The sequence below is a fragment of the Kitasatospora sp. NPDC002227 genome, assembly GCF_040296285.1.
Lineage (GTDB): Bacteria > Actinomycetota > Actinomycetes > Streptomycetales > Streptomycetaceae > Kitasatospora.
The window spans coordinates 1-56,974 of record NZ_JBEOWY010000011.1 but is presented as its reverse complement, the minus strand read 5'-3'; the positions used below and the strand labels follow the sequence as shown (position 1 = coordinate 56,974).

Below are 56,974 nucleotides of genomic sequence, written 5' to 3'. Positions count from 1 at the left end.
ATCTGCGCGGAGCCGTCGGGCAGCTCGCAGTGCCACTGGCGGCGGGCGGTCAGCTCGGGGCCGGGCACCTCGATGCGGACGGGCGCGTCGGCGGCCACCCAGGCGGCCAGCTGCGCGTTGACGGCCTCGGTGAGGGCCGGGAGCGCCTCGGCCAGGGCGGGGAAGCCCTCGCCCGCCTCGACGGTGAAGCCCTTCTTCTTGAGCGACTTGCCGATCCGGTAGGTGTCGGTGGAGGCCTCGGTGTCCATCACCGAGGTGTCCATCGCCAGGCTGTCGAAGTCCGGGTGGCCGAAGGCGTCCGAGCGGCCCGGGTCCTTGCGCCAGCGCGGCGCGAGCGCGGCGTTCAGGGCCAGCGCGAGCAGGTGGCAGCCGCTGTGCGAGGCGGAGAGCAGGCCCCGGCGCTCGGCGTCCACGGCCAGGGTGGCGACGGAGCCGACCACCGCGCCCGGGTCGCCGGCCAGGACGTGCAGCACCAGCCAGGACCACTCCTCGTCGCCGCGCCGCACCGGGATGTCCGCGCCGACCAGCAGCTCGCCGCCCTCGGGGCCCACCGCACCGGTCAGGCAGTCCACCACCGCGTGCGTGGCCCCGCCGACGGTCAGGGTCCCGAGGTCGGCCGGCTGGTCGGGCCAGGTGTGGTCGAGCGGGTGGAAGGGGGTGGCCTCGGTGACGACGGCGTACCGGCCGTCGGCCAGCGGGTGGACGGCCAGCACCGGCGACTCGCCGGTCACCGCCCCGGCGGGGAAGCTGACGTGAGTGGTGGGGAGGAGGGTCATCCGGGCTGCTCCGAGGGCGAGTGCGTACCTGTCGGCTCCAACCCTACGGAACCCCGCGACCGGCTCAGCCCAGCGTCGGCAGCTTGATCAGCACCAGCAGCGCGAGCAGCTGCACCGCCGCCGCCCCCGCCGCCTTGCCCCAGGGCAGGTCGTGGATCCGGCGGACCATGGTGGTCAGCAGCACCGCGCAGCAGATCCAGGTGGCCCAGCCGATCGCCTGCACCAGCACGTTGCCGGCGGGGAGGAAGAGCGCGAGCAGCAGCCGGGGCGCGTCCGAGGTCCAGCCGATCAGCACGGCCAGGCCGATGGTCGAGCGCCACGGCCCGTCCCCGCCGAACTGCCGGGCCAGCCCGTACGTGACGGCGCCCAGCATCGCCCCGGCCAGGGTGAAGACCACGGCGCCGGAGAGGATCGACAGCAGCGCGGTGGAGAAGGTCGAGTCCATCACCTCGCTCTGGGTGATGCCGATCCCGAGCACCGCGAGCGCGCCGTACAGCAGCGAGACGGTCAGCGCGGGCAGCCAGGCCTGGTGCTCGCGCATCCGGTCGAAGGTCCGGGCGGGCTCGCGGTAGATCCCGACCAGCAGTTCCTTCCACGGCGGGCGGGGGCCGTGCACCCGCGGCGCGGCCTGGCCCCCGGCCCGGTAGACACCGACGTTGTAGGGCTCCGCAGGCGCCTCGCCGTACGGGCCCGGATCGCCGTACCCGCCCACCGGGAACGCCCGGGTGGCACCCGGCTGCTCCGCCGGGTGGTACCCCTCGTTCGGCGCGGTGAAGAACTCGGGCTCACCGCTGTCGTATCCGTTGCCAGCCACACCCCGAAGGTACCCGCTGGAACTGACCCGCCGTCCGCCGAGCGGACACTTGCAGCAAGCCCGTGACAGTCGGCCCGTGACAGCGCGGCTCAGCGCTGCGCGGCCACCTTGCGGCCGTGCACGACCGCCGCCGCCGTCTCGCCCGCCGGGCAGCCGCCGGGGCCGGCCGTGGTGCGGACGGCGCCGACCGGCAGCAGGGTGCCGCAGGCGATCCGGATGCCCGGGGGGAGCTCGTTGTCGGTCTCCACGATCGCGCCGTCACCGATCACGGCGCCGTCCAGCGAGGTGCGGGCGCCGACCACGGCGAAGGCGCCGACGATCGAGTCCTTGACCACGGTGTCCGGCCCGATCACGGCGCCGGGCAGGATCACGCTGGCCTCGACGATCGCGCCGGCCTCGACCACCGCGCCCTCCGAGACGACCGTGCCGGAGCTGAGCACCGCGGCCGGGTCGACCTCGGCGCCGGGCAGCAGCAGCGCCTCGCCGATGGGGCCGGGCACGGCCGGCGAGTCGACCTTGCCGAGCACCAGGTCGGCCGAGCCGCGGACGAACGCACCGGGGGTGCCCAGGTCGAGCCAGTACGAGGTGTCCACCACGCCACGCACCAGCGCGCCGGTCGCCAGCAGCTCGGGGAAGGTCTCACGCTCGACGGAGACCACCCGGCCGGCCGGGATGCGGTCGATCACCGAGCGGGTGAAGACGTAGCAGCCGGCGTTGATCTGGTCCGTGATGATCTGCTCGGGCGTCTCCGGCTTCTCCAGGAACTCCAGCACCCGGCCGTCCGCGTCGGTCGGCACCAGGCCGAAGGCGCGCGGGTCCTCGACCCGGGTCAGGTGCAGGCTGACGTCGGCCCCGGCGGCCACGTGGCTGTCACGCAGCGCGGCGATGTCGAGCCCGGAGAGGATGTCCCCGTTGAAGACCAGCACCGGCTCGTCCGGGCCGCAGGTCAGGCCCTCGGCGGCGTTGCGGATCGCCCCGCCGGTGCCCAGCGGCTCGCGCTCGGTGAGGTAGATCAGCTCGATGCCGTACGGGCTGCCGTCCTTGAAGTGGTCCTCGAAGACCTCGGCGAGGTAGGAGGTGGCCAGCACCACCCGGGTCACCCCGGCCGCCGCGGCCCGGGCCAGCTGGTGCGCGATGAACGGCACACCGGCGACCGGGAGCATGGGCTTGGGCGTGTGGGTGGTCAGCGGGCGCAGTCGTGTGCCTTGGCCACCGACCAGCATGATCGCCTGGGTCATGGTCTGGGCTTCTCCCCTTGCTCCGGTACGGCCCGTATCACCACGGGTGTGGGCCCTACTGTATTTGCTCTCCGAGCAGCCTCCGTCCACGGGCTGCTTCGGGTACGGCCATGGCCGTGGGACGGTACGAACGTGCCCCGCCCGCCGGCGGCGGACGGGGCACTCGTGGACACGTACGTCAGGCCTCGACCGGCTCCGGCTCGGCGGCCGGCTCGGCCTTGACCGACTCGAGCAGCAGCTGGGCGACGTCGACGACCTTCAGGTGCTCCTTGGCCGCGCCTTCGTTCTTCTTGCCGTTGACGGAGTCGGAGAGCATCACCAGGCAGAACGGGCAGGCGGTGGAGACGATGTCCGGGTTGAGGGACAGCGCCTCGTCCACGCGCTCGGTGTTGATGCGCTTGCCGATCCGCTCCTCCATCCACATCCGCGCGCCACCGGCGCCGCAGCAGAAGCCGCGCTCCTTGTGGCGGTGCATCTCCTGCTGGCGCAGGCCCGGGACCTTGTCCATGATCTCGCGCGGCGGGCTGTAGACCTTGTTGTGGCGGCCCAGGTAGCACGGGTCGTGGTAGGTGATCAGACCCTCCACCGGGTTGACGGGGAGCAGCTTGCCCTCGTCGATCAGGTGCTGGAGCAGCTGGGTGTGGTGGATGACCTCGAAGTGCCCGCCGAGCTGCGGGTACTCGTTGGCGATGGTGTTGAAGCAGTGCGGGCAGGTGGCGACGATCCGCTTGACCGGCGCGTCCTCGAGGGCCGCGTTCAGCGTCTCGACGTTCTGCGCGCCGAGCATCTGGAACAGGAACTCGTTGCCCAGGCGGCGCGGGGAGTCACCGGTGCAGGTCTCCTCCTTGCCGAGGATGGCGAACTTGACGCCCGCCGTGTGCAGCAGCTCCGCGAAGGCCTTGGTGGTCTTCTTGGCGCGGTCCTCCAGGGCGCCGGCGCAGCCGACCCAGTAGAGGTACTCGACCTCGGCCGGGTCGATGTCCTCACCGATCACCGGCACCTCGATGCCGGTCTCCTTCTTGAGCTCCTTGACCCAGTCCAGGCGGGCCTTGGTGGCCATGCCCCACGGGTTGCCCTTGTTCTCCAGGTTCTTGAGCATCGTCCCGGCCTCGGTCGGGAAGGAGCTCTCGATCATCACCTGGTAGCGGCGCATGTCGACGATGTGGTCGATGTGCTCGATGTCCACCGGGCACTGCTCGACGCAGGCGCCGCAGGTGGTGCAGGACCACAGGACGTCGGGGTCGATGACCCCGTTCTCCTCGGCGGTACCGATCAGCGGGCGCTCGGCCTCGGCCAGCGCCGCCGCCGGGACGTCCTTCAGCTGCTCGGCCGTGGCCTGCTCGTTGCCCTCCATGTCCTTGCCGCCGCCGGCCAGCAGGTACGGCGCCTTGGCGAAGGCGTGGTCGCGCAGGCTCATGATCAGCAGCTTGGGCGAGAGCGGCTTGCCGGTGTTCCACGCGGGGCACTGCGACTGGCAGCGGCCGCACTCGGTGCAGGTGGAGAAGTCGAGGATGCCCTTCCAGGAGAAGTGCTCGACCTGGGAGACACCGAAGACGGCGTCGTCCGCCGGGTCCTCGAAGTCGATCGGCTCACCGGCGGAGGTCATCGGCTGCAGCGCGCCGAGCGCCACGGCGCCGTCGGCGTTGCGCTTGAACCAGATGTTCGGGAAGCCCAGGAAGCGGTGCCAGGCCACACCCATGTCGGTGTTCAGCGAGACCGTGATCATCCAGATGAAGGAGACCGAGATCTTGATGGTCGCGACCACCCAGAGCAGGTTGTGCAGGGCACCGACGCTCAGGCCGGAGAACAGCTTCACCAGCGGGTACGAGACCACGTACGCGGCCTGGTAGTGGTCGGCCCCCAGCTGCGCGCCCTCGATGCCGCGCAGCGTCAGGATCGCCGCGCCGATGATCAGGATGACCGCTTCGATGAAGTACGCGAAGCCCATGTTCGAGCCCGCGAAGCGGGACTTGCGGCCCGACTTGTTCGGCAGGCTCAGCTGGCGGATCACGATGAGCACCGCGATGCCGAGGAAGGTGACGAAGCCGAGCACCTCCTGGAACACCAGGTACGGCGTCCAGTCACCGACGATCGGGACTTCGAAGTCGGCGTCGAAGAGCTGGCCGAACGCCCCGACCAGGGTGAGGATCAGCGCGTAGAAGCCGACGGCGACGGCCCAGTGGGCGACGCCGACGATGCCCCACTTGTTCATCCGGGTGTGCCCGAGGAACTCGCGGATCAGGGTCACCGTGCGGGCCACCGGATCGTTGATCCGCGCCCCCTTCGGGACGGGCTGGCCCAACCGGATGAACTTGTAGATCGACGCGATCGCACGAGCGAACAGCGCCACGCCGACCACGGTCGTGCTCAGTGAGATGAGGATCGCTGCTAGCTGCATCGGCTCTCCGCTTCCAGGGGCTCGCGTCGGTGCTCTGTCGACAGGGGTCAATCGAGTGTACTCATCGGTAACTTACTGCCCCGGCCGGGGCGGACACTACCGGTCGCCCGTACTCCGCCAGAAGATGCGCAGGGTATGGCGGCAGTCACTAAGGGCACGCTCACCCGGTTGGCTCAAGTTACGCATAAGCGCGCAGTAAAGTTGCGCCCCCTCGACTCATAGCTGTTGACGACACACGAACCGTCGTGCATGCTTGAGCCTGTAAAGCTCAACTCTTCTGTGGAGGTATTCACGATGGCACGCGCGGTCGGCATCGACCTCGGTACGACGAACTCGGTCGTCAGCGTTCTCGAGGGTGGCGAGCCCACCGTCATCACGAACGCAGAGGGTGCGCGGACCACGCCGTCCGTCGTCGCTTTCGCGAAGAACGGCGAGGTTCTGGTCGGCGAGGTCGCCAAGCGCCAGGCGGTCACGAACGTGGACCGCACCATCCGCTCGGTCAAGCGCCACATGGGCACCGGGTGGAAGATCAACCTGGACGGCAAGGACTTCAACCCCCAGCAGATCAGCGCCTTCATCCTGCAGAAGCTGAAGCGGGATGCCGAGGCCTACCTGGGCGAGACGGTCACCGATGCCGTCATCACCGTCCCGGCCTACTTCTCCGACTCCGAGCGCCAGGCGACCAAGGAGGCCGGTGAGATCGCGGGCCTCAACGTCCTGCGCATCGTCAACGAGCCGACCGCCGCCGCCCTCGCCTACGGCCTGGACAAGGATGACCAGACCATCCTGGTCTTCGACCTCGGTGGTGGCACCTTCGACGTCTCCCTGCTGGAGATCGGCGACGGCGTCGTCGAGGTCAAGGCGACCAACGGTGACAACCACCTCGGTGGTGACGACTGGGACCAGAAGGTCGTCGACCACCTGGTGAAGGTCTTCCAGGCCGGCCACGGCGTCGACCTGTCCAAGGACAAGATGGCGCTCCAGCGTCTGCGCGAGGCGGCCGAGAAGGCCAAGATCGAGCTGTCCTCCTCCTCGGAGACCTCGATCAACCTGCCCTACATCACGGCCTCGGCCGAGGGCCCGCTGCACCTGGACGAGAAGCTCACCCGCGCCCAGTTCCAGCAGCTCACCTCCGACCTGCTCGAGCGCTGCAAGGTCCCGTTCCACAACGTGATCAAGGACGCCGGCATCTCCCTCTCGGAGATCGACCACGTCGTCCTGGTCGGTGGCTCCACCCGGATGCCCGCCGTCGCCGAGCTCGTCAAGGAGCTGACCGGCGGCAAGGACGCCAACAAGGGCGTCAACCCGGACGAGGTCGTCGCCATCGGCGCCGCCCTGCAGGCCGGTGTCCTCAAGGGTGAGGTCAAGGACGTCCTGCTGCTCGACGTCACCCCGCTGTCCCTCGGCATCGAGACCAAGGGCGGCATCATGACGAAGCTCATCGAGCGCAACACCACGATCCCGACCAAGCGCTCCGAGATCTTCACCACCGCCGAGGACAACCAGCCCTCCGTGCAGATCCAGGTCTACCAGGGCGAGCGCGAGATCGCGGCGTACAACAAGAAGCTCGGCATGTTCGAGCTGACCGGCCTGCCGCCGGCCCCCCGCGGCCTGCCCCAGATCGAGGTCACCTTCGACATCGACGCCAACGGCATCATGCACGTCGGCGCGAAGGACCTCGGCACCGGCAAGGAGCAGCGGATGACCGTCACCGGTGGCTCCGCGCTGCCGAAGGACGACATCGAGCGCATGATGCGCGAGGCCGAGCAGTACGCGGAGGAGGACCACAAGCGCCGCGAGGCCGTGGAGACCCGCAACCAGGGCGAGCAGCTCGTCTACTCGACCGAGAAGTTCATCGCCGACAACGCCGACAAGCTCCCGGCCGACGTCAAGACCGAGGTCGAGACGTCGATCACCGAGCTCAAGGAGGCCCTGAAGGGCGAGGACATCGCGGCCATCCGCGAGGCGACCGAGAAGGTCTCCACCACCGCCCAGAAGCTCGGCGCCGCCCTGTACGCCAACGCCGACGCCGCCGCCCCGGCCGGTGACGAGGCCTCGGCCAAGGCCGAGGACGACGTCGTCGACGCCGAGATCGTGGACGACGAGAAGCCGAAGGGTGACAAGGCATGACGGAGAAGCCGCAGGGCGACAAGCCCGGCGACGACTCCGCCGAGGAGGCCGTCCTGAAGGCCGCCGAGGAGGCGGTCTCGGGCGGCGCCGCGGAGGAGCTCGCCGCAGCGCAGCGCGAGGTCACCGAGCGTACGGCCGACCTGCAGCGGCTCCAGGCCGAGTACCAGAACTACCGCAAGCGGGTCGAGCGCGACCGGCTCACGGTCCGTGAGATCGCGGTCTCCAACATCCTGGAGGCCCTGATCCCGGTGCTGGACGACATCGGCCGGGCCCGCGAGCACGGCGAGGTCACGGGCGGCTTCAAGTCCGTCTCGGACAACCTCGAGACGGTCGTCGCCAAGCTGGGCCTGCAGCAGTTCGGCAAGGAGGGCGAGCCCTTCGACCCGACTCTGCACGAGGCACTGATGCACAGCTACTCCTCGGACGTCACCGAGGACACCTGTGTCCAGATCCTCCAGCCGGGCTACCGGATCGGCGAGCGGGTCATCCGCCCGGCGATGGTCGCCGTGGCCGAGCCCCAGCCGGGTGCCGCGTCCTCGGACGCGGAGAAGCCCGCCAAGCCCTCGGGCGAGAAGGCTGACGGCTCCGCCGAAAGCTGACAATCTGTGCGCTGCGGAGTCGTACGTCGTCAGGTACGACGAACGGCTCCGCAGCGGCGTACCGTGAAACACTTTCGGAGGTTGTGGCAGGCATGAGCGCCAAGGACTACGTGGAGAAGGACTACTACAAGGTCCTCGGTGTGCCCAAGGACGCCACCACCGCCGAGATCAAGAAGACGTACCGGAAGCTGGCCCGGGAGTTCCACCCGGACGCCAACAAGGGCGACGCCAAGGCGGAGGACCGCTTCAAGGACATCTCCGAGGCGTACGACGTGCTCTCGGACGACAAGCGCCGCAAGGAGTACGACGAGGCCCGCAGCCTGTTCGGCTCCGGCGGCTTCCGCTCCGGCGGGCCCGGCGGCGGCGCCTCCTTCGACTTCGGCGACCTCTTCTCCGGCTCCGCCAACCAGGGCGGCGGCATCGGCGACGTCTTCGGCGGCCTGTTCAACCGCGGCGGCCGGGCGGCCCAGCCGCGCCGCGGCGCGGACGTCGAGACCGAGGTGACGCTCTCCTTCGAGGAGGCCGTGGACGGCGCCACCGTGCCGCTGCGGATGACCAGTCAGGCGCCCTGCAAGGTCTGCTCCGGCACCGGCGCCAAGGCCGGCACCACGCCCCGGGTCTGCCCCACGTGCGTCGGCGCGGGCACCGTGAGCCGGGGCCAGGGCGCCTTCGCGCTCTCCGAGCCCTGCCGGGACTGCCGCGGCCGCGGCATGCTCGTCGACGACCCCTGCGCCGTCTGCCACGGCAGCGGCCGGGCCTCCTCGGCGCGCACCATGCAGGTCCGCATCCCGGCCGGGGTCCAGGCCGACCAGCGCATCCGGCTCAAGGGCAAGGGCGCCCAGGGCGAGCGCGGCGGCCAGCCCGGCGACCTCTACGTCACCGTGCACGTCGACCCGCACCCGGTCTTCGGCCGCAAGGGCGACAACCTGACCGTGACCGTGCCGGTGTCCTTCCCCGAAGCGGCACTTGGCGGCACCATCGAGGTGCCCACCCTGGCCGGCCCGTCGGTCAAGCTCCGCCTCCCGGCGGGCAGCGCCAACGGACTCACCCTCCGCGCCCGGGGCAAGGGCGCCACCCGCAAGGACGGCACCCGCGGCGACCTGCTGGTCACCGTGGAGGTCGCGGTCCCGAAGAGCGTCGAGGGCGACGCCCTGACGGCCCTGGAGCAGTACCGCGAGGCCACCGCCTCGGACGACCCACGAGCCGACCTCTTCCGGGCGGCGGAGGGAGCGTGACCAGATGCAGATGAACCAGGACCCCATCGGCCCCGGTCTCGGCGAGGGCCTGCCCGGCGGCACCCGCCGTTCCTCGGCCCCCCGGGTCTCCTACCAGCTCACCGAAGAGACACCCGTCTACGTCATCTCGGTGGCCGCCGAGCTCTCCGGCCTGCACCCCCAGACCCTGCGCCAGTACGACCGCCTCGGCCTGGTCTGCCCCGACCGCACGGCCGGCCGCGGCCGCCGCTACTCCGCCCGGGACATCCAGCAGCTGCGCGAGGTCCAGCGCCTCTCCCAGGACGAGGGCATCAACCTGGCCGGCATCAAGCGGATCATCGAGCTCGAGAACCAGGTCGCCGCACTCCAGTCCCGGATCACCGAACTAGCCGCCTCCCTCGACGGCGCCGCCACCGCCCTCCAGCAGCGCGAGGCCGCCGTCCACGCCTCCTACCGCCGCGACCTCGTCCCCTACCAGCAGGTCCAGCAGTCCAGCGCCCTGGTCGTCTGGCGCCCCAAGCGCTGACCACCGCCCGACCGCACGCCGGGAGCCGCCGATACCCTTCGGTCAGGGGGTGTCGGCGGCTCAGTCGTGGTGAGAGAGTGCGACCGAGTCATGATGACGGCGGCAAATTCGGTACTCCCGGTCGTCCATGGGCACAGCCCCATATGATCCCCGTTGGGCGCACGCCACCCGTCCATCCATGCAGCCGACGGCAAGGAGCCCAAATGACTGAGACGGACGAGCCAGGGCTCACTTCAGGCGGCTTGGGAGTGCTCTCCGCCGAGGCCCGGGAGCTCTACCGATCGGTCATACGGTCCCATGGCCGACTCCATCCGGCCGATGCCGATGGGGCCGTGCGCGGCTGCCTGCACGAACTGACGGACATCGGCCTGCTCGTCCCGGACACCGACAACCCGGAAGTCCTGGTCGCCGTCGACCCCGGGCAACTGTCCGTCCGCCTCAGCACCGCCTGGCAGCGGAAGGCTCTGGACCTGCTCAACCGGGCTGTGTCCCTGCCCACCGAACTCCAGGAACTGGCCGAATCATTCCGCGTACCCGAGCAGACCGGCGGAACGATCGAGTATGTCCGTGGCAAAGTCCTGATCAACCAACGGTTGGGCCAGCTGGTCAGCAGCTGCAGAGAAGAGATGCTCGCTGCCCAACCGGGCGGGCCGCGGCCGCCGGAGGCACTGGCCGGCGTGATCGACCGGGACCTCGAAATGCTGCGCCGCGGGGCGGACATCCGGACGATCTACCACCCGAGCACGCGGTACCACCCGGCGACGCGGGACTATGTTGCCTCGATAGCCGAGCACGGTGGTCAAGTCCGGACGCTCGACGAGCCCTACACGCGGCTTATCGTCATCGATCGCCGAACCGCCGTGATTCCGGTGGCCGAAGATCTCAACTTGGCCGCGTTCATTCATGACCAAGCCGTCATCAGCTACGTCGTCGAGGAGGTATTCGAGCGGAACTGGAGCCGAGGACTAGATTTTGACGGAACACGGACAGTTCCACCTCAAGTCGTTTCCCGGCTTCGCCAGACGATCATCGATCTCCTGTTGAAGGGGATCAACCACCGCGTTATCGCCCGGCGCCTGGGGATCAGCGAACGCACCCTGGCCCGCCATATCGCCGAGATGCGCGAGGAGTACCACGTCGAGTCGCTCTTCCAACTCGGCTACGTCCTGGCCCGCACCAACCCCGAGGCCATCGAGTCCACCGAAGCCTTCGGGTGACCTGTCATCGCCCGGACGCCCCGTTCGCCCGGGTGGGAACAGCAGGACCGTAGGACTCAGGTCCAGGCCGAGTCCAGCGGAGACACCGTCGTGGGCAGCCCCTTGGCCGTTGACTGGTCGGCCGAGACGACCTTCGTGGCCTTCGTCCAGGCGCTGTCTGCGGCTTGTGCCAGATTGCTGCCGGCCAACACCGCCGCACCCAGGGCCAGCGGCACGGCGACGAAGCGAACAAAGCGGCGCATGCGAGACATTGCGACCAAATCCTTCCTCGGGGTTATGCCTCACGAAAAATGAAGCCTCGAACATTAGCTCAGATCATGCCTCACTGTGAGGGCTACTGTCACTGCGCCCGCTTTCTGCTAGGTGCGTCATCTCGCTGCCAGGCAGCCAGATGCCACCATGTGTCAGTGGACGTACCGGCTCCAGCCGTTGGACGATCAGCACGTCTCACCAGGAGCAGTCCGCCATCTCCCTGGTGCTGACGCGGTCTCTGTCAGTCCTGCGACAGCTCGTCCCGAGGATCACCACCGAACCGGCACGGCACCGCGCCAACTGGGCGAATCTCCCTACCGCTCCGTCGGCTCCAGCTGTCAGCGCCCCCGCCCTTCCTCCCCCGGAGTCGACATGAGTGAGCCCTATCTGCGCGACCGCGCCACCCAGGCCCCCGAGGGTCGGCGCGCTCGGGTGTTCCTGGCCGCACCGCTCATGCGGCTGACCGGCCCGGCCGACAGCGTGGTGACGCTGGCCAGCCGGACTCGGCTGACCACCCTGCGCTCGACGCTGCTGCGCAGCGGCGCCGCCGTCTACAGCGCGCACCACAGCGACGCCTGGTCGGTGGCGGGCAAGGCGCCGGAGCCGCGGGTGCCCTCGGACTTCCGCGCCCTGCAGAGCGCCGATCTCGTCTTCGCGTACGTCGGTGCCCCGCTCTCGGCCGGCGTCAGCCTGGAGCTCGGCTGGGCCTCGGCGCTGCGCAAGCCGATCGTCCTGCTGGTGGACGAGGCGATCACCCACAACCCGCTGATCGCCACCATCGAGCAGGTCGCCCCCGTCCTGCCGCTGGTCTTCGACGACACCTGGTCGCAGGAGGCCCTGCACCACACCGTCGAGACCGCCCTCGACTGGGCCGGCATGGCCCTCTCCCTCCGCGAGGGCTTCTGGACCGCTCCCGGCGAGCAGTTCCCGCTGCCCCGCCAGGAGAGCAGCTTCGGCTACTGGACCCCCGGCGTCGCCACCGGCTGACCGCCGCCTCCCACACTTCCGTTCGCCCCGTACCCCCGGCGGGGCGAACGGTTCCCCCAGGGGTCAGCGCGGCTCTTGGCCGCGCTGACCCCTCATAAGCCACCCGAGCTGGTAGAGCGTGTTGGCGTCGTAGAGCTCCCGCAGCCGCGCGATGTGCCCCGCCACCGTCCGCTCGCTCAGCCCCAGCCGGCTCGCCACCGCGCGCTGGGTCAGCCCCTGCGCCAGCAGCCGGCCCACCTGCTCGTGCACCGGCGCCCCCTCCCCGGGCTCCGACAACGCACCCCAGCGGACCGGCTCCGCGCGTGCCCAGTCCCGCTCGAATGTGCCCACCAGGAAAGCCACCACTGCCGGATCCTCCACGAAGGCCGCGCTGCTGTTGTCCGCCGCAGCAGAAATAACCGCAACCCGGCGGTCGAAGATCAGCATCCGGGTGAACTGCTCACCCAACACCCTGATCTGGTAGCCGAGTTCACTGATCGCCGTCGCGTACTCGATCGTGGCGAAATCCGCCTTGACCGCAGGCTGGTAGATCGTGCGACCACTGCCGCCCTGCTGCAGGAAGCCGCGGATGCGGTCCATGGTCTGCTTCAGGTGCCCCGAGGGCGTTCCCGAGCCCGGCTGTACCGTCATCACCTCGTGACGGAGCTCCGTCTCCAACTGGATCAGCCGGTGCCTGATCGCCTCGGAGCCGCCGACGTGGTGGACCGCGCCGGATTGCTGGCTGCGGCGGGCCACTCTGTCGTAGCCACGGACCAGTTCCTCCAGCACGGCGGGTGCCTCCTCGGCCTGGGCCATCAGCCGGATACCGGCCGACCGCAGTTCGCCGCTGACCTGCTCCCCGATCGTCCTAGGGTTCACCGCCGACAGCGACTCGTCCGCCCGATGGTGCACCAGCAGTCCGATCTCCACCAACCGCAGAGCGACCGGGATCTCCGCCTCCGGCACATCCCGGAGCAGTACCCGCCCGCCCTGCTCCAGCACCACCAAGTAGAACGCGCGCTCGGCCGCGTCCGGCAACAACTCACTCACCCCGCATCACCCACCCCAACTGGAACAACGTCTCCGCGTCGTACAACTCCCGCAACCGCGCGATGTGCCCCGCCACCGTCCGCTCGCTCAACCCCAGCCGGCTCGACACCGCCCGCTGCGTCAGCCCCTGTGCCAGCAACCGCCCCACCTGCTCGTGCACCGGAGCGATCCGGTCGTCCGCGTCCGGGGCGCTCCAGCGGACGGGCTCCGCCCAGGCCCAGTCCCGCTCGAACACGCCGACCAGGAAGGCCACCACCGCCTGGTCCGCGACGAACGCCACGCCGGTGCTCCCGCCCTCCGCCGCGATGACGGCGAGCCGGCGGTCGAAGACCCGCACCGGGTTGAAGGACCCACCGTGCACGCGGACTTGCTGCCCCCACCCGCTGACCGTCGCGGCCCACCGCACCACCTCGGCGTCGGCCCTGGCCTCCGGGCCGTGGATCGTGCGGCCCACCCCGCCCTCGCGCAGGAAGCGCTCGACCCGGGCGAGCGACAGGTCAAGCTCCGGCCGCACCGCCCCACCGGCCGGCCAGGCCACCAGCACCTCGTACTTCAGCTCGGCCTCGATCTGCAGCATCCGGTGCCGCACCTCCTCGACCCCGCTCGGGTGGTGCACCGCTCCGGCCCTGGCCCCGGCACAGGCCGACTCGTCGAACCGGTAGGCCAGTTCCTTCAGCCACTCCGGCACCTCCTCCGCCTGGGCCACCAACCGGGCACCGGCAGAGCGCAGTTCGACGCCGATCCGGTCCCCTGCCACCCGCGGATCCACCGCCTCCAACGACTCGTCCGCCGGGCGGTGCACCAGCAGGCCGATCTCCACCAGCCTCAGCGCGAGCGGCAGTTCGGGCCCCGGCACGTCCCGGAACAGCACCCGGCCACCCTGCTCCACCACCGCCAGGTAGAACGCCCGCTCGGCCGCGTCCGGCAACAGCTCACTCATTCCGCATCACCCACCCCAATTGGAACAACGTCTCAGCACCGTGGATCTGCCGCAGCCGCGCGATGTGCCCCGCCACCGTCCGCTCGCTCAACCCCAACCGGCTCGCCACCGCGCGCTGGGTCAGGCCCTGGGCGAGGAGGCGGGCGATCCGGGCGTGGATGCGCTGCTGGGGGTCGGGCGGCTCTCCCCAGCGGACGGTCTCGGCACGCGTCCAGTCGCGTTCGAAAGCGCGGACCAGGTAGGCCAGTGCCGCCGGCTCCTCCACGAAAGCGGCCCGGGAGTGGTCCTCGGCCGCAGAGATCACCGCGACGGAGCGGTCGATGATGATCATCCGCTCCATCGGCTCGTCCAGCACCCGGACCTCGGCGCCGTGGGCCGTGACGGCAGCCGCGTACGCGACGGTCTCCGGCTGGTCGAGCACCACCGGTTGGTAGAGGGTGCGCATCCTCCCGCCGCGCTGGACGAACGCGAGGTCCTGCTGGGTCGCCACCACGATCGTCGCCACCAGGCGCGGCCCCGGCTGGACGGTGAGCAGTTCGCGCTTGCTCTCGGAGAGCAGCCGCGAGATCCGGTGGCGAATCCGGTCACGTCCCTCGACATAGCTGGTCTGCTGCTGGGACTCCACCGCCCACGACGTGGTCTCGTACGCACGGGTGAGTGCACCCAGCTCGTCCTGCAGCTCCTCGGACCGCTGCAGCATCCGGGTGGCCGCCCCGCGCAGGTCGGCACTGATCCGCGCGCTCACCTCACGGGGGCTGACCGCCAGGTACGCGCGCTCCTCCGGGTTGAAGATCAGCAGTCCGACGGTGTGCAGTTGCTCGAGCGCGGAGCGGTCAGCCTCCGCGACCGCGTCCCGGGTGATTCGGCCCCCCTCCACCAGGACCGCGAGGTAGAGAGCTCGGGCCGCTTCGTCGGGAATGACCGTTTCGAGGCGGGTTGGCGGATTGGCGGCCACTTCGGGTACTCCCTGTCGGATTTCACGCTCGGCCAAGAAGCATGATCTCAAGGAAGCCGGCCGGCACCGCACACCGGATCGTCGAAAACCGACGTATCCCCCGGGACCCGCCGCACATGGCGTACGCGAGCCCCGGGGAACCGTCGGTGCTGCACCGAGCGCTGGCGGCCCAGTGAGACGGAGCAGCAGCGTCTCACCGGCCCCGGGCGCCGGGCGCCATCACCACACATGGCGCCCCGCCCGGGTGCTCCTCCCCCCGTGGTGGCGGTGCCGACGCACCGCCCACCCCCACAGCTAGGAGCAGACCGCCGTCGCCGGGCTGGGGTGCCCGGGCGACTCGGCGTGATTCCACCCTCACAGCGCGGGGAGCCCGGAACAAGGGGCGCCCGGGTGCAGGTTCCCGCAGCTGCAGGAACCTGCACCGGATATCCCCCCACCTGCCGTTTCCACGGCCCTGAACTGCCGGTTCACCAACCACGGAGTCAGCTTTCGGGCCCGAACAACCCCTATCGACCCCACATTCCGAAACGCCAGGAAATTCCGTTCCCCGCCCATCCGCACCCACAGATGCCAGGCCCTACCGCAGCAGCCGCCCACCCGCCACAGCGGCCACCGTCCGGACCGAGGCCACCGCCCAGGCCAGCACCAGCAGCACCCACAGCCCCACCGCGAGCCCGCCGATCGCACCGACTCCGGTGTGCTTGGCCAGCCCCGCCGCGCCGGTGACCATGGTCCCGACCGGGAAGGTGAACGCCCACCAGGTCATCGCGAAGGGCATCTCCGCCCGCAGGGCCCGCAGGTTGGCGGCCAGAGCCACACCGAGCCAGAGCAGGGCGAAGCCCATCACGACGATGCCGTAGAGCTCGGCGAGGTCCAGGGTGGCGGTGGCGAGCTGCGGTGCGGCGACCCGCGAGGCGTCGGCCAGCTGGTTCACGGCGGTGGTGGACTGGCCGAGCGGGCCGAGCACCAGGAAGAGCGAGGGGGTGAGGATCAGGCTCGGCAGCTTGCTGTGCACCAGGCCGGTGAGGACGATCGGCAGCAGGAGCAGGGTGCCGAGCAGACCGGCCCCGAGCAGGGCGAAGCAGCCGTAGAACATCGCCACCTGGGCGCCGTCCGAAGCCAGATGAGGGATCAGCGCCGGGCCGAGGGCGCCCGCGACCACCGGGGCGACGGCGGGCAGCAGCCAGGTGGGGTTGGCGTTCAGCGGGGACACCCGGTGCCGGGTGATCAGCAGGTACGGGATGCCCACGGCCACCGCGAGCCCGTACAGGGTGCCCGCCGACCAGAGCGCCAGGTCGATCCCCACCGCCGCCGAGGTACCGATCACCGACGACCCGACGGCCAGGGTGCCGTACCCGACGGCCAGCATTGCCATCGGCGGACAGCCGTAGAAGACGGCGGTGGCGGGGTTGTCGAGCAGCATCGCCCGGGCCGCCTCACGGTGCTTGGCGAAGTGGACCAGCCGGGCGGCCACCAGCACGGCCAGCATGCCCAGCGAGAGCGCCCACACCGCCTGGGCGAAGCCGAGCAGGCCCGGCACCTGCACCGGCAGGGCGGCCGCGCCGTTGGCGGTGATCGCGGTGCCCATGACGGCGGCGTACCAGTTGGGGCCGAGCTGGCTGAGGTCGAGCCGGAAGCCGGTGAGGGAGGTGGTGCGGGGTGCGGTGATGGTGGCCATGCATCCACCGTCCCCCGCGCGGGCGGGCGCCGGTAGCGCGCTCGGGGCTATGGACACATAGCCTGGCCCTATGACCGGCACCACCCCCATCAGCCGACCCGATGCCTCCGGGGCCACCGCCGCCACCTGGCCCGATGCCCTCGGCACACCTGGGGCCGCCCCGTGAACACCCCGCCCGCCCTCTCCCCCCGGGTGCCCGAACTGGGCGCGCTGGAGCTGCTGCTGGCCGTCGCCCGGCTCGGCAGCGTCGGCCGGGCCGCGGCCGAGCTGGGCGTGAGCCAGCCGGCCGCGAGCGCGCGGATCAAGGGGATGGAGCGCCAGATCGGGGTGCCGCTGCTCGAGCGCTCACCCCGGGGCAGCACTCCGACCCAGGCCGGACGGCTGGTGGTGGAGTGGGCCCGCAACGTGGTGGAGGCGGCCCGCTCGCTGGACGCGGGCATCGACGCGCTGCGCGAGCACCGCGACACCCGGCTGCGGGTGGTGGCCAGCCTGACGGTGGCCGAGTACCTGATGCCGGGCTGGCTGCTCGCCCTGCACGAGGCGAGCCCGGACACCGCGGTGACCCTGCGCACGGCGAACTCGGCCGATGTCGCGGCGCACGTACTGGCGGGCGACGCCGACCTCGGCTTCGTCGAGGGCCCGGACACCCCGCCGGGGCTCTCCGGCGCGGTGGTGGCGGCCGACCGGCTGGTGGTCGTGGTCGGCCCGGACCACCCGTGGGCCCGGCGGCGGGCGGCCGTCCCCGGCGCCGAGCTGGCCGCCACCCCGCTCGTCCTGCGCGAGCCGGGCTCGGGCACCCGCGAGGTGCTGGACCAGGCGCTCGCGCCCTTCGGCGGGACCGCCCCGCCCCGCCTCGAGCTGGCCTCCTCCACGGCGCTCAAGGCGGCCGCGATGACCGGGGCAGGGCCGGTCTGCCTGAGCGAGCTGGCGGTGATGGAGGAGCTGGCCACCCGGCGGCTGGTCGAGGTGCCGGTGGCGGACATCGACCTGCACCGCCCGCTGCGGGCCGTCTGGCCGGCCGGTCAGCGCCCGGCGGGCCCGGCCCGCGAGCTGCTCGGCCTGACCCGCAAACTGCCCCGGCGGAACTGATCGTGGAAAGTTGAGCCACCTGAGCTCAACTTCCTGCATACTGATAGAGGCAACACAGTCAGCGAGAGACCAGGAGGCCGCACACCCGTGGACGCCAGCAAGTTCACCAGTAAGACGCAGGACGCCCTGTCCGCCGCGATCCGGCAGGCGAGCGCCGCAGGAAACCCGGACGTCAAGCCGGTGCACATCCTGCTGGCCCTGCTCGAGCAGCCCGAGGGCATCACCCGCCCGCTGCTGGAGGCCGTGGGCGCGGACGCGGCAGCCGTCACCGCCGCCGCCAACCGCCTGCTCAAGACCCTCCCGCAGGCCCAGGGCTCGACGGTGGCCGCGCCGCAGCTCGCCCGCGACACCATGGCCGTGCTCGCCGAGGCGGGCCAGCAGGCCGACAAGCTGGACGACCAGTACCTCTCCACCGAGCACCTGCTGGTCGGCCTGGCCGCCGAGGGCGGCGAGGTCGCCGAGCTGCTGGCCCAGCACGGCGCCACCCCCAAGGCCCTGCTCGCCGCCTTCACCGAGGTGCGCGGCAGCGCCCGGGTCACCTCGCCGGACCCGGAGAGCACCTACAAGGCGCTGGAGAAGTACGGCACCGACCTCACCCAGGCCGCCCGCGACGGCAAGCTGGACCCGGTGATCGGCCGGGACCAGGAGATCCGCCGGGTGGTCCAGGTGCTCTCCCGCCGCACCAAGAACAACCCCGTCCTGATCGGTGACCCGGGCGTCGGCAAGACGGCCGTGGTCGAGGGCCTGGCCCAGCGCATCGTGGCCGGTGACGTGCCGACCTCGCTGCGCGGCAAGCGCCTGGTCTCGCTCGACCTGGGCGCGATGGTGGCCGGGGCGAAGTACCGGGGCGAGTTCGAGGAGCGCCTCAAGGCGGTGCTGAACGACATCAAGTCCAGCGACGGCCAGGTGATCACCTTCATCGACGAGCTGCACACCATGGTCGGCGCGGGCGCCGGTGGCGACTCCGCGATGGACGCGGGCAACATGCTCAAGCCGATGCTGGCCCGCGGCGAGCTGCGGATGGTCGGCGCCACCACGCTGGACGAGTACCGCGAGCGGATCGAGAAGGACCCGGCCCTGGAGCGCCGCTTCCAGCAGGTGCTGGTCGGCGAGCCCAGCGTGGAGGACACCATCGCCATCCTGCGCGGCCTCAAGGGCCGGTACGAGGCGCACCACCACGTGCAGATCTCGGACGCCGCCCTGGTCGCCGCCGCCACCCTCTCGGACCGGTACATCACCTCCCGCTTCCTGCCCGACAAGGCGATCGACCTGATCGACGAGGCGGCCTCCCGGCTCCGGATGGAGATCGACTCCTCCCCGGTCGAGATCGACCAGCTCCAGCGCGCCGTCGACCGGCTGCGGATGGAGGAGCTGGCCCTGGAGAAGGAGTCCGACCCGGCCTCCGTCGAGCGGCTCTCCCGGCTGCGCCGCGACCTCGCGGACAAGCAGGAGACCCTCAACGGGCTCAACGCCCGTTGGGAGCAGGAGAAGAAGAGCCTCAACCGGGTCGGCGAGCTCAAGGAGCGCCTGGACGACCTGCAGAGCGCCCTCGAACGCGCCCAGCGCGACGGGGACTTCGAGCGGGCCTCCAAGCTGATGTACGCCGAGATCCCGGCCGCCGAGCGGGAGTTGGCCGAGGCGCAGGAGCGCGCCGCCGACGAGGACGCCACCGAGTCGATGGTCAAGGAGGAGGTCGGCCCGGACGACGTGGCCGACGTGGTCAGCGCCTGGTCCGGCATCCCGGCCGGCCGCCTGCTCGAAGGCGAGAGCGCCAAACTCCTGCGCATGGAGGAGGAGTTGGGCCGCCGCCTGATCGGCCAGAGCGAGGCCGTGCAGGCCGTCTCGGACGCGGTGCGGCGCACCCGCTCGGGCATCGCCGACCCGGACCGCCCGACCGGCTCCTTCCTCTTCCTCGGCCCGACCGGCGTCGGCAAGACCGAACTCGCCAAGGCCCTGGCCGACTTCCTCTTCGACGACGAGCGCGCCATGGTCCGGATCGACATGAGCGAGTACGGCGAGAAGCACTCCGTCTCCCGCCTGGTCGGCGCCCCGCCCGGGTACGTCGGCTACGAGGAGGGCGGCCAGCTCACCGAGGCCGTCCGGCGCCGCCCTTACAGCGTGGTGCTGCTCGACGAGGTGGAGAAGGCCCACCCCGAGGTCTTCGACGTGCTGCTGCAGGTGCTCGACGACGGCCGGCTCACCGACGGCCAGGGCCGCACGGTGGACTTCCGCAACGCGATCCTGATCCTGACCTCGAACCTGGGCTCGCAGTTCCTGGTGGATCCCTCGATCGAGCAGGACCGCAAGAAGGACCTGGTCCTGGAGACCGTCCGGACGGCCTTCAAGCCGGAGTTCCTCAACCGGCTGGACGACATCGTGGTCTTCGACCCGCTGGGCACCGAAGAGCTCAGCCGGATCGTGGACCTGCAGGTCGCCCGGCTGGCCGACCGCCTGCGCGAGCGCCGGCTGACCCTGGAGGTCACCCCGGCCGCCCGCGACTGGCTGGCGCTGACCGGCTACGACCCGGCGTACGGGGCCCGGCCGCTGCGGCGGCTGGTGCAGTCGGCGATCGGCGACCAGCTGGCCAGGGCGATCCTCTCCGGCGCCGTCCACGACGGGGACACCGTGGTGGTCGAGCGGGACGGGGAGGGCGACCGGCTCACCGTCCGCGCCGGGCTCTCGCTCGGCAAATAGCCTGCTCGGACACCCCACGGGGGCTCCCCGAACCGTCCGGTTCCGGATCTTCCGGGCACCGGCCGGGGAGCCCCTGTGTCCAGGACGCCGAATGAGGCAGGATGGAGACGTGGAAGGGCGGCCCCTGAGTCCCAGCCACCCTTGTTGTGCACTGAGAATCAGAAGGACCTCCCATGAGCATCGACCCGTCGTCCATCCCCTCCTTCGGCGTCCCGCAGCCCCCGCAGGGCGGCCAGCCCGGTGGTGGCCCGGCCGGCCCGCCGCCCGTCATCGTGCCGAACCAGGATCTGGTCGTGCAGCTGCTCAACCAGATGCAGCTCAAGCACGTGGTGGACGAGGAGGGTGACCTCACCGCCCCCTGGGACGGCTTCCGCGTCTACTACATGTTCCGCGGCGAGCAGAAGGAGCTCTTCGCGGTCCGCGCCTTCTACGACCGCGCGTACCCGCTCGAGGACAAGCACGAGATCCTCGACCTGATCGACGAGTGGAACCGCGAGACCCTCTGGCCCAAGGTCTACACGCACACCCACGAGGACGGCGTGGTCCGCCTGATCGGCGAGGCCCAGATGATCGTCGGCACCGGCGTCAACCTGGACTACTTCGTCACCACCGTGGCCAACTGGACCCAGGCCGCCGTGGGCTTCGAGCAGTGGATCGTCGAGCGCCTCGGCCTGCAGAAGGACATCGAGGGCGAGGCGGGCCCCGCCGAGGGCGAGGCCCCCGAGGAGGGCTGACCTCCCCCGCGCACTCCCCGGACGCCCGCTCCGCCACCCCGGCAGGGCGGGCTCCGTCGTCCCTAGCACAGGTGGGGCATCCGGCGCAGGGCAATCGGAGATTCCGCCCTCTTGCGCCCTGAACCGCCCCAGCATGGGTGTGGGAAAGGGCGCGGCGGACCGCGCCATGCGCTCTAGGAGTTGTCGGATGCAGATGTGGGCGGCCTGCCTGTGGGGGCTCGGCGGCGCGGGTGCCGCCGAGGGGGTGCGCCTCCTCGTGGCCATGTACGCCGTCAAGGACTTCCCCTGGCGGCAGGACGGGCAGCTCAAGCTGGGTCCGTACGCGGTCGCGGCCGCCATCAGGCTGGTCCTGGGCGTGCTCGTCCCCGCCGTGTTCGCGGCCTCGCACCTGGTGACTACGCCGATGAGGGCGTTCGCCTGCGGCGTCTGCGCGATGGGGACCGTCCTGTACCTGCTCGCCGGGCGGGGTCCGCAGCAGGGTCCGCCGACCCTGCCCGAGGAGCAGCCGGGAGCGTCGACCAGCCTGATGATCTACCCCCGGGGCGACCAGCAGGACCAAGCGCCCACCCCCCGCAGGAGGCGTCGTGGCCGGTGACTTCCGCAGGTGGCTCCGTGCCGCCCTGGCCTTCGAGCCGCTCCACCTCCCGGGCCCGCGCGCCAGTCTGCCCAACGCCGAGCTGGCCGGTTCGGACCTGTGCGGCGCGGACCTGCACGCCTCGGACCTGACCGGGGCCAGCCTGTTCGGGGCCCGGCTCCACGGTGCCGACCTCCGCGCGGCGATCATGACCGACACCAACCTCTGCGGCGCCCAGCTCCGGCGGGCGGACCTCTCCGACGCCCGGCTCGCCGACGCCAACCTGTACGGCGCCGACCTCTCCGGCGCCAACCTGATGCGGGCTCAGCTCTACAACGCGCACCTGGCCGCCGCCCGCCTGGACAGTGCCCGGCTGGCCGACTCCGACCTTCGCTACGCGCTGCTGACCGGGGCCGCGATGGACGACGCGGACCTGAGCCGGGCCCGCCTGTCGGAGGCCGTGCTGGCCCGCACCACCCTGCGCCGGGCCCGGCTCGGCCGGGCCGACCTCGCCGGGGCGTTCGCCTCCGCGGTCGACTTCACCGGCGCCGACCTCACCGGCTCCACCCTGGACCGCGCCTGCCTGCGCGACGCGACCCTGGTCGGCGGGGACTTCACCGCGGCCAGCCTGGCCCACGCCGACCTCACCGACGCCGACCTCACCGGCGCCCGCCTCGACGGCGCCTACCTCATGGGCGTCACCTGGTCGCTGCGCACCGGCTGGCCCGCCCCGCTCTACATGGACATCCGCACCCGCTCCGAGGAAGTCCTCCCGGGCGTCTTCCGCATCGTCGGCGCGGAGTCCCGCCTCGGCGAGCTCACCCCGGTCTGACGGACGGCCGCACGGTGCCCCGGGCCGACCGGTGCTTGTCCAGCACTCGCCGGGCGTCAGAGGATGGCTCCGACTACGAGCCGTGAGGGAGCCACCATGGGTGCAAGGCCGCTGCTGAACCGCCGACTGGCCGGGATGGGTACGACGATCTTCGCGGAGATGTCCGCGCTGGCCGTCGCCACCGGGTCGGTCAACCTGGGGCAGGGTTTCCCCGACACGGACGGGCCCGAGGAGGTCCGGGAGGCGGCCGTTCAGGCGCTGCGCGCGGGCAAGGGCAACCAGTACCCGCCCGGCCCCGGCGTCCCCGAGCTGCGTACCGCGATCACCGAGCACCAGCAGCGCTTCTACGGCCTGAGCTACGACCCCGACACCGAGGTCCTGGTCACCGCCGGCGCCACCGAGGCCCTCGCCGCAGCGCTCCTCGCCCTGCTCGAACCGGGTGACGAGGTGATCGCCTTCGAGCCGTTCTACGACTCCTACGCCGCCTGCATCGCGATGGCCGGTGCCACCCGAGTGCCCCTCACCCTCCGGGCCCCCGACTTCCGCCCCGACCTGGACGAGCTGCGCTCCCTCATCACCCCGCGCACCCGCCTCCTCCTGCTCAACACCCCGCACAACCCCACCGGCACCGTGCTGCACCCCGACGAGCTCGCCACCATCGCCGAACTCGCCGTCGAGCACGACCTGTTGGTCATCACCGACGAGGTCTACGAACACCTCGTGTTCACCGGCACCCACCACCCCCTCGCCGCCCTCCCCGGCATGCGCGAGCGCACCGTCTCCATCTCCTCGGCCGGCAAGACCTTCTCCTTCACCGGCTGGAAGGTCGGCTGGGTGACCTCCTCCCCCGAGCTGGTCGCCGCCGTCCGCACCGCCAAGCAGTACCTGACCTTCGTCAGTGCCGGCCCCTTCCAGTACGCCGTCGCCGAGGCCCTGCGCCTGCCCGACACCTACTTCGAGACCTTCCGCGCCGACCTCACCCGCAAGCGCGACCTGCTCTCCGCAGGTCTGACCGCCGCCGGCTTCCAGGTCTTCGAGCCCCAGGGCACCTACTTCATCACCACCGACATCACCCCCCTCGGCGAGAAGGACGGCCTGGAGTTCTGCCGCTCCCTCCCGGAGCGCTGCGGCGTGGTCGCCATCCCCAACGTCGTCTTCTACGACAACACCGAGGCCGGCCGCAGCCACGTCCGCTTCACCTTCTGCAAGCAGGACGCCGTCCTGGAGGAGGCCGTCGGGCGGCTGGCGCGGCTGCGCGGCCGCTGAGGGGTCAGCCCTTCAGGAACTCCAGGATGTCGCAGTTGAGTTGTTCGGCGTGGCTGACGTACAGGCCGTGGCCGCCGGTGGGGTACTCGCGGTAGGTGCAGCCGGGCAGCAGTTCGGCGGTGCGGCGGCCGGTGAGCTCGGCGGGGGCGGAGAAGTCGGCGCCCCCGTGCACCACCAGGGCCGGGACGGTGACCCGGCTCAGCGCCTCCCGGCTGTCGGTGTGGAAGGCCGCCTGCTGGATCTGCAGGGTGGCCCAGGGCGAGGCGGACAGGCACTGGCGGTAGGTGACGTCGATCTGCCCGGGCGAGACCTCGTTGCCCAGGTGGGTGGCGAAGAACGCCTGGGTCTGGTCGGCCAGCCACCTGCCCCGGTCGGCGCGGATCCGGCCGAACATGTGCTCCGCGACCTCCGCCGGGACACCGACCGGGTTGTCCTCGGTCAGCTTCAGGAACGGCAGGGCCGCCGAGAGGAACACAGCCCGCGCCACCCGCCCGCCGCCGTGGCGGGCCAGGTAGCGGGCGACCTCGGCGCCCCCGGCGGAGTGGCCGACCAGGACCGCCTCGCGCAGGTCCAGGTGGTCCAGGAGGGCAGCCAGGTCCTCGCTGGTGGTGTCGAGGTCGTACCCGCCCGACGGGCGGTCCGAGCGGCCGTGGCCCCGGCGGTCGATCGCGATGCAGCGGTACCCGCGCTCGACGAAGAACGGGATCTGGTACTCCCACATGTCGGTGTTCAGCATCGCGCCCGCGACAAGGACGATCGGCGTGCCCGTCCCGTAGTCCTCGTAGGCGAGCCGGGTGCCGTCGTGCGTCTCGAAGTACATGTGTCCCCTCCGTCGGAGTGCCGGTCTGGTACCGCCGAGGCTAGGCAGCCCGCGCCGTGGCGGAATCAGTCACGGATAGGTACGCGGCCCGACAGGTGCGCGCACACGGCCTCCATCGCCTGCCGGACGGCGCCGCGGGCCTCCTCGGTCGGCTCGGAGCAGTCGAAACCGTGGCGGCAGTGCGGGGCGTCGACCAGCTCGACCGCCGCGCCGCAGCCGTCCGCCGCGTCGAGGAAGCCGGCCACCGTCGCGGCGATCTCGGGGGATTCCAGCCCGGCCCGGGTCAGTACGACCGGGAGAGCCCCGGCCATCGGCAGCGCGGCCGCCGGGTCGAAGGCCGGATCGACGCCCGCCCAGCCGGGCAGCGGGGCCAGCACCGGGTAGGTCGCGGCCACGCAGCGCAGCCAGGGCGCCGGGGCGGCCAGGTACGGGCTCAGCAGCAGACCGGCGCCGGAGAAGAACCAGAGGGCGATCCGGTCCGGGTCGACCCTGGGGTCGGCCCGGAGCAGCCCGACCGCCTCCGCGAGATCCTCCGACGCGGTCGGATAGTCGGACAGTCCGTGCAGCCGGTGGTCCAGCACGGCCCCGACCAGGCCCCGGCCGGCGAGCAGCCGGGCGTAGCCGAGGTAGAGCGGCCAGTCGCGGGGCGTCGGGGTGAGCCCCCGGGGCAGCGGGCCGCCGTGCACCAGCAGCACCGCCGGGCGCGGCCCCTCGGCCGCCGGCAGGTGCAGGTCGACCAGGCCGGTCCGGACCCGGGGCGCTTCGGCGGCGTCCAGCACGAACGGCCGCTCGTGGAAGGGCCTGGTCACCGCCGGGGTGAGCCGCCGGCCGCCGCCCGCCGCCGCGAGCAGCAGCGCCGCGGTGAGCTCCTCGGGGCAGGAGAGCATCGGCCAGTGCCCGGTGGCCAGCTCGAAGAAGCCGACCGATGGTTCGGCCAGGGCCTGGAACTGCGGCATCCCGGAGGACACCAGCTGCTGCACGCCCGCGATGCTCGCGCCCGAGGCGGTGCACAGGATGCCGCTGCTCGGCACGGCCGCCAGGGCGCCGGTCAGCCGCAGCGGCCGGGTCAGCACGGCCCCCGGGCAGGGCTCGGAGAGTGCGGAGAGCCGCTCCAGATCCTCCGGGGTCAGGCCCGCGGTCGAGCCGAAGCGCGCCCACTCCCCCGGCGCGGGGGCGGGCACCAGGGCCTGCGGCCGGTCCCGCAGCAGGGCCTGCGTCGCGGGATCTGGCAGCAGCGCGAGCGGCGCGTCGCCGTCCTGCGGCGGAGCGGTGTCCAGGTGGACGATCCGGGCCACCCGCCCGGTCCGCTGCCGGGCGGCGGCGAGCAGCGGGTGCAGGCCGTAGTCGTGCCCCACCAGCACCACCTGCGGAGCGGCGGCCGAGTCGATCAGCCGCAGTACCTCCCCGGCATGGCTCTCCGGGTCCGCGGAGAACGTCACCGCGTGCACCTCGGCCCCCGCTGCCCCCAGCCTCCCGCTCACCGCGTCCCACAGCGAGCCGTCGGTGAACGGCCCGGAGGCCAGGACGAACGCGGTCGTGATCTTGTCTTCGATTCGCATACGCGTACGGTAGAAACTCCCCTTACCGGAGGTTCAAGTCTTGCGGACGCACGATCTGTTGACCATCGGTGAGCTGGCCGCCCGGGCGGGCGTGAGCGTCCGGGCGGTGCGCTTCTACTCCGACCAGGGGCTGCTGCCGGAGGCGGACCGCAGCAGCGGCGGCCACCGCCGGTACGCACCGCAGGCGCTGGAGCGACTGCGGCTGATCCGCTCGCTGCGCGGGCTCGGGGTGCCCCTGCCGGAGGTCGCGGCGGCCCTCGAGGAGGAGCAGCGGCTGGGGCAGGTGGTCGAGCGGCAGCTGGACGCCGTCGCCGGGGAGCTGCGGGCGCTGCGCTGGCGCGAGGCGGCGCTGCAACTGCTGCACACGGGCCCGCCCGGGGAGCGGGCCGAGCTGCTGCGCCTGGTGGGCGCGCTCGGCTCCCCGCCGAGCACGGACAGCCTGGCGCGCTACTGGCGCCGGGTGCTGCCGACCCGCCTCCCCGCCCGGCTGGCCGCCGCCGTGGTGGACGCCGCCGTACCGCCGGTGCCCGAGGCACCCGCGCCCGGGCAGGTGCTCGCCTTCGCGCGCCTGCACCAGCTCACCGGCTCCGCGAGCGACGCGTGCCTGGCCGAGCACCGGCCGGTTGTTCCCCGGCCCGAACTGCTCTACGAAGGCCTGCGCGAGGCCTACGAGTTGGCCGCCCCCGCGCTCACCGCGGGCCGCGCACCCGAGGCCGGCGAGGCGCTCGACTGCTTCGTCGCCGCGCACGCCCGGGCCCAGGACCGCCGGGACACCCCCGCCTTCCGCCGCGAGCTGCGCCACACCCTGGCAGGCGGGGAGCACCCGGTCATGCGGCGCTACTGGAGCCTGGCCGGCGAGCTCTCGCCGGTGCCCACCCTCGGTGCGGCGAACGGCTGGCTGAGCTCCGCTCTGAACGCCTGAGCGGACGAGCGGGAGCACGGGGGCGCACTCTGGGCTCGCACGGCGCGCGCTCGGGTTTTGGGGGCGCGCAGCGGACAGAGTTGTTCACCGGGGTGATCAGACCCTGTCGACCACAGCGCCCAGACTGGTGAAAGCCTGCTGAAGATGGGTAAATCCCTGACGGACCCGGAGAATTCGTGCTTCTCTGCTGCTGAATCTCCAGCCGGAATCCTTCCTTCCACGGTCGGCCGCGCCAGGCGCCGCACAGCCCCGAAGAGCCCGCCACTGCCGGGCCGGAGGCTGCACGGCCGGCGCGTACGGAGCTGAAACGCGGAGCCCAGCATGCTCACCACACTGCAGACTTCCTATACGGACACCCGCGCCGGTGACCTGGCGTGGTGCCTGGGCGGCGAACCGCTGCCCGCGCTCGCGGTGCGCGACCTCAGACTCGACGGTCCGGACGCCCCCGGCCTCGGATCCACCACCCGCGGCACCCTGCAGCTGCGCCTGCTCGGCGCGTCCCACCAGGTCATCCTGGCCGCCGGCCCCGGCGAGTGCCTGGAGACGGTGGCCTGCCTGCCCGGCCGCCAGACCCCGCTGCCGGCCCGGGTGGCCAAGCAGGTCGCGGGCTGGGAGTACGAGTTCGCGGCCCGGATCGAGGAGCTGCCGCCGCACATCTTCGCCGCCCGCGCCCAGGAGCTGCTCGCCCTGGTGGAAGGGCACCCGCGCGCCCTGGCCGGGGTCTTCCCCGGCGATCCGAGCGCCTTCACCGCCCTGGTCGCGCACGGTGACCAGAACCGGGTGCTCTGGCGCACCTGGCACGCCTACCCGCAGGAGGGCCGCCTGGTCTGCACCCGGTCCTCGCTGACCGTCCGCACCGTTACAGAGAGCACGGAGAGCGCAGCGAGCGCAGCAAAGACCGAGAGCGCCGAGAGCGCCGGAACCACCCTCCCGAGCGAAACGAATCGCACAGACTGATGAACCGTCAACTCCCGATACCGGCCTGTCCGTCGAATGGGTGCAGCTATCGACGCCAGCCGTCGCCTAGCGTTTGGCCATGATCAACCATCTGGGGGAGGGCCCACCCGTCCAGCCGGACCTCGGCGAGCCGCTCGACCACCCCCGGGCGGCCATACCGGACGGCGCCCACCGGCTGCCCCGGCCCCGGCGCGCGAGCCCCCGCACGGCCCGCGCGCTGGTGCTGCTGGCCGCCTTCGTCTGTGCGGCCTGCGGTCTGGTGTACGAGCTCGAACTCGTCGCCCTCGGTGGGTACTTGCTCGGTGACACGATGACCCAAACCTCCATCGTGCTCTCCGTGATGGTCTTCGCCATGGGCGTCGGCTCGCTGCTCGCCAAGCGGCTCACCCGCCGCCCGGCGACCTCCTTCGCCCTGGTCGAGTGCGCGCTGGCACTGACCGGCGGGCTCTCCGTCCTGGTGCTGTACAGCTGCTGGGCCTGGCTCGACCGGTACCGCGCCACCAGCGCCGGGCTGGTCGGCGCCACCTTCCTGATCGGCGCCCTGATCGGCGCCGAGATCCCGCTGCTGATGACGCTGATCCAGCGGATCCGCCGGGAGGACGCCGGCCGGGCCGCCGCCGACCTGTTCGCCGCCGACTACGTGGGCGCGCTGATCGGCGGGCTGGCCTTCCCGTTCCTCCTGCTGCCCGCGCTCGGCCAGGCCACCGGCGCGCTGGTCACCGGCGCCGTCAACGCGGTGGCCGGGGCCGCCGTGGTGCTCTGGCTGTTCCGGGACGAGCCCTCCCCGCGCGCCCGGCTGCTGCTCTGGGCGGGCTGCGGGCTGGTGCTGATCACCCTGGCGCTGGCCGCCGCCTGCACCGGCGCCATCGAGCGGGCCGCCCGGCAGGCGCTCTACGGCGCCCAGGTGCGCTTCGCCACCCAGAGCGGCGGGCACGAGATCGTGCTCACCGGAGGGCCCGGCCCCCAGGTGCCACCGCAGCGGGAGGCGCCGCTGGAGCTCTTCCGGGACGGCCGCCCGGTGGTCTGCGGGCCGGACGAGTACCGCGACCACGAGGCCCTGGTGCACCCCGCGCTGGCCGCCGGGCCGCAGGGCCGGGTGCTGCTACTCGGCGGCGGGGACGGGCTGGCCCTGCGCGAGGTGCTGCGCCACCCGGCGGTGAGCGAGGTGCTGGTGGTGGCGGACGACCCGGCACTGCCCGCGCTGGCCCGCGACGACCAGGGCCTGGCCGCCCTCGGCGGGCACTCCTTCGCCGACCCCCGGGTCCGGCTGGTCACCGCCGAACCGCTGGACTGGCTGCGCACCGACCGGGACAGTTTCGACGTGGTGCTGGCCGACCTGCCGGCCGACGGCCACGACCTGACATACACCACGGTCGAGTTCTACGGCCTGGCCACCACCCGGTTGGCCCCGGCCGGCCGGATCGCCGTCCGCACCGGCCCGCCCGGGCCCGGGGTGTGGGCCGGGGAGTCCGCCCTGCGCGCCGCCGGACTGCGGACCGTCCCGTACGCGGCCGCCCCGGGCCCCACCCACTGCGCCCGCGGCCCCGCCGAGGGCCAGACCTTCGTGCTCGCCGCCCGCGAACAGCCCCGACTCACCCTCGACCCCGACGCCCCGCCCCCGCGCTCCCTGACCCCCGACACCCTCCAGGCCTCCGCCGGCCTCCTCGCCGCCCGGCGCCCCGCCGACCTGCCCGCCCCGCCCACCCTGCTCGGGTGACCGCCCACGCCTGCGCCAGTCGTACCAACCGGGGTGGTCAACCTGACGGCAAGGCTCCGCCACGGGGAGGTGGGTGGGTAGGCTCGCAGGCATGGAGCACGAGGTAGTCGTACCGCTGTCGGCCGAGGTCGCCGTGAAGGCCCTCCGGGAGCCCGACCTGCTGGCCCGCTGCGTCCCGGGGCTGAGCGTCGACTCCGTCCAGGGCCAGGAGATCACCGGCCGGCTGCGGGTGCGGATCGGCAGCTCGACCATCACCTACCGCGGCTCCCTCTCGCTCATCGAAGGCCGCGCGGGCGTGCTCACCGTGCTCGCCGAGGGCCAGGAGGCCCGGGGCGACGGCGAGGTCACCGCGACCCTGCGGATCGCGGCCGAGCCGACCGCGCAGACCGGGCGGAGCGCCGAGGGCGAGAGCGAGGGCGAGAGCGGCGCGCTGCTCCGCTTCACCGGGGACCTCACCGCCTCCGGCCGGCTCACCGAGTACGAGCAGACCGCGCTCGCCACGGCCGGCCGCCGCATCCTCGACCGCTTCGCGGCCGCCCTCGCGGTGGAGACCGGCGAGGTCGAGCCGCCCACCGCCACGGTGCTCTACCTGGAGGACCACGCCGGCTTCGGCGGCGACCTGGACGACGACCTGACCGACCTGATCGCCTTCTCCGACGAGCCGGGCGGCCCCGCCCCGGACGAGCCGGCCGAGCCGGTGATCGTCCCGGACTCCCCCGGCGACCTGCCGTACGTCTTCCAGTCCGTCCCGTCCGCCGCCGAGCTGGGCGGCGAGGGGCCGGTGCGCCGCAGCATCGTCGGCCGCTCGGCCGAGGAGGTCGACCACGCCCCGCCGCGTGGCCGCTACGCCCCCGCCCCGCCGGCCCGCAGCGCCCGCGCCCGCGCCGCCAGCCGCTGGGTCGGCCCCGAGGCCGTCCCAGCCCACGGCGGCTTCGGCGGCTCCTCGATGCCCTGGGTGATCGGCGGCGGGGTCGCCCTGCTCGGCGGCGCCGTCGTCCTGGTCCGCGCCCTGCGACGACGCTGATCACGTAGCAGCCCCTAGACTGGCTGCTCATGAGCAACGACCGCGACGCCCTGCTGGCGCAGATCAAGGACAAGGCCGTCGTACACGGCAAGGTCACCCTCTCCTCCGGCCTCGAGGCCGACTACTACGTGGACCTGCGCCGCATCACGCTGGACGCGCAGGCCGCCCCGCTGGTCGGCCGGGTGATGCTGGACGCCACCGCCGACCTCGACTACGACGCCGTGGGCGGGCTGACCCTGGGCGCCGACCCGGTCGCCGCCGCGATGCTGCACGCCGCCGCCGCCCGCGGCCGCGAGCTGGACGCCTTCGTGGTCCGCAAGGCGGGCAAGGCGCACGGCCTGCAGCGCCGCATCGAGGGCCCGGACGTCAAGGGCCGCCGGGTGCTGGCCGTCGAGGACACCTCCACCACCGGTGGCTCGGTGCTCACCGCCGTCGAGGCCCTGCGCGAGGCGGGCGCCGAGGTGGTCGGCGTCGCGGTGATCGTCGAGCGCGGCGCCGCCCCGGCGATCGAGAAGGCCGGTCTGCCGTACTACACCGCCTACACCCTGGACGACCTCGACCTGGGCTGAGCAACACGAAACGGCCGGGGTTTCACGTGAAACAACGTGATACCCCGGCCGTTCCGCTGTCCGGACTCAGCCCTTGCGGTGACGCCCGCTGCCGGCCGGCTCGGCGTCCGCGTCCACGCCACCGGCGCGCTTCTTCTTCCGCTCCCGCACGATCTCCACCAGGATCGGCGAGATCGAGACCAGGATGATCAGCGCCATCGCCGGGAGCAGGTACTTGTCGATCACCGGCGCCATCCAGGCCCCGGTGAAGTAGCCGATCAGGAGCATCGACTCGGTCCACAGCACGCCACCGACGATGTTCCAGACCAGGAAGGTCCGGGCCGGCATCTCCAGCGTCCCGGCGACGGGATTGAGGAAGGTCCGCACGATCGGGATGAAACGGGCCAGCACCACGGCCTTGGCCGGGCCGAACTTCTCGAAGTACTCCTCGGCCTTGACCACGTACTCCCGCTTGAAGATCTTCGACTCGGGCTTGTCGAAGAGCCGCGGGCCCACCTTCGCCCCGATCAGGTGACCCAGCTGCGCCCCGGCCACGGCGCACAGCGGCGCGCCGATCAGCAGCACGGCGATCGGCAGCTTGGCCCCCTCGCCGAGCACGGAGGAGGCGGCGCTGGAGGCGGCCACCCCGGCCAGGATCAGCAGCGAGTCACCGGGGAAGAAGAACCCGATGAGCAGGCCGGTCTCGGCGAAAATGATCGCCAGCAGCCCGATCGCGCCGAGCGACGAGATCAGCGATTTGGCGTCCAGGACGTTGACGGCGATCTGGTTGTAATCCACGGGCGCAGGATAGCGCTCCCGTCTTCGCGGGCGTCACCGTCACCGAGCCGCCACCGTGCCGCCGCCGAGCCGCCGAGGAGCCGCCGCCGAGCCGCTGCGGGCCTTCCGCCCTGATTTCGCAGGCCAACCGTCCCAACCAGCGGGCCACCTGGTGATGGGAACGGGCGAGTCTGGGAAGATGGCAGCGGCGTCCGGACCGTGGTCGCAGAACACCCTCAATCTGTCCCACCGCGTGCCAATGGCGTAACGAGCGCCGGACAGGCCGTCCGCGCGCCGCACACCGACAGGAGCGGATTCGTATGCCCATCGCAACTCCCGAGGTCTACAACGAGATGCTCGACCGGGCCAAGGCGGGCAAGTTCGCCTACCCGGCCATCAACGTCACCTCGACGCAGACCCTGCACGCCGCCCTCCGCGGCTTCGCCGAGGCGGAGAGCGACGGGATCGTCCAGATCTCCACGGGCGGTGCGGAGTTCCTGGGCGGCCAGTACAGCAAGGACATGGTGACCGGCGCCGTCGCCCTCGCCGAGTTCGCCCACATCGTGGCCGCCAAGTACCCGGTCAACATCGCCCTGCACACCGACCACTGCCCCAAGGACAAGCTGGACGGCTACGTCCGCCCGCTGCTCGCGGTCTCCGCCGAGCGCGTGGCCCGCGGCGAGAACCCGCTCTTCCAGTCGCACATGTGGGACGGCTCCGCCGAGACCCTGGCCGACAACCTGGCCATCGCCCAGGAACTGCTGGTCCAGGCCGCCGCCGCCAAGATCATCCTCGAGGTCGAGATCACCCCGACCGGTGGCGAGGAGGACGGCGTCTCGCACGAGATCAACGACGAGCTGTACACCACCGTCAACGACGCCGTCCGCACCGCCGAGGCGCTCGGCCTGGGCGAGAAGGGCCGCTACCTGCTGGCCGCCTCCTTCGGCAACGTGCACGGCGTCTACAAGCCGGGCAACGTCGTCCTCAAGCCGGAGCTGCTGCGCGAGCTGCAGGCCGAGATCGGCAAGGCGTACGGCAAGCAGGACCCGTTCGACTTCGTCTTCCACGGCGGCTCCGGCTCCACCGCCGAGGAGATCGCCACCGCGCTGGAGAACGGCGTCGTGAAGATGAACCTCGACACCGACACCCAGTACGCCTTCACCCGCCCGGTCGCGGACCACATGTTCCGCAACTACGACGGTGTGCTGAAGGTCGACGGCGAGGTCGGCAAGAAGAACACCTACGACCCGCGCACCTGGGGCAAGCTGGCCGAGGCCGGCATGGCCGCCCGCGTGGTCGAGGCCGCCAGGAGCCTGCGCGCGGCCGGCAACCGCCTGAAGTAAGCACCGCACAGCCAGAGCCCCGGCGATCACGACCGCCGGGGCTCTGCCGTGCGCCGGGTTACTGCTTGAGCTCGGCGTACGCCTCGGGGCTGCTGTCGTTCAGGAACTCCCAGCAGCGCTTCGCCTCCTCGGTCTCGCCGATCGCGTCGGCCGCGCGGGCCAGGCCCGCCAGGCAGCGCAGGAAGCCGCGGTTGGCGCGGTGCTCCCAGGGCACCGGGCCGTGGCCCTTCCAGCCCGCCCGCCGCAGGGCGTCCAGGCCACGGTGGTAGCCCGTCCGCGCATAGGCGTAGGACTCGACGACCCGGCCCGCGTCGAACGCGTCGTCGGCCAGCATCGCCCAGGCCAGCGAGAAGGACGGGAAGGCGGCGGCGACCTGGGTGGGCGAGGCCGACTCCTCCCCGAGCATCCGGTAGGGCTGCTCCTCCTCGGTCAGCAGGGTCGGTTCCGGGCCGCCGAGCAGGTTCTTGTAATTGGTCATACGGGCAGTCTGCCACTCGCCTGGAACCAGACCATGCATACTGGGTATCTAGACAGAGGAGGGGTGGTCGCCGAACGGTGGCCGAGCGGGCCGGCACGGCCTGACATCCCGTCGTACCCGATCTGACGGAGGACAGCTGTGCCCGTACGTCTGCGCCGCCGCGCCATCGGCGCGGCCCTGGCCATACTCCTGCTCACCGCAGCCGTACTGGTGGTGGTCGACCTGAACGCCCGCCACCGGGCGGCCGGTGCGGCGACCGCCCGGCTCGCCCTGACCAGGGTCGCCACCCTGCAGAGCAGCTTCACCGTCGCCGAGGCGAACGGCCCGGCCGTCGGGCACGGCACGCTGCGCCGCTACCGGGTGGAGGTCGAGCACGGGGTCGGTGTCGACCCGCAGGCCGCCGCCACCCAGGTGCAGAACATCCTTGCCGACAAGCGGAGTTGGACCGCGGACGGGCAGGACTCCTTCCAGCTCGTCTCGGCCGAGCCGTTCGACTTCACCGTCCGGATCGCCTCACCGCAGCTGGTCGACAAGATCTGCGGGGCCGCCGGGCTGGACACCAAGGGCGAGGTCAACTGCGACGTCGAACGCCAGGTGATGGTCAACGCCAAGCGCTGGCAGAGCGGTTCGCCGCAGTTCACCGGCAGCCTGGACGACTACCGCGCCCTGATCGTCAACCACGAGGTCGGCCACCGGATCGGCCACGGCCACGAGAGCTGCCCCGGCCCGGGGCAGCCCGCCCCCGCGATGATGCAGCAGATCTACGGTCTGAACGGCTGCCTGCCCAACGCCTGGCCCTACTCCCCCGACGGCCGCTACCTCGGCGGCCCGCCGAGCCGCTAGACCCGCCGAGCCGCTACCGCATGACGGGCAGATAGGCGCTCAGGTCGCTGCGCTCACCGCTCGCGGAGAGCACGGCGTCCTCCAGCGCGGAAGGCCAGGACAGCCGCCCGGTGGCCAGCCGGATCCAGGTCAGCGGGTCCGTCTCGACCACGTTCGGCGGGGTGCCCCGGGTGTGCCGGGGGCCCGGCACGGCCTGCACCACGGCGAACGGCGGCACCCGCAGCTCCACCGCCCCGCCCGGCACCTGGGTGGCGAAGGCGTCGGCCAGCAGCCGGGACACGGCGGCCAGCGCCTGCCGCGCGTGCGGGAAGGCGACCCCGAGCGCGTCGGCCAGGTCGTCGGCGTGCACGACCAGCTCCACCAGCCTGGTCACCAGGAAGTCGGCCAGCGGCATCGAGCCCAGCCGGATCTCGAACCGCCGCGCGCCGTCCAGCGGCCCGTCCAGCAGCGCGAGCAGCGCCGCCGCCTCGGCCTCGAAGGACTCCACCACCGACGCCGCAGCCGCCTGCTCGCGGGCCGCCTCGTCCAGCAGCGGCGCCAGCTCACCGACCCCGGCCACCCAGCCGGCCAGGCTCAACTCGGGCTTCCCGCCCAGCGGGTCGTCCAGGTGCCGGGCCGCCCAGCCGGCCTGCACCGCCAGGTGCGCCACCAGCTCCCGCACCCGCCACTCCCCCAGCCGGGTCGGCCGGTCGAGGTCCGCCGGAGAGAGCCGCCGCACGGCGGCCCGCACCGCCTCGGTCTGCGCGACGAGCGCGGCGCGCACCTTGGCGGGATCGTACGTACGGGGCTTGGGAGGCATGACAGGCAGGCTAACGCGGAGGGCGGCCCGCGCGCGTGCGCGGACCGCCCTCCGAAAAGACACTGCTTACGCGAGCAGCGCCTCGATGACGCCGGTGTGAGCCTCGGTCAGCTCGGCCAGCGAGACCGAGAACTGGCCCTGCACGTCGAGCACGTCGCCGTCGACCACGCCGATGCGGGTGACCGGCAGGCCACGCGCGCCGCACATGTCGTTGAACCGGAGCTCCTCGCTGCGCGGGATCGCCACGACGGCGCGCCCGGCAGACTCGGAGAACAGGTAGACGAACGGGTCCATGCCCTCGGGGACGACGATGCGGGCACCGTTGCCGCCCTTGAGGCAGCTCTCCACCAGGGCCTGGGCCAGGCCGCCGTCGGAGAGGTCGTGCGCGGCGTCGATCATGCCGTCGCGCGAGGCGGCGATCAGGATCTCACCGAGCAGCTTCTCGCGGTCCAGGTCGACCTTGGGCGGCATGCCGCCCAGGTGGTCGTGCGCGACCTGGCTCCAGGCCGAGCCGCCCAGCTCGTCGGCGGTGTCGCCGAGCAGGTAGAGCAGCTGACCCTCCTCCGCGAACGCCATCGGCGTGCGGCGGGTGACGTCGTCGATGACACCGAGCACCGCGACCACGGGGGTCGGGTGGATGGCGACCTCGCCGGTCTGGTTGTAGAGCGAGACGTTGCCGCCGGTCACCGGGGTGCCGAGCGCCAGGCAGGCGTCGGCCAGGCCGCGGGTGGCCTCGGCGAACTGCCACATCACGTCCGGGTCCTCGGGGGAGCCGAAGTTGAGGCAGTCCGAGATCGCCAGCGGGCGGGCGCCACCGGCGGCGACGTTGCGGTACGCCTCCGCCAGGGCCAGCTGGGCACCGGTGTACGGGTCCAGCTTGGCGTAGCGGCCGTTGCCGTCGGTGGCCACCGAGACGCCGAGGTTGGTCTCGTCGTCGATCCGGATCATGCCCGAGTCCTCGGGGTACGAGAGCACGGTGTTGCCGAGCACGTACCGGTCGTACTGCGAGGTGATCCACGCCTTGGAGGCCTGGTTCGGCGAGGAGACCAGCTTGAGCAGGGCCTCCTTGAGCTCGGCGCCGCATCCCGGGCGGGCCAGCCGCTCGGCGGTCGGGGCGTCGGCCTGCAGCGCGTCCTGCCAGGCGGGGCGGGCGAACGGGCGGTTGTAGACCGGGCCGTCGTGGGCGACGGTGCGCGGCGGCACGTCGACGACCTGCTCGCCGTGCCAGAAGATCTCCAGGCGGTCGCCGTCGGTCACCTCACCGATCACGGTGGCGATGACGTCCCACTTCTCGCAGATCTCGAGGAAGCGGTCGACCTTGCCGGGCTCGACGATGGCGCACATGCGCTCCTGCGACTCGCTCATGAGGATCTCCTCAGGAGAGAGCGAGGAGTCGCGCAGCGGCACGGTGTCCAGCTCGACGCGCATGCCGCCGGAGCCGGCCGAGGCCAGCTCGGAGGTGGCGCAGGAGAGGCCGGCGCCGCCGAGGTCCTGGATGCCGAGGACGAGCTTCTCGGCGAAGATCTCCAGGGTGCACTCGATGAGGAGCTTCTCCTGGAACGGGTCACCGACCTGCACGGCCGGGCGCTTGGCCGGGCCGGTCGCGTCGAAGGTCTCCGAGGCCAGCACCGAGACGCCGCCGATGCCGTCGCCGCCGGTGCGGGCACCGTAGAGGATGACCTTGTTGCCGGCGCCGCTGGCCTGCGCGAGGTGGATGTCCTCGTGCTTCATGACGCCCACGCAGAGCGCGTTGACCAGCGGGTTGCCCTGGTAGCAGGAGTCGAAGACGACCTCGCCGCCGATGTTCGGCAGGCCCAGGCAGTTGCCGTAGCCGCCGATGCCCGCGACGATGCCGGGCAGCACGCGCCGGGTGTCCGGGTGGTCGGCCGCACCGAAGCGCAGCGGGTCCATCACCGCGACCGGGCGGGCGCCCATCGCCAGGATGTCGCGCACGATGCCGCCGATGCCGGTGGCCGCGCCCTGGTAGGGCTCGATGTACGAGGGGTGGTTGTGCGACTCGACCTTGAAGGTCACCGCGTAGCCCTGGCCGACGTCGACCACACCGGCGTTCTCGCCGATGCCGACGAGCATCGCGTCAGACTGCGGGGCCTTCTCGCCGAACTGCTTGAGGTGCACCTTGGAGCTCTTGTACGAGCAGTGCTCCGACCACATGACCGAGTACATCGCGAGCTCGGCGCCGGTGGGGCGGCGGCCCAGGATCTCGCGGATGCGCGCGTACTCGTCTTCCTTCAGACCGAGCTCGGCCCAGGGCTGCACGGAGTCCGGGGTCTGCTCGGCGTTCTTGACGGTGTCGAGAGACATCAGGCGTTCACCAGCTGCTTCAGTACGGAGGTGAAGAAGCCCAGGCCCTCGGTGTTCGGGCCCGTGAGCGACTCCACGGCGTGCTCGGGGTGCGGCATCAGACCGACGACATTGCCGGCCGCGTTGGTGATGCCGGCGATGTCGCGGTACGAACCGTTCGGGTTGACGTCGAGGTACCGGGCGACGATGCGGCCCTCGGCCTCGAGCTCGTCCAGCACGTGCTCGTCGGCCACGAAGCGGCCCTCGCCGTTCTTCAGCGGGACGACGATTTCCTGGCCGGCCGAGTAATCGGTGGTCCAGGCGGTGCCCGCGTTCTCGATCCGCAGCTTCTGGTCGCGGCAGATGAAGTGCAGCGAGTCGTTGCGGGTGAGGGCGCCGGGCAGCAGGTGCGATTCGCACAGTACCTGGAAGCCGTTGCAGATACCGAGGACGGGCATTCCCAGCTTGGCCTGCTCGATGATGGTGTCCATCACCGGGGAGAAGCGGGAGATGGCACCGCAGCGGAGATAGTCACCGTAGGAGAAACCACCCGGCAGGACGACCGCGTCGACCTGGTGGAGATCCTTGTCACGGTGCCAGAGCGCGACCGGCTCGGCGCCCGCGAGGCGGACGGCGCGGCGGGCGTCCTGGTCGTCGAGGGAGCCGGGGAAAGTGACGACGCCTACCCGCGCGGTCACTTGCCCTCCTCCTCGACTCGGACGGTGAAGTCCTCGATCACGGTGTTGGCGAGGAAGGTCTCAGCGGCCTCGCGGATGCGGGCGAGGGCGGCGTCGTCCACCGGCCCCTCCAGCTCCAGCTCGAATCGCTTTCCCTGGCGGACGTCGGCGACCCCGGTGAACCCGAGACGCGGCAGCGCACGCTGCACCGCCTGTCCCTGGGGGTCGAGGATCTCCGGCTTGAGCATGACGTCGACTACGACGCGTGCCACGGGCACTCCCGATGTGTGGTGCGTGAAGGCGGGGGACCTTCAGAGTACCGGGGCTTTCGGGCGTTTTTGCGAGCGGCCACAGGCGACGCGCGTAGACCGACGACCCTTACGCACCAAGGGCTCCGAGGCTCTCCGCACCCCTCCCTGCCCCGATTCGCCAGGCCTAATCCTGGTCCAGACCTTCCCCGAGAACACCCGAATACCGGCACACCGGACATGTCCGACCATCAGTATCCGAAGCGCAAATCCGGGCCCGGGCCGCCCTGAGGGATGCTCCGTGAATATCCGGAAAAAGAATGCATGAGCCCTTCGATTTCAACCCGCTTTTGGTGCAGAATAAGGGCGACCGGCAGCGGAGTGCGCCGCGTATCGGCATGGCCTCGCCCGCTGCCCACGCGTGCTTTCGCGGCCGGTGCACAGGGCCGGCGCGGCGCACCCTGCACCCGACGGCCGAATTGCCCGAGAGGATTGACACCCATGGCTCAGCGTGTAGTCGTCACGCTCTCCGACGACCTGGACGGCGGCACCGCCGCGGAAACCGTCCACTTCGGCGTCGACGGGAAGTCGTACGAGATCGACCTGTCCCTGGACAACGCGGAAAAGCTTCGGGAGGCCCTCGCCCCGTTCGTCGCGGCCGGCCGTCGCCAGAGCCGCAGCGGCAAGTCCTTCCGCCGCACCGCCCTCACGCCGGACCCTGCCGCCGTCCGCGCCTGGGCGCAGTCGCACGGCATGGAGCTCCCCGCCCGGGGCCGCATCCCCAAGCACGTCTACGAGGCGTTCGCCGACGCGAACTGACCCGGCCGTCGCCCCGCCCAGGTCAGCAAGGCCGAAGGGTGGGGCGACCACTCCGAAACATGGGGTAGAGTACTTCTTGTCGCCGCAACCGGAGAGATCCGAACGGGGCGGCCGGTGCACCAAGCACCGTGCGGACGTGGCTCAGTTGGTAGAGCATCACCTTGCCAAGGTGAGGGTCGCGAGTTCGAATCTCGTCGTCCGCTCGTAGTCTCGCAAGAGACTCTGCACAACAACTCAACAGCATGCGGACGTGGCTCAGTTGGTAGAGCATCACCTTGCCAAGGTGAGGGTCGCGAGTTCGAATCTCGTCGTCCGCTCCAGTGTCGAAGGCCCCCTCTCCGGAGGGGGCCTTCGGCGTTTCCGCACCTCGAGGCGCCCCGGTTGGGGGCGCACCGGCAATCGGCGCGCCCCCGTCAGATCAGGCCCAGCTCAGGCCGGTCAGCCGCTCGTAGGCCTCGATGTACCGGGCGCGGACGCGCTCGGTCACCTCGGCGGGCAGCACCGGCGGCGGCAGTTCGCCGTTCGGGTCCCAGCCGGACTCGGGCGAGGCCAGCCAGTTGCGGATGATCTGCTTGTCGAAGGAGGGCTGGGCCTGGCCCGGCTTCCACTCGTCGGCCGGCCAGAAGCGGGAGGAGTCCGGGGTCAGCACCTCGTCGCCGATCACCAGCTCGCCGTCCAGCAGGCCGAACTCGAACTTGGTGTCGGCCAGGATGATGCCCCGGTCACGGGCGATGTCCCGGGCCCGGGAGTACACGGCGAGGGTGGTCTGGCGCAGCTGGGCGGCCAGCTCGGCGCCGACCCGGCGGGCGGTCTCCTCGTAGGAGACGTTCTCGTCGTGCTCGCCGACCTCGGCCTTGAGAGCAGGGGTGTAGATCGGGCTGGGCAGCTCGGAGCCGTCCTCCAGGCCCTCGGGCAGCGCGATGCCGCAGACGGTGCGGTCCTGCACGTACTCCTTCAGGCCGGAGCCGGTCAGGTAGCCGCGGGCCACGCACTCGACCGGGGCCATCTCCAGCGGGCGGCAGATCATCGTGCGGCCGGCCCAGTCGGCGGGCGCCCCGGCCGGGACCTCGGTGGAGATCACGTGGTTGGGCACCAGGTCGGCGATCCGCTCGAACCACCAGAGCGACATCTGGGTGAGGATGCGGCCCTTGTCCGGGATGTCGTTGGGCAGCACCCAGTCGAAGGCGGAGGTGCGGTCGCTGGCGACCATCACCAGCTCCCCCGACTCGGCGCGGTAGAGATCGCGCACCTTGCCGGTGTGCAGGTGGGTCAGGCCAGGCACCTGGACCGGCTCGGGCTTGGTGACAAATCCGCTCAAGGTCGTCTCAGTCCTCAGGGGGTGTACGCGTGTGGGGAACCGCGAAGTGGGAGGTCACTGGCCCCGAGTCTTTCACGAGCCCTCCACCGAGCCGCTCAGCCGTCCTTGCAGAGCTGGTCGAGCAGGTTGGCGGTGGCCCGCTGGATCCGTTCGTCCGTGTGACCGGGCCGGTCCAGCGCGGGGGACCAGGCGAAGGTGCCGGCGGCGAACACGTAGGCGCCGCTCGGGGCGCGGTAGAGCGAGGTCTCCTGGTGGCGCGGCCGCCCGGCCGGGTCCCGGTAGGGCGAGTGGGCGAGCAGGATGCGCTCGGTGTGCGGGGCCAGCGGGGCCCTCGGATGGTAGTGGTCGGCCTCCCCCGCGACCAGGCCGGGCAGCTCGTGGCCCTCCCCGAGCCCGGTGCCGGCCCAGAGCCAGTGCCCGGTGTTGCGCGCCACCAGCGGCACCGGCGCGGCGACGCTGCCGCCGTACTGGATGCCGAGCAGCAGCTGCTCGGGCTCCCCCGCGTCGCGCCACAGGGCGCTCTGACTGCCCGGCACCCCGGCCGCCGCATGGCCGTGCGGCAGCCGCTGGCGCTTGCGGCAGTTGAGCAGCCGGTTCGGCTCGCCGGAGGCCCCGGCGCTGAGCTCGACCCGCCAGTACATGGTGTTGGCGGAGAGGAAGACCAGCGAGGTGCCGCCGTCCCGGGCCCGCTCGGCGGCCCGGCGCATCGGCTCGGACCAGTACTCGTCGTGCCCGGGGAAGACCAGGGCCTTGTGCCGGGCCGGCTCCACCAGCCCGGCGTGCAGGTCGGAGGCGGTGGCGTAGGAGAGGTCGTAGCCGTAGCGCTCGGCCCAGCGGATGAAGTCGTAGGCGTGCCCGACGTGCAGCGGCAGCCCGGCCCCCGCGTGCGGCCGGTCGAAGGAGACGGTGACGGCCGCGTCGCCCTCGCGCAGCAGCCCGCCCTGCTCGTCCCAGGCGTGGTAGAGGCTGGCGCCCTGGTGGCCGTCCTCGGGGAAGAGGTTGTACGCCTGCCAGGTCACGTCCGGGAGCACCAGGAGCAGCTCGGCCGGGCGGGTCGGCTCGGCGAAGTCGCGTACGGTGAACGGGATGTGACTGCGGTGCAGGTTGTCGGTGGTGGTGAGCACCGCGACGTACGCGCCGGGCTGCCAGTGCACGGGCACCTGGAGGCGCCAGGACTGCCACCAGTGGTGGCAGGAGACGGTGCGGCCGACCACCAGCGGGGCCGGCTGTGCGACGCCGGAGACGGACGGGCTGCGCGTCATGTGGTGCGCGCCGTCGCCGCCGTAGTGGCCGATCCGGTAGACGTCCACCGTGAACTCGCGCGGCGGGTGCACGGTGACCCGGAAGTCCACCGAGCCGCCGGGGCGGATCACTCCGGCCGAGGCGAAGCCCTTGATCTGCTGCTGGACGTCGTCGGAGTTGGCCGGGGTGCCGACGGGCGGCTTCGGGCGGCCGGTCACCAGCGGGCGCTGGCCCGGCGCGCCGACGCTGACGTACCAGGGGACCGCTCCCTCGACCCCGGCCAGGTACTGGTCGGGGCCGCGCAGCCAGGGCAGCGGGCCCTGGCCGAAGGGGTCCGACACGCCGTGTGCCTGCGTGCCCGACTCCCAGCGGCGGTTGAGTTCCGTCCCCACGCGCCCCTCCCACAGTTCACGCCCGCGAGCGGCATGTGCCAAGCGGATGTGCGTGCCGTCCAGCACACCACACCCAGCTGGCGCTGCGTCACCCCAAGGTAGCAACAACTCTCGTTGACCCCGTTCCAAGAACCGGCTCCGCCGGGGCGTGCGGCTGACGGGCCGTCCGTGACCGGTACGGCCGCCCCGGTCAGAGCCGCACCGGCCGCTCCAGCCGGATGCCCTCGGCCTCCAGCCAGCCGCGCAGCGGGGCGTCCTTGCCCTGCTCGACGGCCTCCGCGACGGCGGCGGCCAGATCCGGGCGCCGCACCCCGCCGATCAGCAGCACCGGCCCGTCCAGCCAGTCCAGGCCCGGGGTGCCCGCTCCGGCGTCGAGCACGGCGCAGCAGACCGTCGCCGTGACGTGCTCCACCAGCAGGTCGGCCCCGCCCCGGCCCGGCTCCAGCAGGGGCGCGGCTCCCGGCGGGGGCGCGAGCGCGGCGGCACGCGCCAGCTGCAGGGTCAACGCGGCCGCCAGCGGCTCCCCGGCGCCGTCCGCGAGGCGCTCGAGCACCCGCTGCAGCGTCGGGCCGGTCACCGGCTGCTGCTCGGTGCCCTCGACCAGGTCGAGCGCGGCCTGCAGGGTGGCGGCCTGGCGGCGCCAGGAGCGGTCGGTGACCTCGGCGGGGTAGTCGGCCCAGTCGAGCGGCTGCCAGTCGGCCTCGGTGCGGCCGGTGAGCAGCTCGGCGGCCAGCAGGGAGACGGCGGCGTCCATCGAGCCCGGCTCCTCGAGCAGGTCGCAGGCCGGGCGGTCGCCGAGGCGGCTCTCGTAGCCGTCGGCCAGCCGGTCGCGCCGGGAGAGCTCGGTGAGCGCGGCGACCACGCCCGCGTCCAGGTGGGCCGGGTGCCGGCCGAGCCGCCAGGCGGGGAGGGCGACCCGGGTGAGCAGCCTGTCCCATCCCGCGTAGGCGAGGCCGACCTGCTCCTGGGCGGCGATCCGCAGCCCGTAGTCCACCGCCTTGGCCCGCTCGGAGGCCCGGGCCGCCACGGCCCGCTCCAGCTCAGCGGAGTGCTCCCGGCAGGCGCCGAGCAGCGTCCGCAGCACCCGGGCGGTGAAGCCCCTGCGCCCGGCCTCGCCGAGCGCCGCGTCCAGACCGCGGACGAAGCGGCGGGCGGCGGCGATCTCGGGATCGGCCGAGGCGGCCGTCCCGGCCACCACCGGGGCGAGCAGGGCACGCAGCTCACCGGCGCGCATCCACCACAGGAAGGGGGAGCCGATCACCAGCACCGGAGCCGCGGGTTCCGAGCGGTGCCGGCGGTGCTGGTGGTGGTGCTCCTCCTCCAGCCAGCTGTCGCAGTCCGGCACCAGGGCGATCCCGGCGGGCGCGGGCACCTCGAGGCGCTCCGCGAGCTCGGTGATCAGCCCGTACAGCTCGGGGGCCTCGGCGGGCCGCACCAGGACGGCGGGGGTGCGCGGCGGCACGGCCCGGCCGAGCGCCCGGGCCACCACGGCGGCGGCCAGCAGCGTGACCACGGCGGTTATGCAGACCACCCAGCGGACGGTGTCCCACAGCGGGGCGTCGGCGGAGCCGGGCGCACCGATCCGGCCGGTGAATCGCCCGGCGAGCAGCACCACGGCGAGCGCGGCGGGCAGCGCGGCGACGGCCAGCGCGCGCCCTCGGACCCGCAGCACGGCCTGGGCACGTACGCGGGCAGCGTCGACAGCGGCCATAGGCGCGACACCCCCTTCGGAGCGAGCGGCGAAATGATCAATTCCGACCGGAATTCGGCGGCAGCCGAACCGGACTGTGCATCCTGCGTGGCACTTCTGACAGTTTTGACGCCCGTGTCCGGGTGGGCGTTCCGGAACGCCACACTTTCCACCCGTCCTGGTGACAAGTGGCGCACCCCGGCACCGGTCGCGCATCCCCCGGCGGCCCCCCGCCACAGCGATTCAGCGCACCATAAGGCCGAAGCCCGGGCCGCGTCAGCCCATTGCGGAGTCGGTCACCCGAACGACTGGAATCACCCGACCGATCGGTGTGGCGGCTGGCGCACCCAACAGCAGATCCTCAGTTGCACTGAAAGGGGCGCGGGGCCCTGCTCGTTGTCGAGCAGGGCCCCGCGCCCTCGGTGGTCACCCGGCGACCGGTCAGCCGGCGGCCTTCGCCGCGATGTCCGTCCGGTGGTGCGAGCCCTTCAGCGAGATCGCCGCGACACCCCGGTAGGCCTTCTCGCGGGCCTCCTTCAGGTCCGCCCCAACGGCCGTCACGGACAGCACGCGGCCGCCGGCGCTGAGCACCTCGCCGTTCTCGCCCGCCTTGGTGCCGGCGTGCAGCACGAACGCGGTGCCGTCCGCCTCGGCCTCGGCCAGGCCCTCGATCGGGTCACCGGTGCGCGGCGCGGCCGGGTACCCCTCGGAGGCGATCACCACGGTGACGGCGGCGCCCTCGTCCCAGCGCAGCGGCTCCAGCGTGCCGAGCGTGCCCTGGGCGGAGGCCAGCAGCACGCCCGCCAGGGGGGTGCGCAGGCGGGCCAGCACGACCTGGGTCTCCGGGTCGCCGAAGCGGGCGTTGAACTCGATCACCCGGGTGCCGCGCGAGGTGAGCGCGAGCCCGGCGTAGAGCAGGCCGGAGAACGGGGTGCCCCGGCGGCGCAGCTCGTCCACGGTCGGCTGCAGGACGGTCTCGAGGACCTCCTGCACCAGGCCCTCGGGGGCCCAGGGCAGCGGCGAGTAGGCGCCCATGCCGCCGGTGTTCGGGCCCTGGTCATCGTCCAGCGCGCGCTTGAAGTCCTGCGCGGGCACCAGCGGCAGCACGGTGGTGCCGTCGGTGATGGCGAACAGCGAGACCTCGGGGCCGTCCAGGTACTCCTCGATGACCACGCGCTCGCAGGAGGCCGCGTGGGCGGCCGCCTCGGCGCGGTCGGAGGTGACCACGACCCCCTTGCCGGCCGCCAGGCCGTCGTCCTTGACCACGTACGGGGCGCCGAAGGCGTCCAGCGCCTCGGCCACCTCGGCCTCGGTGGTGCAGACGTAGGAGCGGGCGGTGGGCACGCCGGCGCCGGCCATCACGTCCTTGGCGAAAGCCTTGGAGCCCTCCAGCTGGGCGGCCGCGCCGGACGGGCCGAAGACCGGGATGCCGGCCGCGCGGACGGCGTCGGACACGCCGGCCACCAGCGGGGCCTCCGGGCCGACCACGACCAGCTCGGCGCCGAGCCGCCGGGCGAGCGCCGTGACGGCGGCGCCGTCGAGCTGGTCGACCGGGTGCACGGCAGCGAGCTGGGCGATCCCGGCGTTGCCCGGGGCGCAGTGCAGCTCGGTGACGTCGGAATCTTGGGACAGAGAGCGGCACAGGGCGTGTTCGCGGGCGCCGCCGCCGATGACGAGGACCTTCACGCTTGGAAGGGTAGTCGGTGGCCTGTTCGCGCCGTGCCCCGGCTCCGGCGGAAGCTCCAGTCCGGGCGTCCACAGCCTGCGAAATCCTGGAGGAAGCTCCAAATCGGACGGGCGGGGCGACCGCGTGTCATGTCAGTGGAGCGGTGCAGACTCGCTCGCGCGGGTGAAATCTCGCCATCCCCCGAAACTCTCCGACCTCGGGGAAAGGGGGTGAAATCCCATAACGATCACTGCCGAAGCGACCACATGGTCAGCCATTTGGCGGTAAGAAGTGCTGTTGGACAGCAGTACCGCGCCGCGTGGTACGCAGTCAGGTCGACGAGCAGTCAGGTCCGGCACCAGCCAGGGCCTCCGCAGTCCCCGTCACAGGGAGCCCCACAGGTGAGCCAGCCGGAAATGCAGCCCGAGGAGACCCCCTGGGGCAAGGAAGTCGGCGAGGAGGACCAGCCCGCCGCCGCCGGGCGGGCCCCGACCCGCCGCCGCACCGATCTGAGTGCCCGCCAGTTCCCGCTGGGGGACTGGGGCGAGCCCGCCGAGCGCCTGGAGGAGCTCTACCGCTGGTCCGAGGAGCGGGCCGTCGAGGCGATCGACTGGTACCGCCGGGACCGCGTCTGGAAGCGCCGCTGGGCCCGCCTGCTGCGGCTGGGCGCCGGCCTGTTCGGCGCGGCCGGGATCACCGCCCCGCTGATCGCCCTGACCGGGCTGGCCGACCGGGCCGCCGACTGGGGCTACGTGGGCCTGGCGCTCTCCGTCGCCTGCCTGGGCGCGGACCGCGCCTTCGGGCTGACCTCCGGCTGGATGCGGGACATCTCCACCTCGCAGGCCCTGCAGCGGCGGCTGGAGGCCTTCCAGTTCGACTGGGCCTCCGAGTGCGTGCGGGAGGTTCTCGGGCCCACCGAGGGCACGGCCGGGGAGGCCGCCGAGCGCTGCCTCGGTGTCCTGCGGCGCTTCTGCGAGGACGTCTCCGACATGGTCCGCACCGAGACCTCGGAGTGGATGCTCGAGTTCCGCGCCTCGATGACCCAGCTCCCCACCCAGGGCCCCGGCAGCTGGGGCGGCCGCACCGAGGGCGGCGTCGGCGCCCAGGTCCGCATCCTCCCCCCGCCGGGCACCCGCCCCACCATGCCGCGCCAGCGCCCCCCGGAGGGCCCGCTGCGCTGACTCTCCACTCAGAGCTCCAGTTGCACTATCCAGGGGCGCGGGGAACTGCGCGAGTGCGGAGGACATCGGCCTGCGGCCTTCCGCTTCGCGCAGTTCCTCGCGCCCCTGGGTGTCGCAACCGAGCCTCGAGGGGAGAGGTGTCAGGCGAAAACGATCATCGATCCCTGCGTGACGCTCCGCGAAGCCGCCGCGAAGAGGCCGGCCCAGGCGTGGCGCTCGCGGGCGAAGGGGTGGAGGTCGTCGAGCGGGGGCCCGAAGGGCTGCTCCAGACCGGTGGGGCCGAGCGGCCGGGTGGGCTCCGGCGGGTTGAGGTGGTCTATCCCCAGCAGCGGCGCCACCGCCATCAGCTCCCGCAGCAACCCCTGCGAGGATCCCAGCGGGCCGCCGGCCTCCAGCAGGGCGTCCACCACCAGCGGCACCTGGAAGTCGATCGGCACGTACGCCCCGGCGTGGTCGAAGTGCCAGACCAGGTGCGACTGTTCCGCCGTGGACTCGAACATCTCAAGCAGCTGCTCGTAGTCCCCGCCCAGCGCGTCCACCGGGCTCAGCTGGAAGCCGGTCAGCCCCAGCAGGTACGCCCGGCGCAGGAAGTGCAGCGAGTCGTAGTCGAAGGCCGCTATCGGCTCGACCGAGCCGCTGTAGCCCGGCACGTACTCGTAGACCGGCACCTCGGGCAGCCCGTGGGCGGAGAGCGCGGCGTTGTACCGCAGCAGGTCGTCCCGGAAGGGGTTCTCGGGATTGTGCGTCAGCACGTCCACAAGCGGGACGAGCCAGAGGTCGCAGGCCATGGGCCGGCTCGTCCTCTCCGGTCGGCGGGCAACGACCGCCCACCCTACCGGCCCGCGGCCCCCGGGCCGCCGGGCAGCAGCGGACGGCCGAACCGCCCCGGCGGGAGCGAGCGCGGCAGCGGCACCAGCCCGAGCCCGACCGCCGACTCCTCGACCACCACCGGCCCGGCCGACGCCTTCGGCGGCACCGACGGCGACACCGGTTGGGCCGTCACGGCGGTGGCGATCAGCGGGAGCACCGCGACGGACTCCAGCGGGTTGCCGCTGAGCCGGGCGAGCAGCCGGACGGTGAACAGGTTGTAGTCGTTGACCACCTGGTGGGCGCCGGTGACGTCCCGGTCCTCGATCCGGTCGACCAGCTCGTGCTGGCGGTCCCAGTAGAGCCCGCGCAGGTCCTCGGCGGCCCGCAGGAAGGGCGCGGCGAACATCCAGGACTGCACCCGCAGCCAGTCCAGGTACTCGGCGCTGCGCCGGTTGCCGAGCAGCGCGCCGGCCTCCTGCCAGAACCGGCGGTCGCAGCCGACCAGCACGTCCAGCTGCCCGGCCCGGGCAGCCCGGGCGGCGGCCTCGGCGCGGCGGCGCAGCGAGGGCAGCCGGGACCAGTCGTAGCCGCTCGGCCGGGCGGCCAGCAGGCGGAAGGAGCTGTCGGTGAGCAGGGTGCGGCTCTCGAAGATCTCGAGGAAGTCCTGCCAGGTGAACTCCGGCACGGTGAAGCCGCGGTGGTGCTCGGCCCAGAGCAGGCCCTGGGCGGAGAGGTCGACCAGCGCCTCCCGGGCCGGAGTGGCCGAGACCCCGTAGAGCTCGGCGATCTCCTTGACGGTGAAGTTGCGCCCGGCGGCGAGCCGCCCGGCCATCATCTCCTCGCGCAGCGCCCCGGCGATCTGCTCCCGGAGGCTGTTGCGCTGGATCGGCACACGGCTGCCGCCGACGGTGCTGGGCATCGGGCGACGGCCTCCTATCCGGGCGCTGGCCGGGGCGGGTACGGGTCCGCCACGGGGTGGGCGGCGAACGCGACGACGGCTCATCTTCTCAAAGATGGGCACCAGATGCGCAATGCCTTAACCGCACCCAAATCCGACACTCCCCGACAGGCTCTACCGCTGGACGGGCGCCGGGATGCCGAGCAGCCGGTCCCGGTGCACCGGGAACTCCACCCGGGCCTTGTGCACCTCGGCCGGGTCGAAGTCCACCGTCAGGACCTCCTCGCCGCTGCCCGCCTCGGCCAGCACCTTGCCCCACGGGTCGACCACCACGCTGTGCCCGCCCTGCTCGACCCCGCCGTGGGTGCCGGCGGTGTTGCAGGCCAGCACGTACGCCTGCTCCTCCACCGCGCGGGCCCGGGCCAGCAGCGACCAGTGCTCGCGGCGGCGCTCCGGCCAGGCGGCGGGGATCACCAGCATCTCGGCCCCGGCGTCCAGCAGGGCGCGGAACAGCTCGGGGAAGCGCAGGTCGTAGCAGGTGGCGAGGCCCAGCGTGCCCAGCTCGGTGGTGGCGGTGACGATCTCCTGCCCGGCGCCCATCACCACGGCCTCGCCGCTGTCGAAGCCGAAGCGGTGGATCTTGCGGTAGGTGTGCGCGAGCTCGCCGTCGGGGGCGAAGAGCAGCGAGGTGTTGTAGATCGGGCCGTCCGGGTCGCGCTCGACGATCGACCCGGCGTGCAGCCAGACCCCGGCCGCCTTGGCCGCCGCCGACATCGCCTCGGCCGTCGGGCCGTCCAGCGTCTCGGCCCCGCCCGACCAGGCGTCGTAGGCGAAACCGCCGAGCGGCCACAGCTCGGGCAGGACCACCAGGTCGGCGCCCTCCTGGGCCCGTACCAGGGCGGCCGCACGGGAGCGCCGTTCGGCCGGGGGCTCCTCGTCGGAGACCACGAGTTGGATCAATGAAGCGCGCACACTACCACCGTCCGTGAGACGAGTCCTACGATCATCATCCGAAAGCGCTGCCCTGCTGTCACCCGGCAGCGTAACGTGCGGTTAGCGCGTCCGTCCGGCAGCCGGGGGAGCCGGTTCCGGCCGCCCTCCGGCGGTTTACGGGTGGCGCGGCAAGGAAGCTGACGGAGAGCCGGAGAACCCCGTGACGGACAACCAGACTCTGCAGACCTACATCGACGCCTGGACGCACTCGGTCGACTCGATAGCCGACCTGCTCTCCACCCTCCCCGAGGACTCCTGGAACCGGGCCACCGAGTGCCCCGGCTGGTCGGTCCGCGACATCGTCTCGCACGTCATCGCGGTCGAGTCCGAACTCCTCGGCGACCCGCGGCCGATCCACTCGCTCCCGAGCGACCTGCGGCACATCAGCAGCGACCTCGCCCGCTACCTGGAGCTGCCGGTCGACAAGCGGCGCTGCCACACCGCGCTGGAGATGACCAGCGAGCTGGAGTACGTGGTGATCCGGCGCTCGCGCGCCCTCCGGGAGGCGCGGTACGCCCCGGAGGACTTGGTGCGGCCGCCCTTCGGGCCGCTCTCCCGGGACCTCCCCTACGCCGAGCTCCTGCGCCTTCGGGCCTTCGACGTCTGGGTGCACGAGCAGGACCTCCGCCGCGCCCTCGCCACCCCCGGCAACCTCGACTCCCCCGCCGCCCGGATCGCCCGCGACCACCTGCTCGCCGCCCTCCCCCGCGTGGTCGCCCGCCTGGCCGGCGCCCCCGCCGACACCACCGTCGCCTTCGACGTCACCGGCGCCCAGGAATTCCTCCGCACCGTCCGCGTCACCCCCGACGGCCGCGGCACCCTCGACCCCACCGTCACCCTCGCCCCCACCGTCCAGTTCTCCCTCGACTGGGAGACCTACCTCCGCCTAGCCACCGGCCGAGGCCGCCCGGGGCCCGTGAAGATCGACGGCGACGAGGAGCTGGCGGCCCGCATCCTGGCCAACTTCGCGGTGACGCCTTAATAGAACGATCTGTGAATTCGCGTACCGATCGTCGCATTACCTGACACGCACTACCGTCGGTCCGGCGGGTGTCGGTACGTCACCCGTTCGGTCTCGTTACTCCATGCAACCGAGTGAACACTCGGAGTGAATGGAGGATGACATGAGTGATACCGGCGAAGAGATGACGTTGGCCCGGACGAGCTTCCCCATGACGGGGCAGCCGATCCGGGTGGTGATGATCGACGGCGAGCCCTGGTTCGCCGCTGCCGACGTGTGCGCGATCATCGGGCGTGGCAACCCGACCGACGCGGTGAAGGTCCTCGACAAGTGGCAGTTCCAGACCATCGACCTGCGCGACGTGACCCTTGTTCCGAACAAGGGTCACCACGTTCCCGCAGGTCAGAAAGCCTACCGGCGGGGGAACCCGCTGATTCTCGTGGTCAGCGAGTCGGGCCTCTACGGCCTGATCATGCGGTCGGACAAGGCGCCTGCCAAGCCCTTCCAGCGTTGGGTCACCGACGAGCTGCTCCCCTCGATCCGGCGGGGCGACACGGACGTGCCGAAGCAGCAGCAGCGGATGGCCGAGACCCTCGCCGAGGCGATCGGCCAGCAGGTGCAGATCATGGCCGAGATCCAGCACGAGGACGGCGGGCCCGGCGTCCACGTCCGCTCCGACGGGACGGTGCACTGCCGCCACGGGGAGATGGAGTACGTGGTGCCGAGCCGGGAAGAGGACAGCGGGCCGCCCTTCGGGCCGTACTACCAGTGCCCCAGCATTGAGCGGGTCGGGATCAGGGGCGGCACGGCGCTGCCGCGCTGCCGGCGGCTCAAGCTGGTCGACATGGTCCGCCACATGACCCGGCCCCCGGCCGAGGAGTCCGGACCGCCGCCGCTCGGCCGGGTGCTGGAGTGGGAGATCCGGACCAACCGGATCTACGGCTCCGCTCCGGACCTGGCCGACCTGCTCCGTGAGCTGGACCAGATCCCGGAGTAGTCCACAGGGTTGTCCACAGCACCGCGAATACCCTTACTTCGAGTGAGGGTATTCGTGTTTTCGCAGGTCAGAAACCCTAACCGTCGGCAAGCCTGCGCCGCAGCCACAGGATCGCCGCCACCCCGCCCGCCATCGGCACGTACAGCCAGCAGAACGCCCAGCGGTACGTCTCGGCGGTGTACCCGGCCGGGCCGGCCAGAGCGTCCAGGAGGACGCCGATGCCCAGCAGGGCGATCACCGCGCTGATGAAGCCGCCCATGTTGGCGATGCCGGTGGCCGTGCCGAGGCGTTCGAGGGGGTTGTGGGAGCGGGCGTAGTCGAGGCCGACCAGGGAGGCCGGGCCGTTGCTGCCCATGATCAGCAGGAGCAGGACGAGCAGCCAGAGGGGCGGGTGGCCGCCGGGCCAGGCGAGGGCGACGGCCCAGGCGAGACCGGTGGTGGCGATGGTGGTGAAGGTGATCGGCAGCCGGGCCCGGGGCGAGCGCATCAGCAGCCGCCCGAAGAGCAGCCCGAAGGCCATGTTGGCCAGCACGAGCAGGGTGAGCAGTCCGCCGGCCTCGGTCCGGGTCATGCCCTGGCCCTCGACCAGGTAGGGCAGGCCCCAGAGCAGGGCGAAGGCGCTGCCGGGGAAGGCGGTGGTGAAGTGGATCGCCATGCCGAGCCGGGTGCCGGGCTCGGCCCAGGACTCGCGGATCTGACGGCGGACGGCGAGCCGGGGAGGAGCAGCCGCCACGGCCACCGAACCGGGCGGAGCCTCCCGCAGCAGCAGCCACACCATCGCGAGCACCGCCAGGCCGAGCATCGCGACGGTGGTGAAGGTGACCGTCCAGCCCTCGGAGTGCAGGGCCTGGGCGAGCACCACGGTGGTGACCAGGTTGCCGCAGGTGCCGACCAGGCCGGTGAGCTGGGCGACCAGCGCGTTGCGCTTGGCCGGGAACCACCGGGCGACCACCCTCAGCACGCTGATGAAGGTCATCGCGTCCCCGCAGCCGAGGACGGCCCGCGAGGCCAGCGCGAGCCCGAAGGAGGGGCTGAAGGCGAAGGCCAGCTGGCCGCCGCTGAGCAGCAGGATGCCGGTCAGCAGCACCCGGCGCGGCCCGAAGCGGTCCACCAGCAGCCCGACCGGGATCTGCATCGCGGCGTAGACCAGCACCTGGAGGATCGAGAAGGTGGAGAGCGCCGAGGCGTTGATGCCGAACCGCTGGGCGGCGTCCAGGCCGGCGACGCCGAGGCTGGTGCGGTGCAGCACCGCCAGGGCGTAGACGCTGACGGCGATCGCCCAGGCGCCCCACGCGGCCCGCCCACCGGGCGGCCCCGCGACAGTCAGGGGGCCCGCCTCGAGCGGCGGCCGCGGACCAGGGACGGAACCGGCACGGGCGGGGCTGGCTGGGTCCACGGTCACCCGGACAGACTAGTCAGCCACCCACCCCGCCGGACAGGGGGTCGTACCCGAACCGCGGTTCCGTCTCAGCCCTTGAGCTTCCAGCTGACCGTCCGGGTCATCCGGGAGTCCCGGAAGGCCTCGTCGCGGACCCAGTCGGTGGTGTCCCGGACGGTCGCCGTGACGGTGAGCGGCCCGGTGAGCGGGAGCAGCGAGGTGTCCAGCCAGGTGCGGTCCGGGTCCTGCGGCTCGACCGGTTCGCCGTTGACCCGCCAGTCGATCTGCAGGTGGCGGCCGCCGACCAGCTCGACCGGGCGGACCTGCAGCCTGGGGCGGCCCTCCTGCTCGCCCTCGGCGGGCACCGGCTGGTCCATCGGGCTGACCCGGCGGTAGAGCTGCTCGATGATCGCCTCCCGGGAGGGCAGGTTGTAGCTGCCGCCCAGGGTGCGCATCACCGAGTCGGTGGTCGGCCGGTAGAGGCCGTTGGTGCTGCGGTAGGCGCCGACCGTGCCGGTGCCGTCGGGCGAGGCCGCGCCGAGCCAGCGCCACCACTTCTGGTGGCCCCGGCTCATCTCCTCGGCGCCGACCGAGGAGAGGTTGGGGTAGTCCGGGTCCTCGGGCGCGCTGTCGTACTCGTCGCCCAGGTCGCCGACGGTGTGCCCTATCTCGTGCTGGATGATCCGCCCCGCGTCCGGGCTGCCGCCGGCGAGGGTGGTGACGCCGGTGCCGCCCGCGCCGCCGTACTCGGTGGAGTTGGCCAGCGCGATCAGGTACTGCGGGCCGTCGCCCTGGCCCGCGTACCGGGCGGTGGCGGCTTCGTCCGCGCAGAGCAGGCGCGCCGTGCCCTCGCACCAGAAGTGCATCCCGAGGGGGGTGCCCAGCTTGCGGCTGTGGGTCTCGGTCTCGGCGATGCCGGAGACCGGGGAGACCACTTCGACCCGCCTTATGTTGAAGAAGCCCTGGTAGGTGCGGAACGGCTCGATGTCCATCAGCGCGTGCCAGGCGCGGTCGGCCTGGTCGCGGAAGAGGCTCTGCTGGTCGGCGGTGTAGCCGTCGCCGAGCAGGACGAGGGTGATCCGGTTGGCGGGGTCGCCGGTGCGCCGTATGTCGACGGTGGGGGCGGTGCCGGCGGCGCGGAGGTCCGCGCGGGTGGCGGCGTGCGGCGGTACGGCGCGGTCGGGGGCGGGGGCCGCGCCGATCGCGCCGAAGGGGGACGGCGCGACGAGCTCCAGAGCGGCGGGCAGCACGGCTGTCGACAGCAGCGCGAGCGCGGCCAGGCTCCGGACGAGACGGCCAGGATTGCCAGACGGCATACGGGTGCGTCCTCGGGGCTCCGGTCACCCGGCGGGCGCGCGGGTGGGGGTCGCGAAGACGTACCCCCGGCGCACGCGAAGCACTTCACTCCGGGTCGAGGTTCGCCGGACGGTGCCATTTCCCCAGGCCAACCGGCGCAACTGACGGGCGGAGCCCGTAACCACTGACTAGGGGGGCGTGCGGAGCCGGCTCAGGCGCGCGCCCCCGGGCGCCACCGCAGCAACAGGTGGGTGGCCAGGCCCAGCAGGAGGCCCCAGAAGGCGGAGCCGATGCCGTGCAGGGTCAGGCCGGAGGCGGTGGCCAGGAAGGTGATGACGGCGCCGTCGCGGTCGGCGGGGTCGGCGAGGGCGGCGGTGAGGCTGGACTGGAGGGCGCCGAGGAGGGCGACACCGGCGACGACGGCGATCAGGGCGGTGGGCAGGCCGGTGAAGAGGCTGACCAGGAGGCCGGCGAAGCTGCCGACCAGGAGGTAGAGCAGGCCGGTGGACATGCCGGCGATGTAGCGGCGGCGCGGGTCGGGGTGGCTCTCGGCGCTGGTGCAGATCGCGGCGGTGATGGCGGCCAGGTTGACCCCGGGCGAACCGAAGGGCGCGAGCAGGACGGAGACGGCCCCGGTGCTGGTGACCAGCAGGCGGTCGTCCGGCTGGTAGCCGGAGGCCCGCATGATGCCGAGCCCGGGCGCGTCCTGCGAAGCCAGCGCCGCGATGGTGAGCGGCAGCGCGAGGCCCACGGTGGCCGACCAGGAGAAGGCGGGGGTGGTGAGCACGGGGTGCACCGGCCCGCCGCCGCCCAGGTGCAGCGGCAGGCCCACGGTGGCGGCGGCCAGCACGCCGCCGGCCAGCAGCGCGAGCGGCACGGCGTACCGCGGCACCAGCCGCTTGGCGAGCAGGAAGGCCGCGAAGGAGCCGAGCACCAGGGCGGGGGCGCTCGGCAGCGCCTTGAAGATGCCCACCCCGAACTCGAACAGGATGCCCGCGAGCATCGCGTTGACGATCCCGGTCGGGATGGCCGCGATCAGGCGGCCGAACAGGCCGGTCACCCCGATGACCGTCACCGCGACGCCGCAGAGCAGGTACGCCCCGACGGCCTCCCGGTACGGGTAGGAGGCGAGGCCGGTCACCAGCAGGGCCGCGCCGGGGGTGGACCAGGCGGTGATCACCGGCTGGCGGGTGCGCCAGCTGAGCAGCAGGCAGGTGAGCCCGCAGCCCATCGCGACGGCCCAGATCCAGGAGGCGGTGTGCGCGGCGTCCAGGTGCCCGGCGGCCGCCCCGGCGAGCACCACCACGAGCGGGCCGGAGAAGCCCACCGCGATGCAGACCAGCCCGGCGAGCAGGGCCGGCAGGGAGACGTCCCGGCGCAGCGAGGGCCGGGACGGCGGCAGTTGCGGTGCGGTCGGCGCCTCGAGCTGGTGTTCAGTCACCCGCGAAGTATCGCGGAGGGCCCGGCGGCAACGCTCTCAAAATATTTCCGGACCGGCCGGCGACCCCGGCGGGGACGGGCGTCTGTACGGGTGAAGGGCGGCGGAGAGCGGACCGGCGAGCACCGGAGGGGCGCGGAGACCGGCCACCGTCGACCTGACGGATCATCACCACACCGCCCCCTGGGGGAGCTCCATCATGCATACGCCCGCCATCTCCCGCCCGGCCGTCCTCGCCGCCGCCCTCGGCCTCGCCCTGGCGCTTGCACCCACCGTCGGCAGCACCGCCGCCGTCGCCTGCGGCGACGACGCCCCGGCGGCCGCCGCCCCGGTCGAGCGGCACCGGACGGACCCGGTCTCGGCCTTCCTGCCGGAGTCCGCCACCACGGTGGCGGCCGGCGGGCCGGCCGTCGGACTCGGTGTCGAGCTGGGCAACTTCACCGGCTCGGCCTACCAGCACCTGGCCCCCGGCTTCGCCGTGTTCGGCAGCGCGGACGCGGGCGGCAACAAGCTGGTGAACCTCCAGCCGGAGCAGCTGACCGTCGAGGTGATGGCCGACGGCGCCTGGCGCCGGCTGCCGCTGCGGCTCTCCTGCGACCCGACTCTGGTGGCCGACACCTCCTCGCTGGCCGCGCCGCTGGCGGACCAGCACGCGCGCCGGTACCTCTTCCGGCTCCGGCTGGCGGCCTCCGTCCCGGCGAAGATCGAGCAGATCGACGTGTACAGCGGCTCCACCGCGCAGAACCGCCCCAACCGGCGCACCCTCACCCTCACCCACCCGGCCGCCACCGCCCCGACCGCCGGCGGCTCCCGCTGACCGGCATGCGGAAGGGCCCTGCCCCCGGCCTTGGGTTCTAGTGGTCGTCGCAACACCCCAGCTCAAGGGGTGCGATGGACTTCGAGATCCGTGAGGACCGGACACCGCAGGGTCCTCGGAAGC

At 72.3% G+C, this 56,974-nt stretch carries 51 protein-coding genes and 2 tRNA genes (1 of these 53 cut by a window edge); 26 read left to right on the top strand and 27 right to left on the bottom strand.

Translation table 11 applies throughout. From position 1 onward, the window contains the following. The 4 genes from ABT095_RS12565 to ABT095_RS12550 form a co-directional block, all read right to left on the bottom strand. On the bottom strand, nt 1–776 hold the 5' portion of the coding sequence (locus ABT095_RS12565) for an alanyl-tRNA editing protein (RefSeq protein ID WP_350529337.1). The gene continues 118 nt to the left of window position 1, outside the view; 776 of the gene's 894 nt are visible here — the first part of the coding sequence; the start codon lies at nt 774–776; the stop codon falls past the left edge of the window. 64 nt (nt 777–840) lie between these two features. Next, on the bottom strand, nt 841–1,590 hold the full coding sequence (locus ABT095_RS12560) for a Yip1 family protein (protein WP_350529336.1): 750 nt from the start codon (nt 1,588–1,590) through the stop codon (nt 841–843). Between the two features lie 89 nt (nt 1,591–1,679). Then, a complete protein-coding gene (manB, locus tag ABT095_RS12555; protein WP_350529335.1) occupies nt 1,680–2,828 on the bottom strand; it encodes a mannose-1-phosphate guanylyltransferase in 1,149 nt (382 codons plus the stop codon). A gap of 178 nt (nt 2,829–3,006) precedes the next feature. Beyond that, a complete protein-coding gene (locus ABT095_RS12550) occupies nt 3,007–5,226 on the bottom strand; it encodes a (Fe-S)-binding protein (protein WP_350529334.1) in 2,220 nt (739 codons plus the stop codon). A gap of 294 nt (nt 5,227–5,520) precedes the next feature. On the opposite strand from ABT095_RS12550, the gene dnaK reads away from it, so the two are divergent. The 5 genes from dnaK to ABT095_RS12525 all read left to right on the top strand — a co-directional run bounded on the left by dnaK (nt 5,521) and on the right by ABT095_RS12525 (nt 10,912). Beyond that, nucleotides 5,521–7,356: a molecular chaperone DnaK gene (dnaK, locus tag ABT095_RS12545; protein ID WP_350529333.1), complete on the top strand. Its 1,836-nt coding sequence runs from the start codon at nt 5,521–5,523 to the stop codon at nt 7,354–7,356. Then, nucleotides 7,353–7,955 (top strand): nucleotide exchange factor GrpE, encoded by a 603-nt coding sequence (grpE, locus tag ABT095_RS12540; RefSeq protein ID WP_350529332.1) that lies wholly within the window; start codon nt 7,353–7,355, stop codon nt 7,953–7,955. Before dnaK ends, grpE begins: the two co-directional genes overlap by 4 nt. Before the next feature lie 92 nt (nt 7,956–8,047). Further along, complete coding sequence (gene dnaJ / locus ABT095_RS12535) at nt 8,048–9,190, top strand: molecular chaperone DnaJ (protein WP_350529331.1); 1,143 nt, start codon at nt 8,048–8,050, stop codon at nt 9,188–9,190. Nucleotides 9,191–9,194: 4 nt separating this feature from the next. Beyond that, the gene (locus ABT095_RS12530; RefSeq protein ID WP_350529330.1) at nt 9,195–9,695 is read left to right on the top strand and encodes a heat shock protein transcriptional repressor HspR; all 501 of its coding nucleotides are present in this window, start codon (nt 9,195–9,197) and stop codon (nt 9,693–9,695) included. Nucleotides 9,696–9,898: 203 nt separating this feature from the next. Then, on the top strand, nt 9,899–10,912 hold the full coding sequence (locus tag ABT095_RS12525; protein WP_350529329.1) for a helix-turn-helix domain-containing protein: 1,014 nt from the start codon (nt 9,899–9,901) through the stop codon (nt 10,910–10,912). Between the two features lie 56 nt (nt 10,913–10,968). Here ABT095_RS12525 and ABT095_RS12520 read toward each other — a convergent pair whose 3' ends face one another. Next, on the bottom strand, nt 10,969–11,163 hold the full coding sequence (locus ABT095_RS12520; protein WP_350529328.1) for a hypothetical protein: 195 nt from the start codon (nt 11,161–11,163) through the stop codon (nt 10,969–10,971). A gap of 373 nt (nt 11,164–11,536) precedes the next feature. Between ABT095_RS12520 and ABT095_RS12515 the strand changes: the two genes are divergently transcribed. After that, complete coding sequence (locus ABT095_RS12515) at nt 11,537–12,151, top strand: hypothetical protein (RefSeq protein WP_350529327.1); 615 nt, start codon at nt 11,537–11,539, stop codon at nt 12,149–12,151. Between the two features lie 63 nt (nt 12,152–12,214). Here the strand turns inward: ABT095_RS12515 and ABT095_RS12510 are convergent, their stop codons facing one another. The 4 genes from ABT095_RS12510 to ABT095_RS12495 form a co-directional block, all read right to left on the bottom strand. Beyond that, nucleotides 12,215–13,180, bottom strand: a complete 966-nt coding sequence (locus tag ABT095_RS12510) for a LuxR C-terminal-related transcriptional regulator (protein WP_350529326.1) — start codon at nt 13,178–13,180, stop codon at nt 12,215–12,217. After that, nucleotides 13,173–14,120, bottom strand: coding sequence for a LuxR family transcriptional regulator (locus ABT095_RS12505; RefSeq protein WP_350529325.1), 948 nt, complete (start codon nt 14,118–14,120; stop codon nt 13,173–13,175). Before ABT095_RS12505 ends, ABT095_RS12510 begins: the two co-directional genes overlap by 8 nt. After that, nucleotides 14,113–15,075, bottom strand: coding sequence for a helix-turn-helix domain-containing protein (locus tag ABT095_RS12500; protein ID WP_350529324.1), 963 nt, complete (start codon nt 15,073–15,075; stop codon nt 14,113–14,115). Before ABT095_RS12500 ends, ABT095_RS12505 begins: the two co-directional genes overlap by 8 nt. A 577-nt stretch (nt 15,076–15,652) precedes the next feature. Next, on the bottom strand, nt 15,653–16,753 hold the full coding sequence (locus ABT095_RS12495; RefSeq protein ID WP_350529323.1) for a TDT family transporter: 1,101 nt from the start codon (nt 16,751–16,753) through the stop codon (nt 15,653–15,655). A gap of 162 nt (nt 16,754–16,915) precedes the next feature. Here ABT095_RS12495 and ABT095_RS12490 point away from each other — a divergent pair, with 162 nt between their 5' ends. From ABT095_RS12490 to ABT095_RS12465, 6 genes are all read left to right on the top strand, one after another. Then, nucleotides 16,916–17,842, top strand: a complete 927-nt coding sequence (locus ABT095_RS12490; protein ID WP_350529322.1) for a LysR family transcriptional regulator — start codon at nt 16,916–16,918, stop codon at nt 17,840–17,842. Between the two features lie 87 nt (nt 17,843–17,929). Next, a complete protein-coding gene (gene clpB / locus ABT095_RS12485; RefSeq protein ID WP_350529321.1) occupies nt 17,930–20,536 on the top strand; it encodes an ATP-dependent chaperone ClpB in 2,607 nt (868 codons plus the stop codon). A 173-nt stretch (nt 20,537–20,709) separates the two neighbouring features. Continuing rightward, on the top strand, nt 20,710–21,270 hold the full coding sequence (locus ABT095_RS12480; RefSeq protein WP_350529320.1) for a type III secretion system chaperone family protein: 561 nt from the start codon (nt 20,710–20,712) through the stop codon (nt 21,268–21,270). Nucleotides 21,271–21,457: 187 nt separating this feature from the next. Beyond that, a complete protein-coding gene (locus tag ABT095_RS12475) occupies nt 21,458–21,865 on the top strand; it encodes a hypothetical protein (protein WP_350529319.1) in 408 nt (135 codons plus the stop codon). Next, the gene (locus ABT095_RS12470) at nt 21,855–22,676 is read left to right on the top strand and encodes a pentapeptide repeat-containing protein (RefSeq protein ID WP_350529318.1); all 822 of its coding nucleotides are present in this window, start codon (nt 21,855–21,857) and stop codon (nt 22,674–22,676) included. The genes ABT095_RS12475 and ABT095_RS12470 overlap by 11 nt, the downstream gene beginning before the upstream one ends. 96 nt (nt 22,677–22,772) lie before the next feature. After that, nucleotides 22,773–23,942, top strand: a complete 1,170-nt coding sequence (locus tag ABT095_RS12465; protein ID WP_350529317.1) for a pyridoxal phosphate-dependent aminotransferase — start codon at nt 22,773–22,775, stop codon at nt 23,940–23,942. 4 nt (nt 23,943–23,946) lie between these two features. Here ABT095_RS12465 and ABT095_RS12460 read toward each other — a convergent pair whose 3' ends face one another. Together ABT095_RS12460 and ABT095_RS12455 are read right to left on the bottom strand one after the other, a co-directional pair. Further along, a complete protein-coding gene (locus ABT095_RS12460; RefSeq protein ID WP_350529316.1) occupies nt 23,947–24,762 on the bottom strand; it encodes an alpha/beta fold hydrolase in 816 nt (271 codons plus the stop codon). Nucleotides 24,763–24,827: 65 nt separating this feature from the next. Then, nucleotides 24,828–26,321, bottom strand: a complete 1,494-nt coding sequence (locus ABT095_RS12455) for an alpha/beta hydrolase (RefSeq protein ID WP_350529315.1) — start codon at nt 26,319–26,321, stop codon at nt 24,828–24,830. A 40-nt stretch (nt 26,322–26,361) separates the two neighbouring features. Between ABT095_RS12455 and ABT095_RS12450 the strand changes: the two genes are divergently transcribed. The 5 genes from ABT095_RS12450 to pyrE all read left to right on the top strand — a co-directional run bounded on the left by ABT095_RS12450 (nt 26,362) and on the right by pyrE (nt 31,510). After that, nucleotides 26,362–27,243: a helix-turn-helix domain-containing protein gene (locus tag ABT095_RS12450; protein WP_350529314.1), complete on the top strand. Its 882-nt coding sequence runs from the start codon at nt 26,362–26,364 to the stop codon at nt 27,241–27,243. A 321-nt stretch (nt 27,244–27,564) separates the two neighbouring features. Further along, on the top strand, nt 27,565–28,200 hold the full coding sequence (locus tag ABT095_RS12445) for a DUF2617 family protein (RefSeq protein ID WP_350529313.1): 636 nt from the start codon (nt 27,565–27,567) through the stop codon (nt 28,198–28,200). A gap of 79 nt (nt 28,201–28,279) precedes the next feature. After that, entirely contained in the window at nt 28,280–29,917 is a 1,638-nt protein-coding gene (locus ABT095_RS12440) for a spermine/spermidine synthase domain-containing protein (RefSeq protein WP_350529312.1), read from the top strand. A 91-nt stretch (nt 29,918–30,008) separates the two neighbouring features. Then, nucleotides 30,009–30,941 carry an SRPBCC domain-containing protein gene (locus ABT095_RS12435; RefSeq protein WP_350529311.1) on the top strand — a complete coding sequence of 311 codons (933 nt, stop codon included), beginning with the start codon at nt 30,009–30,011 and terminating at the stop codon, nt 30,939–30,941. 29 nt (nt 30,942–30,970) lie between these two features. Continuing rightward, on the top strand, nt 30,971–31,510 hold the full coding sequence (gene pyrE, locus ABT095_RS12430; protein WP_350529310.1) for an orotate phosphoribosyltransferase: 540 nt from the start codon (nt 30,971–30,973) through the stop codon (nt 31,508–31,510). A 66-nt stretch (nt 31,511–31,576) separates the two neighbouring features. Here pyrE and ABT095_RS12425 read toward each other — a convergent pair whose 3' ends face one another. Further along, nucleotides 31,577–32,287, bottom strand: a complete 711-nt coding sequence (locus ABT095_RS12425; protein ID WP_350529309.1) for a DedA family protein — start codon at nt 32,285–32,287, stop codon at nt 31,577–31,579. A gap of 293 nt (nt 32,288–32,580) precedes the next feature. Between ABT095_RS12425 and fbaA the strand changes: the two genes are divergently transcribed. Beyond that, nucleotides 32,581–33,609 (top strand): class II fructose-bisphosphate aldolase, encoded by a 1,029-nt coding sequence (gene fbaA, locus ABT095_RS12420; protein ID WP_350529472.1) that lies wholly within the window; start codon nt 32,581–32,583, stop codon nt 33,607–33,609. 58 nt (nt 33,610–33,667) lie between these two features. Here the strand turns inward: fbaA and ABT095_RS12415 are convergent, their stop codons facing one another. After that, on the bottom strand, nt 33,668–34,087 hold the full coding sequence (locus ABT095_RS12415; protein ID WP_350529308.1) for a DUF3151 domain-containing protein: 420 nt from the start codon (nt 34,085–34,087) through the stop codon (nt 33,668–33,670). 138 nt (nt 34,088–34,225) lie between these two features. Here ABT095_RS12415 and ABT095_RS12410 point away from each other — a divergent pair, with 138 nt between their 5' ends. After that, entirely contained in the window at nt 34,226–34,930 is a 705-nt protein-coding gene (locus tag ABT095_RS12410) for a DUF3152 domain-containing protein (protein ID WP_350529307.1), read from the top strand. 13 nt (nt 34,931–34,943) lie between these two features. Here ABT095_RS12410 and ABT095_RS12405 read toward each other — a convergent pair whose 3' ends face one another. The 4 genes from ABT095_RS12405 to purS form a co-directional block, all read right to left on the bottom strand. After that, entirely contained in the window at nt 34,944–35,729 is a 786-nt protein-coding gene (locus ABT095_RS12405; RefSeq protein ID WP_350529306.1) for a maleylpyruvate isomerase family mycothiol-dependent enzyme, read from the bottom strand. 66 nt (nt 35,730–35,795) lie between these two features. Then, nucleotides 35,796–38,051 carry a phosphoribosylformylglycinamidine synthase subunit PurL gene (gene purL, locus ABT095_RS12400; protein ID WP_350529305.1) on the bottom strand — a complete coding sequence of 752 codons (2,256 nt, stop codon included), beginning with the start codon at nt 38,049–38,051 and terminating at the stop codon, nt 35,796–35,798. Continuing rightward, entirely contained in the window at nt 38,051–38,728 is a 678-nt protein-coding gene (purQ, locus tag ABT095_RS12395; RefSeq protein ID WP_350529304.1) for a phosphoribosylformylglycinamidine synthase subunit PurQ, read from the bottom strand. The genes purL and purQ overlap by 1 nt, the downstream gene beginning before the upstream one ends. Then, complete coding sequence (purS, locus tag ABT095_RS12390; protein ID WP_104817178.1) at nt 38,725–38,979, bottom strand: phosphoribosylformylglycinamidine synthase subunit PurS; 255 nt, start codon at nt 38,977–38,979, stop codon at nt 38,725–38,727. Before purS ends, purQ begins: the two co-directional genes overlap by 4 nt. 477 nt (nt 38,980–39,456) lie before the next feature. Between purS and ABT095_RS12385 the strand changes: the two genes are divergently transcribed. The 3 genes from ABT095_RS12385 (at nt 39,457) to ABT095_RS12375 (ending at nt 40,094) form a co-directional block, all read left to right on the top strand. Continuing rightward, nucleotides 39,457–39,774 carry a histone-like nucleoid-structuring protein Lsr2 gene (locus tag ABT095_RS12385; RefSeq protein ID WP_104817179.1) on the top strand — a complete coding sequence of 106 codons (318 nt, stop codon included), beginning with the start codon at nt 39,457–39,459 and terminating at the stop codon, nt 39,772–39,774. A 130-nt stretch (nt 39,775–39,904) separates the two neighbouring features. Continuing rightward, nucleotides 39,905–39,977 (top strand) — tRNA-Gly (locus ABT095_RS12380). A gap of 41 nt (nt 39,978–40,018) precedes the next feature. Continuing rightward, a tRNA-Gly gene (locus ABT095_RS12375) sits at nt 40,019–40,094 on the top strand. 98 nt (nt 40,095–40,192) lie between these two features. Here ABT095_RS12375 and ABT095_RS12370 read toward each other — a convergent pair. The 4 genes from ABT095_RS12370 to purD form a co-directional block, all read right to left on the bottom strand. Beyond that, nucleotides 40,193–41,092: a phosphoribosylaminoimidazolesuccinocarboxamide synthase gene (locus ABT095_RS12370; protein ID WP_350529303.1), complete on the bottom strand. Its 900-nt coding sequence runs from the start codon at nt 41,090–41,092 to the stop codon at nt 40,193–40,195. 95 nt (nt 41,093–41,187) lie between these two features. After that, a complete protein-coding gene (locus tag ABT095_RS12365; RefSeq protein ID WP_350529302.1) occupies nt 41,188–42,726 on the bottom strand; it encodes a N,N-dimethylformamidase beta subunit family domain-containing protein in 1,539 nt (512 codons plus the stop codon). A gap of 190 nt (nt 42,727–42,916) precedes the next feature. Next, nucleotides 42,917–44,437: a hypothetical protein gene (locus tag ABT095_RS12360; RefSeq protein WP_350529301.1), complete on the bottom strand. Its 1,521-nt coding sequence runs from the start codon at nt 44,435–44,437 to the stop codon at nt 42,917–42,919. A gap of 420 nt (nt 44,438–44,857) precedes the next feature. Beyond that, nucleotides 44,858–46,102 (bottom strand): phosphoribosylamine--glycine ligase, encoded by a 1,245-nt coding sequence (purD, locus tag ABT095_RS12355; RefSeq protein ID WP_350529300.1) that lies wholly within the window; start codon nt 46,100–46,102, stop codon nt 44,858–44,860. A 381-nt stretch (nt 46,103–46,483) separates the two neighbouring features. Here purD and ABT095_RS12350 point away from each other — a divergent pair, with 381 nt between their 5' ends. After that, on the top strand, nt 46,484–47,263 hold the full coding sequence (locus ABT095_RS12350) for an SLATT domain-containing protein (protein ID WP_350529299.1): 780 nt from the start codon (nt 46,484–46,486) through the stop codon (nt 47,261–47,263). 140 nt (nt 47,264–47,403) lie between these two features. Here ABT095_RS12350 and ABT095_RS12345 read toward each other — a convergent pair whose 3' ends face one another. The 3 genes from ABT095_RS12345 to ABT095_RS12335 form a co-directional block, all read right to left on the bottom strand. Then, nucleotides 47,404–48,051: a putative DNA-mimic protein gene (locus ABT095_RS12345; protein WP_350529298.1), complete on the bottom strand. Its 648-nt coding sequence runs from the start codon at nt 48,049–48,051 to the stop codon at nt 47,404–47,406. A 44-nt stretch (nt 48,052–48,095) separates the two neighbouring features. Then, nucleotides 48,096–48,992, bottom strand: a complete 897-nt coding sequence (locus ABT095_RS12340) for a GntR family transcriptional regulator (RefSeq protein WP_350529297.1) — start codon at nt 48,990–48,992, stop codon at nt 48,096–48,098. 153 nt (nt 48,993–49,145) lie between these two features. After that, nucleotides 49,146–49,943, bottom strand: coding sequence for a carbon-nitrogen family hydrolase (locus ABT095_RS12335; protein WP_350529296.1), 798 nt, complete (start codon nt 49,941–49,943; stop codon nt 49,146–49,148). A 181-nt stretch (nt 49,944–50,124) separates the two neighbouring features. On the opposite strand from ABT095_RS12335, the gene ABT095_RS12330 reads away from it, so the two are divergent. Both ABT095_RS12330 and ABT095_RS12325 read left to right on the top strand, forming a co-directional pair. Then, on the top strand, nt 50,125–50,946 hold the full coding sequence (locus tag ABT095_RS12330; protein WP_350529295.1) for a maleylpyruvate isomerase family mycothiol-dependent enzyme: 822 nt from the start codon (nt 50,125–50,127) through the stop codon (nt 50,944–50,946). Between the two features lie 142 nt (nt 50,947–51,088). Beyond that, the gene (locus tag ABT095_RS12325; protein WP_350529294.1) at nt 51,089–51,922 is read left to right on the top strand and encodes a BRO-N domain-containing protein; all 834 of its coding nucleotides are present in this window, start codon (nt 51,089–51,091) and stop codon (nt 51,920–51,922) included. Between the two features lie 76 nt (nt 51,923–51,998). Here ABT095_RS12325 and ABT095_RS12320 read toward each other — a convergent pair whose 3' ends face one another. The 3 genes from ABT095_RS12320 to ABT095_RS12310 all read right to left on the bottom strand — a co-directional run bounded on the left by ABT095_RS12320 (nt 51,999) and on the right by ABT095_RS12310 (nt 56,037). Further along, complete coding sequence (locus ABT095_RS12320) at nt 51,999–53,318, bottom strand: MFS transporter (RefSeq protein ID WP_502884863.1); 1,320 nt, start codon at nt 53,316–53,318, stop codon at nt 51,999–52,001. 71 nt (nt 53,319–53,389) lie between these two features. Further along, a complete protein-coding gene (locus ABT095_RS12315; RefSeq protein ID WP_350529293.1) occupies nt 53,390–54,616 on the bottom strand; it encodes a M64 family metallopeptidase in 1,227 nt (408 codons plus the stop codon). Between the two features lie 191 nt (nt 54,617–54,807). Next, the gene (locus ABT095_RS12310; protein WP_350529292.1) at nt 54,808–56,037 is read right to left on the bottom strand and encodes a benzoate/H(+) symporter BenE family transporter; all 1,230 of its coding nucleotides are present in this window, start codon (nt 56,035–56,037) and stop codon (nt 54,808–54,810) included. 196 nt (nt 56,038–56,233) lie between these two features. Here ABT095_RS12310 and ABT095_RS12305 point away from each other — a divergent pair, with 196 nt between their 5' ends. Beyond that, nucleotides 56,234–56,851 (top strand): hypothetical protein, encoded by a 618-nt coding sequence (locus ABT095_RS12305; protein WP_350529291.1) that lies wholly within the window; start codon nt 56,234–56,236, stop codon nt 56,849–56,851. The last annotated feature ends 123 nt before the right edge of the window (nt 56,852–56,974 follow it).

Coding starts and splice junctions, on each gene's coding strand:
- manB (WP_350529335.1), bottom strand. CDS start 2,828: ATGACCCAGGCGATCATGCTGGTCGGTGGCCAAGGCACACGACTGCGC.
- ABT095_RS12550 (WP_350529334.1), bottom strand. CDS start 5,226: ATGCAGCTAGCAGCGATCCTCATCTCACTGAGCACGACCGTGGTCGGC.
- dnaK (WP_350529333.1), top strand. CDS start 5,521: ATGGCACGCGCGGTCGGCATCGACCTCGGTACGACGAACTCGGTCGTC.
- grpE (WP_350529332.1), top strand. CDS start 7,353: ATGACGGAGAAGCCGCAGGGCGACAAGCCCGGCGACGACTCCGCCGAG.
- dnaJ (WP_350529331.1), top strand. CDS start 8,048: ATGAGCGCCAAGGACTACGTGGAGAAGGACTACTACAAGGTCCTCGGT.
- ABT095_RS12530 (WP_350529330.1), top strand. CDS start 9,195: ATGCAGATGAACCAGGACCCCATCGGCCCCGGTCTCGGCGAGGGCCTG.
- ABT095_RS12525 (WP_350529329.1), top strand. CDS start 9,899: ATGACTGAGACGGACGAGCCAGGGCTCACTTCAGGCGGCTTGGGAGTG.
- ABT095_RS12520 (WP_350529328.1), bottom strand. CDS start 11,163: ATGTCTCGCATGCGCCGCTTTGTTCGCTTCGTCGCCGTGCCGCTGGCC.
- ABT095_RS12515 (WP_350529327.1), top strand. CDS start 11,537: ATGAGTGAGCCCTATCTGCGCGACCGCGCCACCCAGGCCCCCGAGGGT.
- ABT095_RS12505 (WP_350529325.1), bottom strand. CDS start 14,120: ATGAGTGAGCTGTTGCCGGACGCGGCCGAGCGGGCGTTCTACCTGGCG.
- ABT095_RS12495 (WP_350529323.1), bottom strand. CDS start 16,753: ATGGCCACCATCACCGCACCCCGCACCACCTCCCTCACCGGCTTCCGG.
- ABT095_RS12480 (WP_350529320.1), top strand. CDS start 20,710: ATGAGCATCGACCCGTCGTCCATCCCCTCCTTCGGCGTCCCGCAGCCC.
- ABT095_RS12475 (WP_350529319.1), top strand. CDS start 21,458: ATGCAGATGTGGGCGGCCTGCCTGTGGGGGCTCGGCGGCGCGGGTGCC.
- ABT095_RS12465 (WP_350529317.1), top strand. CDS start 22,773: ATGGGTGCAAGGCCGCTGCTGAACCGCCGACTGGCCGGGATGGGTACG.
- ABT095_RS12460 (WP_350529316.1), bottom strand. CDS start 24,762: ATGTACTTCGAGACGCACGACGGCACCCGGCTCGCCTACGAGGACTAC.
- ABT095_RS12455 (WP_350529315.1), bottom strand. CDS start 26,321: ATGCGAATCGAAGACAAGATCACGACCGCGTTCGTCCTGGCCTCCGGG.
- ABT095_RS12445 (WP_350529313.1), top strand. CDS start 27,565: ATGCTCACCACACTGCAGACTTCCTATACGGACACCCGCGCCGGTGAC.
- ABT095_RS12440 (WP_350529312.1), top strand. CDS start 28,280: ATGATCAACCATCTGGGGGAGGGCCCACCCGTCCAGCCGGACCTCGGC.
- ABT095_RS12435 (WP_350529311.1), top strand. CDS start 30,009: ATGGAGCACGAGGTAGTCGTACCGCTGTCGGCCGAGGTCGCCGTGAAG.
- pyrE (WP_350529310.1), top strand. CDS start 30,971: ATGAGCAACGACCGCGACGCCCTGCTGGCGCAGATCAAGGACAAGGCC.
- ABT095_RS12415 (WP_350529308.1), bottom strand. CDS start 34,087: ATGACCAATTACAAGAACCTGCTCGGCGGCCCGGAACCGACCCTGCTG.
- ABT095_RS12405 (WP_350529306.1), bottom strand. CDS start 35,729: ATGCCTCCCAAGCCCCGTACGTACGATCCCGCCAAGGTGCGCGCCGCG.
- purL (WP_350529305.1), bottom strand. CDS start 38,051: ATGTCTCTCGACACCGTCAAGAACGCCGAGCAGACCCCGGACTCCGTG.
- ABT095_RS12385 (WP_104817179.1), top strand. CDS start 39,457: ATGGCTCAGCGTGTAGTCGTCACGCTCTCCGACGACCTGGACGGCGGC.
- ABT095_RS12360 (WP_350529301.1), bottom strand. CDS start 44,437: ATGGCCGCTGTCGACGCTGCCCGCGTACGTGCCCAGGCCGTGCTGCGG.
- ABT095_RS12345 (WP_350529298.1), bottom strand. CDS start 48,051: ATGGCCTGCGACCTCTGGCTCGTCCCGCTTGTGGACGTGCTGACGCAC.
- ABT095_RS12340 (WP_350529297.1), bottom strand. CDS start 48,992: ATGCCCAGCACCGTCGGCGGCAGCCGTGTGCCGATCCAGCGCAACAGC.
- ABT095_RS12325 (WP_350529294.1), top strand. CDS start 51,089: ATGAGTGATACCGGCGAAGAGATGACGTTGGCCCGGACGAGCTTCCCC.
- ABT095_RS12315 (WP_350529293.1), bottom strand. CDS start 54,616: ATGCCGTCTGGCAATCCTGGCCGTCTCGTCCGGAGCCTGGCCGCGCTC.
- ABT095_RS12305 (WP_350529291.1), top strand. CDS start 56,234: ATGCATACGCCCGCCATCTCCCGCCCGGCCGTCCTCGCCGCCGCCCTC.